Source organism: Coralliovum pocilloporae, assembly GCF_030845175.1.
In the GTDB taxonomy this organism is placed as follows: domain Bacteria; phylum Pseudomonadota; class Alphaproteobacteria; order Rhizobiales; family Cohaesibacteraceae; genus Coralliovum; species Coralliovum pocilloporae.
The window spans coordinates 1,350,687-1,408,357 of the sequence record NZ_CP132542.1; the positions used below are offsets into that span (position 1 = coordinate 1,350,687).

Sequence of the window (57,671 nt, forward strand, 5' to 3'; positions counted from 1 at the left end):
ATTCCCCTGAGGTCTGACTGCAGCGGACGATGTATCGAGATTGTTGTTCTCACGCTCGCCCGTTCGCCCGCCCCGCAACACATCAGGCGGGTCGGCGCGCTGAAACACAGGAACGGCAGCACCAAGACGATCGATCATACAATCACTATGAGCAGTGGAAAGTATGCAAATCTTTAACCGGACGTTCACACCTTGGTGAATGCATCAAAAAAACACCTGAAACGGTGAATGTTTTTGAGAACCTGCTAGAGTATCAGTTAGAAATACATGGCTTACGACCCTATCTTAGGGTCAAGACTCATGACTATCGCAGAATGGACGTGAGCAATGAGTTTTGACCCTAAGGTCAATAAATCAGTCTGGACGTGCATATTAGATGTTTGACGCATTGAAACAGTTCATCGACCGGTTGTCCGGTCAGCCCCATGACTCTGCATTCGCGGATGATGACCATCGGCTCGCCGCTGCCGCATTGCTGGTTCATGCGAGCTCCGTAGATGGTGTGGTGTCGGGATCAGAAAGGGAAAAGATCAAGACCCTGCTGATGGAACGGTTCGGCCTTGGTCCCGCAGAAACAGACGAACTGATCACCGAAGCCCGTGACAAGGAACTGGAAGCCGTGGATCTCTATGGCTTCACCACGGTCCTGAAACGGAATCTCGATGAAGAAGGCCGTGAGAAAGTCATCGGGATGCTGTGGGATCTGGTCTATGCGGATGGCATAGTCCATGAATTCGAGGATAATCTGGTCTGGCGTGTCGCTGAGCTTCTGGGTGTCTCCGGCCGCGATCGGATGCGGCTGAGATGGCAGGCAGAAAGCCGCTCTGAAATCGCCGAAGACCCCGAATAAGGCCATTATCTGACCGGTGTCAGCCTGTCTCGCAGTCGACAGGGCTTGCCAAACTGCGAAATTTCCCGTAAACGCCTCCGCGTACCCGATCAGCGGTCTGCCGCCGGTCGGGCGTTTGCGTTTTCATTCTGTCACAAAGTTCTGGCACGGTGACGCGCTTTTGACAGCCTCCCTGTAGAGGCATCACGTGATACCGGGTTCTGCAGCAGCACGAAGCGTTGCATTCCCTTCTCTGGAAAGTTCGAGACCCCATGAAACTGCGCAATATTGCGATCATCGCGCACGTTGACCACGGCAAGACGACCCTGATCGACGTTCTTCTCAAACAGTCCGGTGCCTTTCGCGACAATCAGCGCGTGGAAGAGCGGGCCATGGACTCAAATGACCTCGAGCGCGAGCGTGGCATCACCATCCTGGCCAAAGTCACCTCCCTTGTCTGGAAAGACACCCGGATCAACATCGTCGACACACCGGGTCACGCCGATTTCGGCGGTGAGGTTGAGCGTATCCTGCACATGGTCGACGGCGCGATTATTCTTGTAGACGCCGCCGAAGGCCCGATGCCGCAGACCAAATTTGTGCTGTCAAAAGCACTGAAGATCGGCCTCAAGCCGATTGTCGCGATCAACAAGATCGACAAGCCGGAACAGCGCGCCGATGAGGTGCTGGATGAGGTTTTCGATCTCTTTGCCGCACTTGATGCAGACGAAAACCAGCTTGATTTCCCGGTTCTGTACGGGTCCGCCAAACAGGGTTGGATGGCACAGGAACCAGCAGGTCCGCAGGATTCCATGGGTCCGCTTCTCGACATGGTTCTGGATCATGTGGCCGAGCCGGAAGCCGAAGACGGCAATTTCCGCATGCTGGCAACCACCATTGAATCCAATCCGTTCCTCGGCAGGATCCTCACCGGTCGCGTCGTCTCCGGCAAGGCCGTTGCCAACATGCCGATCAAGGCACTGAGCCGGGACGGCAAAACCGTCGAACAGGGTCGCATTTCCAAGGTCCTTGCCTTCCGTGGTCTGGATCGCCAGCCGATTGAGTCAGGTGAAGCCGGAGATATTGTTGCCATTGCCGGCATGCAGACAGCCACGGTGGCTGATACACTTTGTTCACCGGATGTCGCCACACCGATCGAAGCCCAGCCGATTGATCCACCGACCCTTTCCATGACGTTCCGCGTCAATGACGGTCCTCTGGCTGGCACTGAAGGCAGCAAGGTGCAGAGCCGTGTGATCCGCGACCGTCTCTATGCGGAAGCAGAAGGCAATGTGGCGCTGAAGATCGAGGATTCGACAGAAGCTGAAGCCTTCATCGTATCCGGTCGTGGCGAATTGCAGCTTGCCGTCCTGATTGAAAACATGCGCCGTGAAGGCTTCGAGCTCTGCGTCGGCCGTCCGCGTGTGGTTTATCAGCAGGACGAAAACGGCAATCGCCTTGAGCCGATTGAGGAAGTCATCATCGATGTGGATGATGAGCATTCCGGTGCTGTTGTTCAGAAACTGTCGGAGCGAAAAGCCGATCTTCTGGAAATGCGCCCGTCCGGCGGTGGCCGTACGCGTCTGATGTTCCATGCACCAACACGCGGTCTGATCGGCTATCAGTCTGAACTGCTGTCCGACACCCGCGGAACCGCGATCTTCAACCGCCTGTTCCACGGATATGCTCCGTACAAGGGTGAGATCCCAAGCCGTCACACCGGTGTTCTGATCTCCAATGGTGATGGCGAGGCTGTTGCCTACGCCCTGTTCAACCTGGAAGATCGCGGCCCGATGATGATTGACCCGGGCGTCAAGGTCTATCGCGGCATGATCGTTGGTGAGCATACCCGCGGCAATGATCTGGAAGTCAACGTGCTGAAGGGCAAGCAGCTGTCAAACGTCCGCTCTGCGGGCAAGGATGATGCAGTCAAGCTAACAACCCCGATCCGTCTGTCTCTTGAAGCTGCCCTGTCCTACATCACAGATGATGAGCTGGTTGAGGTTACCCCTGAAACCATCCGTCTCAGAAAAGCACTTCTGGACCCGCATGATCGCAAGCGGGCCGAACGCGCCAAGAATGCTGCAGCGTAAAAACTGCGTATAAAATAAAGAGCGTTGCGCCGGGACGGATTTTGTTTTGGTGCAACGTGCTTCATAACGAGAAAACCCCGCCCTCTTTCGAAGGCGGGGTTTTCTTTTTCACTGTGCTCGTCAGGCAAGCGAACGGAGATTAGATCCGCTCGAGGTTTGCAGCCTGCTTGCCACGGCCACGCGGATCATCTTCCACGTCAAAAGCCAGCTTGTCACCTTCGTCAACCGGGCCAACACCAGAGCGCTCAAGAGCGGTGATGTGAACGAAAACGTCCTTGTTGCCGCCTTCCGGTGCGATAAAGCCGAAGCCTTTTGTCTGATTAAAAAATTTAACTGTTCCGTTCATGCGCATGGGAAACTCCTTTTCCGCACGAGAGTAAGTAGGTTGGATGTCACTAATGTGATATCCGGGTCATCTCAGATCGTCGGGAAAAGTCGTCCAGCCTTTCAGGCAGATGGCGTCTCAGCCGCTTCCGAGTTGCGCTCAAAACAAATGTCAAAGACGCTGCCAACGGATATAGTCTGAATCCGATGGAGCGGCAAGGAATTTAGACCGTATCCTCAATCAATATAAATGGAACAGCTCACCGGAGCGCAAGCGCCTGCCGCAGCACAGAGCCCACGCGGCCCTTTGTTTCCGGGCTGTTACGACAATTGAAATCCCGCGCCATGCTGTCTGCAGCCTGCCGTGCCAGTACATTGGCATCCGGATTTGCAGACGCATCAATATAGGCAACATGACAGGTTTTCCATCGTCCGAGCCTGGTCACAACAAGCACATTGACCTGTCGACCCGGCGCGTCCGGATCATCAACGAACCAGCGATGAATGACCGCAAAGGGCCGGAACTTGCCCAGCACCTTGACCCGCCGCCATTCAAGCGTCTCATTGATGGTGTTGAAGAAAGCAAATGTCTGGCTTGCAGCCTTTTCACGTTCAGCCTGCTGACCAAAGGAAACAAAAAAACGCAAGTCACCCTCTGCCACATAGACGGGGACACCCTGCAGGCCCCGACAACGCCATTTTGCCCAGGCCTCTTCCTCATTCTTATCAATGATAGAACAGGCTTCGAGCTTCACCTGGGAATATGTGCTGTCAATTGCCTGAGCCAGGGCGAGACCCGGCCAGACCATCAGAACACAGAAACTCATCCAGATTTTACACATCTTTCCAGCCTCCATCTGCCGGTAGTGTAGCATCCCGATGCCCGGGAGACGAGGCAGAGCAACACGACACCCGCAATGGATAATACCAATGGCCCGTGTTTTGGGCCTTGCGATTCCGCTCAAGGCCCCATAGAACCTGCCGAAAGACCCCCCTCTTGATGGAGTCATCTGATGAACCTCGACGCAATTGCACCTGGCAAGAACCCGCCAGAAGATATCAATGTAGTAATTGAGATCCCAAAAGGGTCTTCGATCAAATACGAGGTGGACAAGGATTCGGGCGCTGTTTTTGTTGACCGTTTTCTGTTCACCCCAATGGCCTATCCGGCAGATTACGGATTTGTGCCGAACACTCTGGCTGATGATGGCGATCCGATCGACGTCCTCGTTGTCGGACAGGACCCGCTGGCACCAGGCGTTGTCATCCGCGCCCGCCCGGTTGGCGTTTTGATTATGGAAGACGAATCCGGCCAGGACGAAAAGGTCCTTGCAGTACCGCATTCAAAACTCACACCATTCTACAATGATGTGCAGTCCTATGAGGATCTGCCGCAGATCCTGCGCGATCAGATCAAGCACTTCTTTGAGCGTTACAAGGATCTTGAGCCAGGCAAATGGGTCAAGGTGAAAGACTGGCAGGGTGCTGAGAAAGCCGGCGAACTGATCCAGGCATCCATTGACGCCGCAAAAAAATAACGACAGAGGCAGGTCTGCCCTCTTCGGTCGCCCCAATAAAAAAGGCGCTTCGGACAATCCCGAAGCGCCTTTTGTTTGTCTGAAACTGTTCCGGCTTAGTAACCGGCGACAGCCGCAATCAAAGGCATTGAGCGCAGATTGCAGGCAGCCTGAACCGTATTGGACAGGAGGCAGGCAATGGTCATCGGGCCAACACCACCCGGAACCGGGGTGATGGAACCAGCCACTTCAAGAGCTTCCTCGAAGTGAACATCACCAACCAGCTTGCTTTTGCCTTCGCCTTTTTCAGGAGCAGGCACACGGTTGATGCCCACGTCGATGACACAGGCGCCTGGCTTAATCCAATCACCGCGCACCATTTCCGGGCGTCCAACAGCAGCAACGAGAAGGTCAGCAGAGCGACAAACTTCCTCAATGTTCTGAGTGCGGGAATGCGCCATGGTTACGGTGCAGTTCTCGTTCTGCAGAAGCAGGGAAACCGGCTTGCCCACCAGAATGGAGCGGCCAAGAACAACGGCATTGAGGCCAGACAGCTTGTTGCTCAGCGCCTGTTTGGCGAGAAGAACGCAGCCCTGAGGCGTACAGGCGACAAGACCTGGCTTGCCAAGAACGAGGCTTCCGGCATTCACCGGATGCAGACCGTCAACATCTTTCATCGGGTCGATAGAAAGAACAACATTGTCGGTGTTGATATGCTTCGGCAGAGGCATCTGCACGAGGATACCATCCACTTCCGGATCGTTGTTGAGCTGCTGAACCAGCGCAATCAGATCAGCTTCGGAGGTTTCTTCCGGCAGGCGGTGCTCAATGGAGCGCATGCCGCATTCTTCGGTCTGTTTGACCTTGCTGCCCACATAGACCTTACTGGCCGGATCTTCACCAACCAGAACAACGGCGAGGCCCGGCACGAAACCGTGACGCTCTTTCAGTCCTGCAACAGAGTCTTTCACACCGGCACGAAGGCGTTCGGCCCGTGCCTTTCCATCAATCAGTTGAGCGGCCATATGCTCTCAAACTCCCTTGGAATAGCAAGATCAAACCGTCTGGAGGACCCAAACGGTTCAAAGCAAAATGTATATACAGGAGGTTCCGCCGCCCAGGTGTGCCTGATGCGACGGATTGATCCAATTTGCCGACGTGATTTCGTCCAAATGTCCGGTCAGTACACAGACGGATAAATGTAATAGACAATCACACGCTGGAGAAAGAAGACGAACAGGATCAGCACCAGCGGAGACAGGTCAAGACCCCCCAGCATTGGCAGTCTGTTCCGGATCGGACGCAGAACGGGTTCCGTCATCTGGTAGAGCATATTGCCGATAGTGGCGATAAACTGGTTGCCCGTATTGATCACGTTGAATGCATAAAGCCAACTGAAGATAATGTGGGCAATGATGATCCAGGTGTAGAAGTTCAATGCGATGAGAATGACGTCAAGAAGTGCGCGCATCTGAGCTCCAAAGCTGTTCGCCGGACAGATTCCGGCTTTTCTGTATTCCCATGTAACCCTGTCACACCTGTTTCGCAAGCAGCCACGGGCGCAGAACAATATTAGAGTAAACGGCCAGAACCGGGATCAGGACATATCCCTCGGGTCAAAATCAGCCCATAACCAGCCTCTGAATCATCAGCACAGCCAGTCAGAGCTCGGCCAGCAGGCCGCAGCCTTGTCATGACAACAGGTCTGCGCTCTACCGGGGCTCCAGGCGGATCGCACCATCTAGACGGATCGACGTGCCATTCAGCATGTCATTGCGACAGATATGCTCGACGGTTTCCGCAAATTCCTCAGGGTTTCCAAGACGGGACGGGAACGGAACGCCACTGCCGAGAGAGTCGCGCACATCCTGGGGCAGACCGTCAAACATCGGCGTATGGAACAGACCAGGCATGATTGACACAATCCGGATGCCATCCCGCGCCAGATCCCGGGCCACAGGCAAAGTCAGCCCCAAAATGCCACCCTTTGATGCGGCATAGGCCACCTGTCCCATCTGCCCCTCAACTCCGGCAATCGATGAGGTGCAGACAATAACACCACGCCCGCCATCCCCTGTTACAGGTTCAAGACCAGCCATACCGGCTGACGAAAGCGCAATCATATTGAACGTGCCACAGAGATTGACCTGGACGACCCGGGCAAAGACAGACAGATCATGGGGTTTGACAGCGCCTGTCTCCCTGTCTCGGGAGATTGTCTTCTGGCCAACGACGATTCCTGCACAATTGACCAGAATGCGCTCCTGGCCATACTGCACCCTGGCTGCAGCAAGCCCCGCCTTTATGCTGTCCTCACTTGTGACATCGACCAGCTGAAACAGACCACCAATATCCTCAGCGACCTGTTGCCCACGCTCTTCATTCATATCGAAGAGAGTCACTTTGACACCGCTCGCGGCCAGTTTACGCGCCGAGGCTTCGCCAAGACCGGATGCACCACCGGTCACGATTGCGGACATATCGCTGGAAAGCTGCATGAATCATCATCCCTCTGGAAAGTTCCACGCGCACTTTATCAAGGCGCGATCCGGATTTCCGTTGAACTTTGGCGGCATGACCCTGGGGCAGGATACATCATCCCCCTCTTGCAAGCGCGGTGAAAAGCGCCAATATGACCCATATGACACGCAACGTTCCCATGGAAGTCGATGACAAGAATGCCGCAAGTGCGGAGGAAACCGTGCGTGCGAAATTCTGGCGAACCATGAAGAAGGCTGTTGCCCGCATTCCTTTCCTGGAGGATGTGGCATCCGCCTATTACTGCGCCATAGACCCCGAAACACCCCGGCGCGTCCGCTATCTGATCCTTGGTGCGCTTCTCTATTTTGTCACGCCGCTGGATGCCATTCCCGACTTTCTGGCCATGGTCGGCTTTGGCGATGATGCCACCATCCTGATGGCCGTCATTGCCTCAATCCGAGTTCACATGAAGCCTGCTCACATTGATGCAGCCCGCAAGGCGCTGGTCGACCATGGACTGCTGACCGACCCCGAGCAACCGGATCAGTAAATCGGCAATGAAACCTAAGGCCTGACGATAATTTTCCCGACGGCCTTCCGGTCAGCCAGAGTCTGGATTGCGTCGGGCACATCTTCCAGAGAAACAATCTGGCCGATATGCGGTTTAAGCTGCCCGTCCGCACACCAGTTGAGCAATTGTTCCACATTGGCCCTGTGACCGTCCGGATCGCGCGTTACCGCATCCCCCCAGAAAACGCCGCACACATCGCAGCCTTTCAGCAGCACAAGATTGAGCGGCAGTTTCGGAATGTCTCCGGCTGCAAAGCCGATCACCAGAAAACGCCCGAGCCAGGCCGTCGCCCGCACCGCCTGCTCGGCAAAACCTCCACCGACAGGATCATAGACCACATCGACGCCCTTCCCGTCCGTCCGACTCTTAAGCCCCTCCTTGAGAGGTTCTTCGGAATAGTTGAGAAAGTCATGGGCTCCATATTGCCGGGCCATATCGAGTTTTTCAGCCGATGATGCGCAGGCAATAACCCGGGCGCCCATGATCCGGGCTATCTCAACAGCGGCCAGACCAACACCACCGCTGGCCCCCAGAACCGCAACGCTTTCTCCCTCTTTAAGGCCCGCCCGGTCCTTAAAGGCATGAAGCGTGGTTCCATAGGTGACAATCAGGCCCGCCGCCTCATCTGAAGACACAGCGTCCGGGACCGCTATACAATCCCGGTCTTTGACAACAACCAGCTCCCGGCAGGCGCCCCAGGTGCAATAGGCGCAAACCCGGTCACCCGGCTTGACCCGGGTGACATCCGGCCCCACTGCCTCCACAATACCGCTGCATTCGGCCCCCGGAGAAAATGGCCGCTCGGGCTTGTATTGATATCTGTCGCGGATAATCAGCGTATCAAAGAAATTCAGGGCTGCCGCTTCCACACGGATAACCACTTCATCACCCTGTGGAGATGGATCGGGCAGTTCCTCAACAACAAGGCTGGAGGGCGGTCCGGGTGTGTGACTGAGAACGGCGCGCATCTGCTTTGATCTTTCCTGACGGGACTGGTTATCATTTCACAGGAGGGTATTTGCCCTTTCCCGGCATTCCAAGTATGAAATCCCCGATTTGATTTCCTCAATTCGTCGGTCGAGCCCTTCACAACAGGAAGCGCCCGGCACTTTTCACAGGACAGGGTAATGCGCGGCTATTTTGCAATCGGTGTTGAAGGGCTCTCAAAGCCGATGAATTTCGGCAACCTGATCCGGTCCGCCCACGCTTTTGGCGCAAGTTTCTTCTTCACAGTGGATTCAGGCAAGCATCTGTCCCGCATTCCGCGTTCTGATACCTCCAAAAGTGCGGAACACATTCCCTACTATCCGTGGGAATCCGCAGACGAGATGCTGTTTCCCAAGGGATGCTCGCTTGTGGGAGTGGAGCTGACCGATGAGGCAATCGAACTGCCAAGCTTCCGCCATCCGATCAGAGCCGCTTACGTGATGGGGCCGGAACGCGGATCACTGTCAACAGACATGCAGGCCCGATGCGACCTGATCGTCAAGATTCCGACCCAGTTCTGCATCAATGTGGCCACAGCGGGCGCGATCATCATGTATGATCGCGTCAAGAGCCTCGGCGGCTTCCCTGAACGGCCGGTCTGGCCGCGGGGCGATATAGAGGAAAAGCAGAAGGTGGTGTTTGGCGGGCCGCGTTACAGCGGAGGCAAACGCCTGCCCTCCTGATGCTTGTGCCCACAGAAATACCCTCTGCCAAACAATTGCCCTACTTGCAGTGATTCTAAAGAATCGACTCCGGTCCCTCATGCCAAACAGAAGCGATCTTACCGAGCTCTGAGAGAAAACCGTAAAATCCTTCACGCTTTGGTAACCGCAAATAAACTATCTCTAGTAAGAGACCCGAACAAAAATCCCAAAGAATGCCTGAGAGGGTGAGCGAACAATGCAGCGATTGCAGACCAAAATTTTGAGTGCGGCGTTTGCGATGATCGTCGCGGGAACGGCTGGATCCGTACCTGCGCTTGCGCAATCCGCCCCGTCTTTGATTGAGACTCATAAGGATTGGGGTGTTTACACCCACACGCTGAACGGCAAGAAGTCCTGCTTCCTCCTGTCCCAGCCGCTGAAGCTGGAACCGGTTGGCCGAAATCATGGCGATGTCTACTTCTTCGTTACCTACCGCCCGACAGAGGGTGTCAATGGTGAAACCAGCGTCAAGGTCGGTTATTCCTTCAAGGAAGGCTCTGATGTTGCCGTTAATGTTGACGGTGTGAACTTCGAAATGTTCACACGCGGCGAAGGGGCCTGGATCCGGAATGCGGCAGATGAACCGCGTCTTCTGGATTCCATGAAACGAGGCCGGACCATGGTCGTCCGTGGCCAGTCAAGCCGTGGCACACAGACCATTTACACCTTCTCCCTGTCCGGCATCACCGCCGCACAGAAAAAGGTTGTCAGCACCTGCAGATAATTCGCAGGCCGCTGAAAGGTTCTTTAAACGGACGCCTCTGGCGTCCGTTTTGCTTTGTGCATCTCATTTCCGCTCGAATCATCCTGTTCATAGGAACCCTTTCGTGATATGAGCCGCCCGGTTTCTCTTATAAGTACCACTCTGCTAGAGTAGAGAAAAAGCCCGCAGGACTTCAGGTCTCGCGGTGCCGCATTGTTTGAACCTGATGTCTGGATGCCCACATGGCCGTAACGCTTGATCTTTCCAAAGGCAATTCCAACGCGCCAACCGTCATGCCGCCCTTGTCTGAAGCAACGGGTGACGACAAGCCGTCTCTGATCGGCATGAACCGCGACGAATTGCGCGAGGCCCTACTGTCTGTTGGTGTCGCCGACAAACAGATCCGCATGCGGACAGGCCAGATCTGGAACTGGCTCTATCAGCGAGGTGTCTCCGATATCTCCGGAATGTCCAACATGTCCAAGGGCTTGCGAGATGAACTGGCATCCGCCTTTACCATCGGACGTCCGGAGATTGTCAGCGAGCAGATTTCCGTCGACGGCACCCGCAAATGGCTGTTCCGCTTCCCCGCCCGCGGCGCAGGCCGCCCTGTTGAGGTGGAAACGGTTTACATACCGGAAGAAGATCGTGGAACACTTTGCGTCTCCAGCCAGGTCGGCTGCACACTCACCTGCACCTTCTGTCACACCGGAACCCAGACACTTGTGCGCAATCTCACGGCAGAGGAAATCGTCTCTCAGGTTCTGCTGGCCCGTGAAAGGCTTGGCGATTTTCCGGGCATGGACGATACAGGCCCCAAAGGAATTCTGGTGCCGCAGGAAGGCCGCAAGATCACCAATGTGGTGATGATGGGCATGGGCGAGCCGCTCTACAATTTCGACAATGTGAAACAGGCCCTTCTGATTATGGCAGATGGTGAAGGCATCAGTCTTTCCAAGCGCCGGATCACCCTGTCCACATCAGGCGTCGTGCCGATGATTGAGCGCTGCGGCGCAGAAACCGGCGTCATGCTGGCGATTTCGCTGCACGCGGTACGAGACGACCTCCGCGACGAACTGGTGCCAATCAACAAGAAATGGCCGATCAAGGACCTTCTTGATGCCTGTCGGGCCTATCCGGGTCTGTCCAATGCCCGCCGCATCACCTTTGAATATGTGATGCTGAAAGGTGTCAACGATTCCCCCACTGATGCCCGTGAGCTTGTGCGCCTCCTGAAAGGTATCCCGGCCAAGATCAACCTTATCCCGTTCAATCCATGGCCGGGCAGCTCTTACGAATGCTCGGACTGGGAACAGATCGAGGTCTTTGCCGACATCGTCAATCATGCGGGATACGCTTCCCCTATCCGGACCCCTCGCGGCCGCGATATTTTCGCAGCCTGCGGTCAGCTTAAATCCGAAAGTGAGCGCTTGCGCATCAAGGACCGCCGGGCACTGGAAGCAGCCGGAGCGGCCGAGTGACAGCGTCAATCAGCTTCTGGCGACTGTTCGGACGGCTTCTGATTGTACCATTCGCTTTCATGGTCACACTCGTCTGCGTCGGGATTTTTGTTGCCTTCAGTCTTGCCGCCCTTGACCCGGATTTTTCCAGGGACAATGAGCTGCATGTCCTGTTCACCACCGGTATGGGCTTTCTGGCCACAAGCATTCTGGGCGGGTTGGTCTTTGCCCCGGCCGCTCTGGCCATTCTGGCCTGTGAAATCCTGCGACTGAGATCCCTGTTTGTCTATCTCGCCATCGGCGGAGTTCTGGGTTTTGCAGGCACGTATGCACCAATCCCCGATGGAGGAAGTGTTTCACTTGCCAGTGAAGACCGCATTCTGGTCGCCGCTGGCCTGATCGGTGGATTTATCTACTGGCTGCTGGCCGGGCGTAATGCAGGCTTTGTTGTCTCGAAACCTGAGGACCTCCCAGACAATTAAAGCACCAGACCTATAACCTGAATCGGCGGCGGTGCTTTAAGAGTTTATTTCTGAGCGAGCTTTTATCTGAAAAGTCTATCAACTTTTCAGAAGCACGCTGTAGAGGACGCGCTCTAGAAAGACCCGGCAGTTGGCAGGGCTGCCGTCAAACTGGTACAGTCCTTGCTTGATTTGAGCGACACATGCGATCAGGTCAGGATAATCCGTGCCGCAGACAACAGACCGAAACATTTCCTCCATTGGCCGATGGCCGATTGTTATCGTGGCCATTCTTGCCCTGGTGGCTGTGGTTCTTTCCTTCTTCTATTTCCGCTCCGTTTATCTGTCAGACCTGCAAGCACTCGCCACCGGTCGTATGGCCGTCTATCGCAGTGCGCTCAACGGGGTGGTGAGCAAGTACGATTATCTTCCCTATGCACTGGCCCGGGATGACCATGTAATCCGCGCCTTGCGCAGTGGAGATGGTGTAGCGCTCAATCCCCGCCTTGATGATCTGGCCAGGAAGTCCGGCGCATCTGCCCTTTATCTGATGATGACAGATGGCGAAACAATCGCATCCAGCAACTGGCGTGAGACAGGGTCCTTTGTCGGCAACAATTATGCCTTCCGCCCCTACTTCAAGGACGCCATGAAAACCGGCCATGGCTCTTTCTATGCTATTGGAACAACAACACAGATTCCTGGTGTCTTTATATCCAATCAGGTTCCGGCAGAGGGAAAACCGGAAGGAGTTGCTGTCGCCAAGGTCGACCTCCGCCCTCTTGAACAGAGCTGGGCCAATGACAACGAAACCGTTCTGGTCACCGATGCGCGTGGCATTGTCTTGCTGTCATCACGACCAGACTGGCGCTATGGCGCGCTTGCTCCGTTGAGTGACAACGTCCGTTCAGAAATCCGTAAAAACCGCCAGTTCGGCGACGAAGCCCTCAACGCCCTGCCTGTTCAATCCGGTTCCATGTTCGAAAATAGCGAGATCCGTCTGGCTGGAACTGATTACGTCCATCGCACAGGCCCTGTCGGTCTATCAGACTGGCGTATTCACTATCTCACACCGGTCAGGCCCGTTATCGCGCAAGCTGGCTATGCTGTGGCCATTGAGGTGACGATCCTGTCTGTGCTGCTGGCTCTGGCCTTTTTCTTCCGCGCCAGAACCCTGCGCAATCTTTCTGACCAGCTCCGCGATGATGCGATTGCCTTGCGTCGCCTCAACACCCGGCTCGAAGGTGAGATTGAGGAACGCAAACGTGCGGAACAGGATCTCAAGGATACGCAGAAAAGCCTTATCCAGGCCGGGAAACTCGCCACATTGGGACAGATGGCCACCGCAATTGTCCACGAGCTTAACCAGCCCTTGGCAGCAGCGCGAACCTTTCTGGCCGGTGCCCGTTTCATGCTGGAATCAGGACGACCAGATGATGCACAGGGCAATGTGACAAAGGTCGATGATCTGATGAAACGCATGACGTTCATCACCAAAGAACTGAAATCCTTCGCCCGCCAGAGCGATGATGCCCTGAAACCGGTCGATCTTCAGGATGCCCTGACAGGAGCTCTCTCCATTGCTGATGTCCGGCTGAAGGCAAATGCCGTATGCGTAGACCGCAGGATACCAGACCAGTCTGTTGTTGTGCTCGGCGACCAGGTCAGGATAGAGCAGGTTCTGCTGAACCTGATCCAGAATGCGGCAGATGCCATGAAACATGCACCCGAACGGCAACTGACCATAACCCTGAGAGCAGAAGATGATATGGCGCTGATGCTGTTTACCGACACAGGCGAAGGCCTGCCGGACGATCAGGACAAACTGTTCGACCCGTTTTTCACGACCAAAGCTCAGGGAGAAGGGCTCGGGCTCGGGCTGGCCATCTCAACAACCATTCTCTCAGATCTGAATGGCGTTCTGGATGCCATGAACAACGATCAGGGAGGCGCAACCTTTCGCATAAAACTGCCGCTGCTTCAGGCCACGACGCTTGATCAGCCCTTTCGCCAGGCAGGTGAGTAATGACCAAAACCCTGTTGCTTGTTGATGATCAGGCCGATATGCGTGCCGCAATCGCCCAATGGTTCAACCTGGCGGATTTTGATGTTATCGAGACGAAAAGCGGCCATGACGCTCTTGGCCATCTGAACCCGGACTTCCCCGGCGTTCTGCTGTCAGATGTCAGGATGCCGGGTATGGACGGGCTGGACCTCCTGAGGCAAGCCCAGACGATTGACCGGGATATTCCGGTTGTTCTGATGACAGGCCATGGTGATGTACCCATGGCTGTCGAAGCCATGCGACTGGGAGCCTATGACTTTCTGGAAAAGCCGTTCGAGCCGCAAAGCCTGATTGATGTGGTGAAGCGGGCACAGGAAAAACGCACGCTTGTTCTCTCGAACAGAACCCTGCGCGCGCGCCTGTCAGACAGCAGCGACATAGATCGCCGTCTCATCGGCAACAGTCCGGTTATGCAGCGCCTGAAAGAGGAAATCCTCGACTTCGCCCAGACCGACGCATCCGTTCTGATTAGCGGCGAGACCGGTACAGGCAAGGAACTGGTCGCCCGCTCACTGCATGATTTCGGCCGCCGTACAGATGGTCCGTTCATAGCAATCAACTGTCCTGCCGTGCCGGAAACCATGTTCGAGGCTGAGCTCTTCGGCCATGCGGCAGGGGCCTATACAGGTGCTACCCAGGCTCGGGAAGGCTGGATAGAGGCTGCAGACAAGGGCGTATTGTTTCTTGATGAACTGTCGAGCCTGCCCCTGCATCTCCAGCCGAAACTGCTGCGCGTGCTACAGGAGCGCGAAATCAGCCGCCTCGGCTCCAGTTCAATCCGTTCAGTGGACTTCAGGGCAATTGCAGCCACCAATGCGGACCTTGTTCAGGCGTCGGAGGACCGGACATTCCGGGAAGATCTGCTGTATCGCCTCAACACAATAGAAATTCACGTACCGCCATTGAGGGAGCGTGAGCAGGACGCCATCCTGCTGTTTGAGACATTCTGTCAGCGGTTTGCAGAACTGCAGGGCCTTAACTCATGTTTGCCCTCCCCGGAGGATGCAGCCTTTATCCTGTCCTGTGACTGGCCCGGCAATGTGCGTCAGCTCAGAAATGTGGCAGAGCGGTTCACCCTGAGAAACCAGAAACGACCGGTCTCCGTCGCCGACGTGATGAACAAACCCGATATGTCACAGCCTGCGACAGGTCCTCTGAAGGCGCTGGTAGAAACATATGAAAGCCAGCTGATCCGCCAGGCTCTCAAGCGGCACAGTGGCAACATGACGGACGTTATGGCAGATCTTGACCTGCCCCGCCGGACCCTGAACGAAAAAATGAGTCGCTACGGCATAGAACGCAGCGATTATCTCTGAAGCATGATGCGATAAGCGGGATTCATCCAACATGTTTTAGGCAGAATCTTGCCGATGCCAGCCCCGCTGGCGGCAGTTTTTTGCCGATCCGGGCCTTCTACCGACCACCTTCCCCAGAGAATATCCGGGATTCCATTGTTCTCCGGTTCTGGCACAGCTCTTGCCAAGTGCAGCGTAACTTGATCAGATATCGTCAAGAATGATCATATCCGGTCATGAACTGAGATTTGGGAGGAGAAACACATGCTTGGAAAAACCATTACTCGGACCGCCGTTCTCGGCGTCTTTACCGCAGCTCTCATGGCAGAAGGCGCTGCCGTGGCAGCAGATATCAGCTGGAATGTCTCACTCTGGGGCAAACGCCGCGCTTTCACGGAACATGTGGAGAAGCTGGCTGAATCTGTCGCTCAGAAAACCGACGGAAAATTCGAGATTAAGCTGCATTATGGCGCAGCATTGTCGAAGTCTCGTGAAAACCTTGATGGAATTTCCATCGGAGCTTTCGAAATGGCGCAGTTCTGTGCGTCCTACCATGCAGACAAGAACCCCACCATCACCGTGCTTGAACTGCCATTCCTCGGGGTGCCTGATCTCGAAACCCAGATCAAGCTGGATAAAACCATCTATGCACATCCGGCTGTCAAAAAGGATCTGGCCCGCTGGAATGCCCATATTCTGATGTCATCACCAATGCCGCAATATAACTTCGTCGGTCGTGGCGATGCGCCAAAATCTCTCGATGATTTCAGCGGCATGCGTGTCCGCGCCCTCGGCGGCGTTGGTCGTGCCATGAAGACAATCGGCGCTGTTCCAACAACAGTTACAGCGGCAGAAACCTATCAGGCTATTGAATCCGGCACTGTTCAGGCCGCGTCCTTCGCACCTCACGCCCACCTGTCCTTCAAGACCGTTGAAGTCGGCGAGTGGTGGACCACAAACCTCAATCCGGGAACCGTCAACTGCCCGGTGGTCGCCAATATCGATGCATACAATGCCCTGCCGGACAATTTCCGCAAGGCGCTGAATGAGTCCATTGATGAGGCCTACGCTCACTATGTCGCCAATTACGGCAAAGTGTTTGAGAAATGGGGTCCGGAGCTTGAGAAGCGTGGCATCACGGAAGTCACCTTCAATGACAATGAGCTGACTGCCTTCCGCACTGCCGCTGGCAAGCCGAACTGGGATGCATGGCTGGCCGACATGAAAGAACGCGGTCTTCCAGGCGATGAACTGCTGAAACTGGTTCAGGACACGCTGGCTGCCAAATAAACCCGGCACTTGCAGCAACAGACCCGGCTTTCCCGAAAGCCGGGTCACCTTACTTTTTCTCCGATCAGTCAAGGACATCCTGTCATGACCGACACTGCACATGTGCCGGGCAATCCCGGACGGCCACCCATAGTCCACTGGGATGGAGCCTTAGGCCGCATTGAAAGCGGTTTCAATTTCCTGGCCGGGCTCAGTATTCTGGTTTTAATCCTGCTGGCCGTGGTTCAGGTTCTCGGGCGCTCCCTGTTCAACATGCCTGTCCCTGGTTTCATCGATATTGTCGAGCAGGCCATGGCGCTGTTTGCATTCCTCGGCATAGCCTATTGCCAGCGTCTCGGCGGCCATGTGCGGATGGAACTGGTTATCTCACAGTTCAAGGGTCGAGGCCTCTGGATCTCCGAGCTGATATCAACTCTGGTTATCATGCTGCTGGTGACAGCCCTGATCTACGGGTCCTGGTTTCACTTCCAGCGAGCCTGGGATTTTGGTGATTCCACCATCGATATCCAGATCCCCACCTGGCCGTCCAAGCTGGTTGTTCCTGTGGCACTTTCGCTGCTGTGGCTGAGACTCCTTCTGCAGGCCTTCGGTTTTGCAAGGCTTGTTCACGATCCAGGCAAGGCACCAGTTGCTGTGCCTCTGATTGAGAATGTGACAGAGCACGCCCAGCACGAAATCGAGGAAGCCTTTGGCGACGACGCCGAGAACCCGGAAGGGGAGGCACGGTCATGACTCCGTTTGAAATCGGCCTTCTGCTGACAGGTGTTCTGCTGGTCCTCGTTCTGATGGGTGTCCGTGTGGCATTCGCAGCAGGCTTCATCGGTTTTCTTGGCCTTCTGGCCATTTTCTCAACGCGCATGGGGTTTGAACGGGGCGCCATCGCTGCCATCAAGATGGCTGGCACGATACCCCATTCAAAATCGGTGACCTATGCGTTGTCTCTGCTGCCGACCTTCATTCTCATCGGTTTTCTCGCCTATTATGCCGGGCTGACAAAAAAGCTGTTTGAAGCGGCCAAGCGCTGGCTGGGCTGGTTGCCGGGCGGCCTTGCAGTTTCAACCATTTTTGCAACAGCGGGCTTTGCAGCCGTATCCGGGGCCAGTGTGGCAACAGCAGCCGTCTTTGCCCGTGTGGCCATTCCGGAAATGCTGAAGGAAGGCTATTCAAAGCCATTGGCCGCAGGTGTTGTCGCCGCTGGCGGCACGCTTGCCACACTTATCCCGCCTTCCACCATTCTGGTTATCTACGCCATTATCGTTGAGCAATCCGTCGGCCAGCTTTTGATCGCAGGATTTATCCCCGGTGTCGTATCAGCTCTCATCTATGGCGGTCTGGTCGTGGCCATGGCGGTTTTCGGGCGCCAGCCAGCCCCAAGGATTACCGGCTTCACATGGACACAGAGATTCGCCTCCGTCCCGGGAACATTCCCCATTCTGGCGGTGGTCGGCATCATTTTCTCAAGCCTTTACTTCGGCCTCGCCACACCCACGGAAGCCGGATCTCTGGGTGCATTCGTTATCCTGCTTGTGGCGCTCTATCGCGGCATGAAATGGAAGGATCTGTCTAAGGCCCTGCATGAGACAGCCAAGCTGACAGTAATGATCTTCACCATTATCTGGGGCGTTCTTCTCTATGTACGGTTCCTTGGGTTTGCCGGATTGCCGGATGCATTCGAGCAGTTCATCGTTGGCCTGGACCAACCGCCTCTGGTCACGCTTCTGCTGATCCTCTGCGGATACGCCATTCTTGGCATGTTCATGGACGCCATCGGCATGCTGCTGCTGACGCTTCCCGTGGTTTATCCTGCTGTGATCGCACTTGGATATGACCCGATATGGTTCGGCATTATCGTGGTCAAGATGGCAGAACTCTGCCTGATCACACCACCCATCGGCCTCAACTGCTTTGTGGTCAGCGGTGTCAGGCCGGATATTCCGGTTCAGGATGTGTTCCGTGGAGCAACGCCCTTCTTCGTGGCCGATGTTATCACGGTTGGTGTTCTCATCGCCTTCCCGTCTATTGTTCTGTGGCTGCCCCAGACGATGTTCGGATAAACAGAAAGCCCCCTGCTCATCACTGATACAGGGGGCTTTTATAGGGGCTTTCCATATTTGTCAGATGGAACGACCGGTTACTCGTCTGTTTTCACCTTCGGTGTCCAGGCAAAAGCCATTTCCATCCGGTCATTACCCCAGAACAGCTCACCATCCTCGGTCACGAATGTGGGTGCACCAAAGAGCCCTGCTTTTGCAGCCGCCTGGCTCTGCTTCTTGAGACCCGTCTTCACATCGGGACTTGCAGCAAGGGCCATGGTTTCATCCGCATCAACACGGCAGGCCCTCAGGATACGGTGCAGAACCTTCTTGTCGGAGATCTGCCACCCTTCTCCAAACTCGGCCAGGAAGATGCTTTTGACAAAACCGGCCATTTCCTCCCGGCCTGAAAGGGCATAAGCCAGCCGGGCTGCCGTCAGGCCGTTCTGCGGGAATGGATCGGGCTTGACCACCGGCAGTCCAATCTCCTCGGCCAGTCGTTCCAGGTCGCGCCACATATAGGCACCTTTGGCAGGATAGACATTAAATGGCGATGTATCCCATCCCATCTCCTTGAAGATGGGGCCCAGCAGAAATGGCTTCCAGACCACATCCACATCATAATCGTCAGCGACCGATTCGATGCGCATGGCGGAGATATAGGAATAGGTGGACGCGAATTCGAACCAGAATTCGACTTGTTTCTTCGCCATGAGCGACTCCTTTTTTATCGATCATAGCACGAGGAAACCCTTTGTACCGTGGTATGCATGTCACCCGGGGTGATAACTTCTTGCTTATGGCTTATTTCCCGCTAAAGTGCCGCCGAATTGACGACAGGCCGCACATGCCGGATGCGGCGGGAAAATAAGGGGTTTGCGTTATGTCAGCCACGGGCGACATCAAGAAAGTTGTTCTTGCCTATTCAGGCGGTCTGGACACATCGATCATCCTCAAATGGCTTCAAACCACATATGAGTGCGAAGTGGTGACCTTCACCGCCGATCTCGGCCAGGGTGAAGAACTGGAGCCAGCCCGCAAGAAAGCGGAAATGCTGGGCATTCGCGAGATTTACATCGAAGACCTGCGTGAGGAATTTGTCCGCGACTTCGTTTATCCGATGTTCCGCGCCAATGCGCTCTATGAAGGCGTCTATCTGCTGGGCACCTCCATTGCACGGCCGCTGATTTCCAAGCGCCTTGTGGAGATTGCCGCTGAGACAGGTGCAGATGCCGTTTCTCACGGTGCCACCGGCAAGGGCAATGATCAGGTCCGTTTCGAACTGGCAGCCTACGCGCTCAACCCGGATATCAAGGTTATCGCTCCCTGGCGCGAATGGGATCTGACCTCACGCACCCGGCTTCTTGAGTTCGCTGAACAGAATCAGATTCCGATTGCCAAAGACAAGCGCGGCGAGGCACCGTTCTCTGTGGATGCTAACCTGCTTCACACATCATCCGAAGGCAAGGTTCTGGAAGATCCGGCTATCGAAAGCCCGGATTTCGTCTACTCCCGCACCCTCAGCCCTGAGGAAGCGCCGGACAAGGCCACCTATATCGAAGTCGGTTTCGAGAAGGGTGATGCTGTGTCCATCGACGGCGAAGCCCTCAGCCCGGCCAGCCTGCTGACCAAGCTGAACGAACTGGGACGTGCCAACGGCATTGGCCGCCTTGACCTGGTAGAAAACCGTTTTGTCGGCATGAAATCACGCGGCATTTACGAAACACCGGGCGGCACCATTCTTCTTGCAGCCCACCGCGGCATTGAATCCATCACCCTTGACCGGGGCGCCGCCCACCTCAAGGATGAGCTGATGCCGCGCTATGCCGAACTGGTCTATTACGGCTTCTGGTATTCACCGGAACGCGAGATGCTTCAGGCCCTGATTGACAAATCCCAGGAGCATGTCTCCGGTACAGTCACACTGAAGCTCTACAAGGGCAATGTGGATGTGGTCGGCCGCGCATCGCCCTATTCTCTCTATTCAGAAGATCTGGTGACCTTCGAAGAAGGCGCCGTTGCCTATGATCACCGCGATGCGGCAGGCTTCATCAAGCTGAACGCATTGCGTCTCAGAACGCTGGGACAGCGCAAGCGGAAGCTCGGCCTGTAAGGCGCATCGCCCCAGGCCGGGAAACAACCGGACGACAAATGATGGACTTCAAAAGGCGACCTGTTGGTCGCCTTTTTATTTGACCGGGATAACCTCATCCCTGTCTTCAAGGCGTGACAGATGTGTATCCAGCGTCTCGCTAAACAGCGCAAGCCCCGGCATCACATCGCGCATGGGTACAAGGACAAAAGCCCGCTCCAGAATCCGTGGATGCGGGACCTGTAGACGATCTGTCTCAATCACATCATCGCCATAGGTCAGCACATCAATATCGATGATTCTCGGCCCCCAGCGGATGCTCCGTTCACGCCCAAGCTGTTTCTCTATATCAAGGCATCGGTCCAGAAGGTCTTCCGCATCACGGTCTGTTTCCACAAGCACGCAGGCATTGACGAACCAGTCCTGATCCTCATAGCCCCATGGAGCGGTCTGATAGAAACGGGATACAGCAACCACCGAGACATTTTCCAGGCCATCCAGCTGTTCCAATGCCGCGTTGAGATGGCCGATCTTGTCTCCGATATTGCTGCCAAGGCCGAGAATTGCTGTGGTCATGGCTGCTTACCGGCGGAAAATAGCATCTGCCACACGGCAGGCATCCACATGAGGCTTCACATCGTGAACCCGGACAATATCCACAATGCCTGATCCGAGGGTGGCGATATTGCTGCCAATAGTCCCAAACAGCCGGTCATGAGCCTCCGCATCCAGAATGTGCCCTATAAAACGCTTTCTCGACGTACCCATCAGAACAGGAAGGTCATGAACACCCAGCTCGCCGAGCCGGTTGAGAACGATGAGATTCTGTTCGATGGATTTACCAAAGCCGATACCCGGATCGAGAACCATACGGCTTTTCGGAATACCGGCCTGCTCTGCCAGAGCAATCGACCTAGCAAAAAACGTGTTGATATCCTCGACAATATCGATGCTCTCATCAACCGCTGTCCGATTGTGCATCATGATAACCGGAACGCCCAGCTCTGCGGCCGTGTCCGCCATGGCCGCATCCTTCTGCAGGCCCCAGACATCATTGATGATATGCGCACCGGCACCGATTGCCCGCCGCGCAACATCCGCCTTGTAGGTATCGATAGAAATGGTTGCCCCAAGCGGCGCAATCGCTTCCAGAACCGGCAGGACGCGCGCCAGTTCATCTTCCGCAGAAACGGGCGTTGAGCCGGGTCGGGTGGATTCGCCACCCACATCAATAATATCCGCGCCACCATCCAGCATGGCCCGTGCATGAGCCCTGGCCGCAGCAGGTGCATCAAACTTGCCGCCATCGGAGAACGAATCCGGCGTGACATTCAGGATACCCATAACCAGTGTCCGGGCACCACGCTCGATTTTCAAAGGCCCAAGATCCAAGATTGCGCTCATCAGAGCCTCCGTTCCCAGAACAAGTCTGCTGGCTATCTCTCACCGGCTTCAATGGGTGTCAAGCGGTAGCGAAGAGACGCGCAAAGAAAAACCCCGGCGGATTTCTCCGCCGGGGTCAGATCAAACGTCAGACTATGACTTAGAAGTCACGCTGTACGCGGAAAACAACGTTCCAGACATCTTCCTCGATGTCACCGACACCGTTCACGTCAAGACCTTCGGTTTCAACGCGGTTCCATGCGCCTTCAACAGCAAACAGGAGACCGGAAACCGGGGTCCAGCGAACGTTACCGATCACACCGTAGGCTTCAACATCCGGAATACCTGCGATTTCGGCATCGGTGTACGAACCAGAGATCGCAAAGCTGACATCAGAGGAGAAGAAGTGCTGGAAACCACCGAGAACGGTGAAGATTTCAGATTCTTCGAGGTTGCCGTCAACGATTGTTGCATCCGGGATCACAAAGCTGCCACCGAGACCACCAGCAGAGGCATTGAGCCCCGGGGTCGGAAGACCTGAGATATAGCCAGATGCATAGGCAAAGCGGGAAGCACCTTCAGCATAGACAGCCTGGATACCGATTGTGTCGTTCTGGCCAGCGAACGGTACGTTCAATGTGACGCCACCACCGATGGCCCAGCCCAGCGTTTCATCATCGCCGCCGGATGCACCGTCAGTTTCGATGTAGTGCAAAGCGCCAACAACGTTTGCAGAACCCCAGGACTGGTTCAGGTTCAGGTTAACAACAAGATCCGGAGCTTCATCATCCTGCTGAACATTGTCAAAAGCAGCAACCGTTGCGGGACCAATGACCCCAGGAGGGATAGCAACACCACCAGGGCCCGGATCAACCGTAATAGCACCACCACTGACCGTTACAGCCTGACCCGCACTGTTCACACCGGAACCAAGGTCGAGAACCTGGGAGTTACGACCGAAAGCAGAGGTCTGGCTCTCAAGGGATGCCGTGATAGAGAAACCGTTACCAAGCTGGTAGGTGTAGGCAAGAAGGTTCACTTCATCATAAGGCTCAGCAATGTCGACCTGCGGAGCAAGACCGAAATAGCCGTGATATATGCTGGCGAATGAATCGTTGCGACCGAAAGTAAAGCCGCCCCACTGGATGAAGGCAGATTCAACAACCAGACGACCACGTGTGTCACCTGCCGGACCAAGGCCGAAGTTACCAGTACGGAACTGTGCGGAACCATAAGCACGCAGCAGACCAAAATCTGTCTGTGTACGAGCGTCCAGACGGACATAATAACGAGCCTGGTACAGGAACTGACCATCGCCATCATCGAAGTTGTCGCGATCGATGTAGGCATAATCGGCGCGGATACGACCGCCAACACGCAGGCAGGTATCAGAACCCGGGATATAATAGAAACCGGAGCCGTAAGCGTCACAGACGCGAACGTAATCAATCGGTTCTGCAGGAAGATCTGCAGCCTGAGCACCACCAACGGTCATCAGGGCAGCAGCAGAGCCCAGAACAAGGCTTTTAAAGGTCATCAGTTTCTCCATTGAGAGATTTTTTAATTCATGTGACGGGGAAACTGTTATCGACCTGTTTTCATATTGTATAGATGCCAAAAAACAGAAAAATATACTGTGATAATCAAGTAACAATCCCATTTGGGGGTAATATATGAAAAAATGAATGTATTGATTGTCAATTAAACATATACGAATATCGTAATTCACCAGAACGTTATTTGCTCCTTTTGGGGGTCGTTGTCAAATTACTAAATATGAACTGACCTCCAATCAGTTTGAGCGGGCCCTGAAAGCACCCCACCTTTTTCGGGGCCCGCACCAGACATCGAACATTATTTCAGGTGCACTAAAAAGGTGCCTTGTACTGGGAGCGAGATCCAATGCTGCGCACACTTGACACTGGAACGAAAAGAGACTCCAACATTGCGATTTCCAGGAACAGGGATCTCGGTAGAGAACTTGATTCTGTACGTGAAATCAGCGGGATGGATACGGCCTGGATCGGATTTCTGACCACGCTGAAAGGAGCCAATGGCGCCATGCTGGAATCCGGCAAAATTGCGCAGAGCGGCTTCTCCGGACCACTTTTCAAGCAGTATCTGTCAACTTTTGACGGTGCTTCAGGCCTGTCTTACGGAAATGATCCAATCTGCCGGGCCATGTTTAGCCAGACACTCCCCCTGTTCTGGGCGCTGGACGAAAAACAGCCAGCCCTCCTGTTTGAGGAGACCAGCCGGACGGAACAGGAACAGGCCCTTAAACGGGTGCAGCTTGGACAGAACTGGGGCGTAACAATCCCCGTTCACCTGCCAACACACGCCATGCTGCTGGTCACATTGAGCAGTTCAACAGTCAATCAGGACAGGGTCTTTCTTCAGGGTGCTCTCAGCGTCAGGCAGGGCGAACTTCTGATGCAGGCTCATAAGCTTGCGCAGATCTGTACGGAAAAGCTGACATGGGATCGTGTCACCACATCGAATGGCAAACGCATCCTCTCACCCCGTGAACGGGACTGCCTCTCTCTGGCGCGCCGTGGCCTGACAGCTGCAGGCATTGCGGAAGAGATCAATCTGCAGCCTGAAACCTGCCGCAGCTATCTCAAATCAGCCTATCGCAAGCTCGATGTTCAGAACCGGACAGAAGCCGTGATCAGAGCCATGGAGCTTGGTGAGATCTGATTACCAGACTATTTTACGGAATTCCTCGCTCACAAATCTCCAGAGGAAACGCGGAAGGGGCAGTCTTTACGGGCTGCCCCTTTCGCGTTCCAGTACGCCTTCTGGCAAACCCCTCATTCCAACTCTCGCAATCGTCTTAGCCTAATTGACAAGGCAATCTGTTCACTGTCGTCGACGAAAGTTGCATTGAAAGCCATAGACGCACTTGCCTGTTGTCAGCATAATCGCGACCTGAGTGGGCCGTTCGTCGCATAGTGCGAATATCAGGCTTTGGACGGGTTTCGGGCTTGGGACCCGAGTTGCGTTAGATCTGAGGGCTTTGGCCTGACACGGGAGGACCGGATGACAGACAACACTTATCCAGCGCCAGCCGCTATTGCGGCGAGCGCACATGCAGATAACGACACATATCTGGCCATGTATGAGCGGTCCGTAACTGATCCGGACGGGTTCTGGGGCGAGCATGGGAACCGACTGGACTGGATCAAGCCCTTCACCACCGTCAAAAACACGTCTTATGATCCACATAATGTATCGATCAAATGGTATGAAGACGGCACACTGAATGTCTGCGCCAACTGTGTTGACCGGCATCTTGAAACACGCGGCGACCAGACCGCTATTATCTGGGAAGGCGATTCGCCGGATGAAGATCTCCACATCACCTATCGGGAACTTCACGACAAGGTCTCACGGCTTGCCAACGTGATGAAGGCCCAGGGTGTCAGCAAGGGTGATCGTATCTGCATTTACATGCCAATGATTCCCGAAGCGGCCTATGCCATGCTGGCCAGCGCCCGAATCGGTGCTGTTCATTCCATCGTTTTCGGTGGCTTCTCCCCCGACAGTCTGGCCAATCGCGTACAGGATTCCGAGTGTAAACTCGTTATCACTGCCGATGAAGGCCTGCGCGGTGGCCGCAAGGTGCCGCTTAAAGCTAATGCCGACAAGGCGCTTGAAACGTGTCCGTCCGTCAGCTCGATGATCGTTGTCAAGCGCACCGGCGGCGACGTGAACTGGGAGAACGGTCGGGATATCTGGTATCATGAAGCGATTGAAGCAGCGTCACCGGATTGCCCGCCTGAAGAGATGAACGCTGAGGATCCGCTGTTCATTCTCTACACATCCGGCTCAACCGGAAAACCCAAGGGTGTTCTGCACACATCCGGCGGTTATCTGGTTTATGCCTCCATGACCCATCAGTATGTTTTTGATTACCATGACGGTGATGTGTACTGGTGTACCGCTGATGTGGGCTGGGTTACCGGACATTCCTATATCGTCTACGGACCATTGGCGAATGGCGCGACGACCCTGATGTTCGAGGGTGTGCCGAACTATCCGTCAGCAAGCCGCTTCTGGGATGTTGTCGACAAGCACAAGGTGAACATCTTCTATACAGCACCGACTGCTATCCGCGCCCTGATGGGAGCTGGCGATGAGCATGTCACCAGTTCATCCCGCGAAAGCCTTCGCATTCTCGGCTCGGTCGGTGAACCGATCAATCCGGAAGCCTGGGAATGGTATCACCGGGTTGTTGGCGACGAACGCTGCCCGATTGTGGATACATGGTGGCAGACCGAGACAGGCGGCATCATGATCACGCCTCTACCCGGCGCAACAGCTACGAAGCCTGGCTCCGCCACACGGCCATTCTTCGGCATTCAGCCGGCTCTGGTGGATGCTGAAGGCGGTATTCTTGATGGAGCAACCGAAGGCAATCTGGTGATCACGGACAGCTGGCCTGGTCAGATGCGCACGGTTTATGGAGATCACGAGCGTTTCGTGCAGACCTACTTCTCCACCTACAAGGGCATGTACTTCACCGGTGACGGCTGCCGTCGTGATGAAGACGGCTATTACTGGATCACCGGTCGCGTGGATGACGTTCTCAATGTTTCCGGCCACCGGATGGGAACAGCGGAAATCGAATCCTCACTGGTTGCTCACGAGAAAGTCTCCGAGGCAGCGGTGGTTGGTTATCCACATGACCTCAAGGGACAGGGCATCTATGTCTATGTCACCCTGATGGCCGGGGAAGAACCGTCAGACGAGTTGCTGAAAGAGCTCCGCACCTGGGTTCGTCAGGATATTGGTCCGATTGCATCTCCGGATCTGATCCAGTTTACTCCGGGCCTGCCGAAAACCCGGTCCGGCAAGATTATGCGCCGGATTCTGCGCAAGATCGCCGAGGATGACTTCTCCAATCTTGGCGACACATCCACGCTGGCAGACCCGTCCGTTGTGGATGAACTGATCGAAAACCGTCAGAACAGGCACGATTAATCGGCCCTGGACATTTTCAGACTGATGAAAGCCCGGATTTATCCGGGCTTTTGTCGTATTTATGCAGACCATCAGCATCTCTGTATCTCATAGTAAGTTCAATGTGATTCAACTGTGCCGGGGAGGCATGTTCTCTGATGGGGCGCCTGACGCTCGTACCGCTCTTTATGTCTGCCGGGCTTCTGCTGGGCGGCAATGGTCTGGTTGGAACACTGATTCCCATCCGGGCGGGTCTTGAAGGGTTCTCGACAACAAGTATCGGCTTCTTTGGATCGGCCTATTTCGTCGGCTTTGTTCTCGGTTGTCTGTTTGCCCCGCGTCTTGTCGCAAGAGTGGGACATATTCGCGCGTTTTCCACAGCGGCAGCGCTGGTTGCCTGTGGCGCACTGGTCCATGCAATGGTGGTCAATATTCCGGCCTGGATCATCATCAGAGGCGTGACCGGGTTCTGCTTCGCAAGCCTGTTTCTTGTGATGGAAAGCTGGCTCAATGAAAAAGCCAAAAACAGCGGTCGCGGCAAGACACTCAGCATCTACAGACTTGTGGACCTGGCCTGCGTCTCCGTCGGTCAGTATCTGTTGCTGATCGCGCCTCCAGGCGGGTTTGAGATTTTCAGTCTGATTGCCATTCTGTTTGCTGTCAGTCTGATTCCAATCTCCATAAGCCGCCAGCCATCCCCGGAAACGCCCAAAGTCCAGAAGATCGATCTGATCGGTGCATTCAGGCTGTCACCGCTTGCCGCTGTTGGCATTGTAACCATTGGCATGACCATGCCGTCATTCCGTATGGTCGGCCCGGCCTATGGTCAGTCCATCGGACTCACCACAGCAGAAATCGCCACCTTCATGACCGCCTCCATCATCGGCGGCGCTGTTCTGCAAATGCCTCTCGGTTGGGCATCTGACCGGTTCAGCAGGCGCATGATTCTCATTCTTGCGACCCTCGGCGCCGCATGCGCCGGGACCTTCATCACTCTGATGGGTGGAATGGGCACCGGATATATCATGGCTGGTGCCTTTCTGTTCGGCGCTTTTGGCCTGCCCCTCTACACCCTCTCCATTGCGCATGCCAACGACTTCGCCAAACCGGGTGATTTCGTCCGTCTTTCTGCAAGCCTGATGCTTTTGTTCAGCATTGGCGGCATTGCCGGACCGTTTGTCTCCGCTTCGTTGCTGGATCTGTTCGGGCCGATTTCGTTTTTCTGGTACACGTCCTGCCTGCATATGTTTTTCGTGATTTTCGGCCTCTATCGGCTGTCGCGGAACCGCGTCAAGCCAGCCGGACGAAAAACCGCCTATGTACCGGTCATGCGCACATCGCCAGCCATCTTCAATCTTGTTCCGAAACGGCAGCGGGATCGTCAGGTTCAGGCCGGAGAATCCGAGCACCAGGATGCCGATGGTGCCCGATAGGGCTTTGCAAGCTTGCGTGCCAGCATAATGTCAGAGAGAGACCGGCCATCCTGCAGATGAACATCTGCGAGAATCCGGCCGTGATATTTACCACCGGAAACAGCCGTCAACCTGACCGTCCGGTTCCTCAGCAACTGGTCAAGCGCAGCTCTTGATTTACGGGCAGCCTTGCGCTCGGACATACAGGATGCTTTCAACTCCGGCGCATCGATCCCTCTCAGGCGAACGCGGATCGTGACCGTCTGGCCAATCCAGATCCGGACCCGCGCCTCCACAGTGTCACCATCAAGAATGCGCAGAATATCCGCCTGATACGATCCAATCAGGCTTGATCGTGCTTCAGCTGTCCCGGACGAAAACAGGAAGCAGGGCAGAAGAGTGACAACGGCCAGAAGCCTGATGAGAGATGACAGGAGAACCATAAACAGAATCTTAGAGCGAATCTCTTAATATTACAACCTGAAGTTTATTCACTCTTCATCTGCCAGCTCCACACAGATGTTTTCCGGATGGCATGATCCTCAAGGCTGCGCGTTACCGCAACTTCATAAGACGCCTCTTTCCTGAGCCACTGGTAAGGGCAATAGCTTCGTTCCGGATCACCCACATAGATGGACATACCCCGATGCGCATGCTCTGAAAGCCAGGGCACCAGACTGTCGGTCATGGTCTGGTCGTAGAAGATGTCTCCAGCCAGAATCACATCAAACCTGGCAAGCGCTGTGCCGATCAGATTATCCGTGCTGATATCGCAATCAGCGCCATTGGTCTCGGTATTCAGCCGGATGGCATCAGCAGCAAAGGAATCTATATCATTCGCTGTCACATGCACGGCCCCTGACTTTGCCGCCGCAATGGCCACAAGTCCTGAACCTGACGCCAGATCAAGAACCGTCCTCCCCTGGACGAGATGCGGGTGATCAAGCACATAACGCGCCAGGGCCTGCCCACCCGCCCAGGCAAAAGCCCAGAACGGATCAGGCAGACCAAGCGCATCAAGCTCCTGCTCTCCAAGAGACCAGAGACGTGTTTCCTCATTAGCCAGCCAAAGCCTGATGTCGGGCGTCAGCGGCACCGGCATCAGCGCGGTATGATCCAGAATGAACTGGCGTCGATCCGTGATCACTCAGATCCCAGTCCACCCATCTGGCAGATCGTATGCCAGGCTTCTTCTGGAATAGGCATGACAGACAGACGGGACTGCTTGATGAGAGACAGATCCTGCAGGCTTTCGGTGGCCTTGATCTCGGCCAGGGTAACCGGACTGGGAACCGGCTTGACAGCCCGAACATCAACCATGCCGAACTTGCCTTTGGCGTCAGTAGGGTCTGGATAATATTCCTTCACCACTTCAACGATGCCAACAACCCGCGTTTCCTTGACCGAGTGGTAAAAGAAACCAAGATCGCCGACTTTCATCGCCTTCATGTTGTTGGCAGCCTGATAATTCCGGACGCCATCCCATTCAGCACCCTTGTCACCAGACGCCACCTGATCATCCCAGGACCAGGTGTTCGGCTCGGATTTGAACAGCCAATATGCCATCACCAAAGCTCCTACTGGTTGTCAACCGCCCACTTCCATGACCGGATGGTCACATCCTGGAAGAGATCGGCCTTGGCATAGGGATCTTCAGCCAGCATTGCCTCAACGGCTTCCCGGCTGTCCGCTTCCACAATCAGCAGGGAGCCGATCATGTTGTCACCTTCAAGAAGCGGACCGGCAATCTTAACCTTGACAGCATTGTCCGCCAGAAAAGCCAGATGCGCATCCCGGTTGGCCTTGCGAACATCCAGTGCGCCATCCTTATCGAGGGCTGTGACAACAAAATGCATTCTGAGATCTCCCATAGATATGTTTGCGGGCAAGGTAAGACCTGTCCCGCCTCTTTTCCAGTCCGTTTCGATCAGTCCGGTCTGATTTCCGTCATAAGCGGTCGCGTCATCAGATTGCGAATGGCGGTTTCCAGATCAAGACCACCTTCAATAATGGCAGCGACGGCAGCTGTAATAGGCGCATCCACACCGCAATCGCGCGCCAGAGCAGCGGCAACAGACGCTGTAACCGCCCCTTCCACGAGCTTTGATCCCGGCCTGGCCAGCTCTTGCGGGGGTTGTCCCTGCCCCAGCGCATAGCCGTAGGTGTAGTTACGCGATTGCGGGGTAGAACATGTGAGAATCAGATCACCAAGTCCCGATAATCCACCGAGCGTTTCCGCCTTGGCCCCATTGGCAACAGCCAATCGGCTCAGTTCGGCAAAGCCACGGGTCACAAGAGCCGCCTTGGCGCTGGCCCCCAGAGCGCGACCGTCAACCATGCCAGCGGCAATCGCCATCACATTCTTCAGCGCCCCGCCCAGTTGCACGCCAACGAGGTCATCTGACGCATAGGGCCGCAGGGCTGGTCCTTTCAGCGCCTCACAGAGGCTGCTCGCCAGCGAAAGATCATCCGCGGCAATGGTCACCGCTGTCGGCAGACCGGATGCAACATCTGAGGCAAAACTCGGGCCGGACAAAACCGCAGGCACCAGATCCGGCGCTTCTTCCAGAAACACATCGGAAACCCGCTTCTGACTTCCTGTCTCAAGGCCCTTGGCAGCGAGAACAACCGGTGTTCCGGCTCCCAGAACAGGAGCAATCGCCGCAGCCATACTGCGGGTAGACTGCGTTGGTGTCACCAAAAGCACCGCATCACAGCCCACCAGACCCTCAAGAGCCTTGCACGTTGTCAGCACTTCAGGCCACTGCACATCCCCGAGATAACGCTGATTGGTCCGGGATTGGCTGATTTCATCAAGGATATCCGCGTCTCGCCCCCAGAGCGTGACAGATCGCCCCGCCCTCCGGGCCGCCAGTGCCAGCGCCGTCCCATAGGCCCCCGCTCCAATGACACCGATATGATTGAAATCCTTCATCATCATTTCCCTGCTGCCTCAGACCTTGGTACCTGCGCGACCATGACCGATTTTTGCCGGAGCCCGTTCGTCAAGCGGCCAGCGGGACCGGGGTGCCATATCAAGCGCATCAGACTGACCGCGCGCCAGACGCTCGGCACCGGCCCAGGCAATCATCACACCATTATCCGTACACAGACTGGCAGGCGGAACCACAAGCCGGGCATTGTGCTCACCGGTTTCCCTGTCAAGCACCTGCCTAATCTGTTGATTGGCCGCCACACCACCGGCAACCACCAGCGCTGGTTTCTCAATATCAGGAAAGCGGTCCCTGAACCGCTCAAGCGCATGGCCAATCCTGTTGGCAAGGATCAGGGTAACCGTATCCTGAAAGCTGGCGCAGATATCGGCCACATCCTGATCAGACAAGGGCGCCAGGTCCTCAGCCGCATAGCGCACGGCTGTCTTGAGGCCAGAGAACGAGAAATCCAGCCCAGCCTGCTTCAACAGCGGTTTGGGAAACTCAAACCGGTCTGGATTGCCAGCCTCGGCCTGCTTCTCGACCGCCGGGCCGCCCGGATAGTCAAGGCTCAGAAGCTTAGCCGTCTTGTCAAAAGCCTCCCCCAGCGCATCATCAATCGTGGTGCCCCAACGCTCATAAGACCCCACGCCTGTAACAAGCTGGATCTGCGTATGGCCGCCGGAGACAAGCAGCAGCAGATAGGGGAAAGATAGTCCATCCGTCAGACGGGCCGTCAACGCATGGCCTTCCAGATGATTGATCGCCAGAAACGGCTTGTCTGCGGCCTGGGCAAGGGCCTTTGCCGTCATCATGCCGACAATCACACCACCAATCAGGCCAGGGCCAGCGGTCGCCGCAATCCCGTCCACCTCATCAAGGCTGCACCCGGCATCATCGAGAGCTGCACGGATGATATCATCCAGTGCCTCCACATGGGCACGCGCGGCAATTTCCGGCACGACGCCTCCAAAAGCCGCATGTTCCTCTGTCTGACTGAGAACCACATTGGACAGGATAGCGCCATCGGTTTCCCCATCCCGTCGCACGACAGCAGCAGCTGTTTCATCACAGCTTGTTTCAATACCAAGAACAATCATGAGCCCTGTCGATCTTCCGGGATGTTTTTTCACTCGATATGGCATATATCAAAGCCATGCTATCTTTGCCAAAGTAAGTTTTCCGCAAAATAGTGGTTCATCCTGTATAGGGTATCTCAGGCGTGCAGACATCTTCCAGCGACACTTCACTCATCCGTATCGGCACACGCGGCAGCGCTCTGGCGCTGGCCCAGGCTCATGAAACCCGCAAAAGACTGATGGCAGCCCATGATCTGCCGGAAAGCGCTTTTGACATTGTTGTCATCAAGACAACGGGAGACATGATACTGGATCGCCCTCTTTCCGAGATTGGCGGCAAAGGCCTGTTCACCAAGGAGATTGAAGAAGCCCTTTATGACGGACGCATTGATCTGGCTGTCCATTCATCCAAGGATATGCCGACTGTCCTGCCGGACGGGCTGGCGATCACCGCCTTCCTGCCACGGGAAGATGTGCGGGATGCCTTCATTTCCGACAAATGGTCGAGCCTTGAAGATCTTCCGGAAGGCGCAGTTGTCGGCACAGCATCTCTCCGCCGTCAGGCTCTGGTGAAACGTCTTCGGCCTGATCTGGAAGTCATTACCTTCCGCGGCAATGTACAGACCCGCATGGAAAAACTGCGCCGTGGCGATGTGGCAGCAACTCTTCTGGCCAATGCAGGCCTCCGCCGTCTCGGCATGGAGGAAGAGATCACCGACCTGCTCGATGAGGACAGTTTCCCGCCAGCAATCGGCCAGGGTGCCATCTGCATCGAATCCCGCGAGAATGATGAGCGTATCCTGTCCCTGCTCGCACCTATTCACCATCCGGAAACCGCGCATGCCCTCATTATGGAGCGGGCATTCCTCAGAACACTGGATGGCTCCTGCAGAACACCGATCGCCGGACGCGCCATCGTTGAAGGAGACACAATCACCTTCCGTGGCATAATTCTGACACCGGATGGCCGGGAAGTTCTGGAAACCACCAGACGCGGCCCGGTCTCGGATGCTGAAACCATGGGTCGCGATGCCGGTGAGGAACTGAAAGCCCAGGCCGGTCCGGAGTTCATGGCCGAAGTTCTCGGACATGGATAATCTCTGAATGACGGTTCTCATCACCCGTCCAGAACCCGGCGCAACGCAAACAGCCAGTCGGTTGCGTGCCCTGGGCTTTGATGTGATGCTCGAGCCGCTGTTCCGAATTGTCTTTGAAACTCCGACCACAAGACCAATCGATGATTACGCGGCTGTCCTGTTCACCAGCCGGAACGGGGTCGATGGTCTGTCGAGACTCTATGCTCCCTCCACACTGTCGCGTCTCACGGCCTTCGCTGTTGGTGATAGAACGGCCGAAACCGCCCGTCAGGCCGGATTTGACACCTGTCACAGTGCCTCCGGAACAGCGCATGATCTGCATGACCTGATCGTCAGTTCCATAAAAGACAGCGAAAAACCCCTGCTCTATGCAGCCGGGCGGGACCGTACCGGAGATATCGAACAGCGCCTGAAGGCCTCAGGCCTGGAGGTGGACCTGGCCGAGTTCTATCGAACGGAACCCAGTCCGGCATTGGCACCTGCAACCATCACCGCCCTGACCCAGGGAAGGATTGATTCCGTGCTGCTTTACTCACGTCGCACAGCAGAGCAATTCTTCAGACTGGCGGAGCAGGCAGACATCTACGATGGTTTGGGGAGTGTCAACTTCCTGTGTCTTTCAGAGACGATCTGTGACTATGTGAAGGGAAAAGGGCACTTTTCCTGCCGGATAGCGGCCAATCCTGATGAGACAAGCCTGCTAAGTTTGCTGGATTAGCATTCCCGTCACATTTGCTTAATATGCATTTATGGATTTGATGACGAAATGCCATATGGAAGCACAACACCACTTCCTATATGCATGAGTTGAAGACAAGCTACAGGGTTACAAAGCCCTGACGAGAGTAGAGGATGGCAATGGCCGACGCCAAAGATCCGAAGAAAACCGCAGACACCGTACAGGGTCAGTCCGAGAAGGTGAAGTCTGAGAAGGCAAAGTCAGGACAGGCGACCTCAGGCCAGACCACATCAAGTCAGGCCAAATCCAAGCCGCTGACAATTGATTTGCCAGCTAAGGATGTGAAAGAGGTCAAGGCTGAAGGACCTTCGGATCAGGACAAGGCCCCAGACAAGGCCTCGGACAAAACCTCGGACAAAGCCGCTCCGTCATCCTCGGCAAAGACAGACCCATCTTCGGAAAAGGCAAAGCCGGAGGCATCTCAGAAAACACCGGCTGACCCTGCAGAGAAGAAACCATCACAGCCTGCCTCATCGACAGCGGACCCGCAGAAGGCAAAGCCAGCAGAAGGCAGCAAGACAAAACCGGCAGCCACCACGCCCAGGACATCAACGCCCAATCTGGGCAAGAGCGATCCCAAACGGGCGGGCTCAACCACCACGTCAGCCAGAAAAGACAGCGCACCTGTTTCAGAAACCCGTCAGCGCGCAGGCGGTTCTTCCTTTGGAAGTCTGCTCATAGCAGCGCTTATTGGCGGCGGTTTGACGCTTGGCGGCAATTATGCCCTTCAACAGCAGGGCTTTCTCTCCGCGACAGGCAGTCAGGCGTCACTCCCACAGGATCTGGAAACCCGCCTCGCCGCTCTGGAAGGCCGCCCGGCCGGTGTGACACCTGCAGACATCAGTGGTCTGTCCGCCAGTCTTGAAAGCGCCTTGCCTAAACTGGACGCACTTGAGGCACGGGTAGCAGAAATGGACCCAGCCGCCCGTCTTGATGCACTGGAAACCCGCGTCGCAGCAGCAAGCGCTGATCTTGATGCCATTACATCCGCCGTCTCATCCGGTGGAGCAGGTCCGGATGCAGCCCTTGAAACGCTCAGCAGCAGCATTGAGGAGCAATCAAAGGCTTTGGACAGTCTGACCGTGCGGCTTGATGCCCTGTCTGTCACACAAACAGATGCACCGGACAACACGGAAGCTCTGGCAGCGGTCAATCAGCAGATTGCCACACTGGCCGCAGATTTGAGCCAGCTCGCTTCTGATCTGCAGGCACGCGCGTCATCTGACGACGTAACCGCTCTGGACGAACGTTTGACCGCTGTTGCAGCAGCCTCATCCAGCGCCGAAATCGCGGCTCTTGTTCGCCGGATGAACGGATTGGCCGGACTGGCCCTTGTCAGCCGCCTGCAGAATGACATGGCACACGGCAAAGCGCTCTCAGACCTTCTGGCTCTGAGTAAATCCTATCTCACTGAAGAGGAAGCGACCGTTCTTGCATCCGGTGCCGCAGATGGCTTTGCAACATCAAAGGCCCTGTCTGATGCTTTCGCGCCGGTCCGCAAATCGATAGAAGCACAATTGAACCGTGCTGATCCGGATGCCGGTCTGGTAGACAAGTTGCTTGCCAATGCAGGCTCTCTGGTTACCGTGCGCCCTGCTGGCACCCCTGACGGGACAAGCCCTGAGGAAGTGCTGTCACGCATTGCCGGTCATCTGGATGCTGGAGATATCGAGGCAGCAGAAGCAAGCTGGGCGGATCTGCCATCCGATATTCGCGACAAAAATCCGGATTTCGGTGCCCGGCTGTCAGACGTTGCCCGCGCCCGCTCCGCGCTGAATACAGCACATACACGAGCCATTCAGGCTCTTTCCGTTTCAAATGCCGAATAGAAAGGCCGGTCGATGATCCGTATTCTGATATTCATCGCCCTCATCTTTGCCTTGTCGATGGGATATGCATGGCTGGCCGACAGGCCTGGCACCGTCATCATCAACTGGCTCGACACAGAGATTGAACTCTCCGTTCTGGTGGGCATTAACGTGCTGATGGCCATTCTGGTGGCCGGAATCATCACATGGGGCATCATTCGCGGTATTTTCCGCACACCGGACGCGGTTCGCGGCTTCTTTCAGGCCCGTAGACGCGACAAGGGCTATGAAGCGCTCTCCCGCGGGTTCATTGCAGTGGGAGCCGGTGATCGTGCTCTGGCCCTGAAAGCCTCAAAGACCAGCCGGAAATTTCTGCCAGACGATTCCATGACCCTGATGCTTGAGGCACAAAGTGCCCAGCTGTCTGATGATTCAGATTCAGCCCGTGCTGCATTCGAGGCCATGCTGGAGCGTCCGGAAACGCGTCTGCTGGGTCTTCGTGGTCTGTTCATGGAAGCGCAAAGACATGGCGAAGCCGAGGCTGCCCGGCATTTTGCTGAAGAAGCGGTCAAGGCCGCGCCTGCTATTGCATGGGCGGGCAAGGCACTAATGGGTCATCAGATTACGGATGGCGACTGGTCCGGTGCATTGCAAACCCTCACGGGTCAGGGCAATGCCAAGCATATCGACAAGAAGACCCTCCGCAGACAGCGAGCCGTTCTTCTGACTGCACAGGGCCTGGAACTTGAGGCAGGTGAGCCGGAAAAAGCCAGGGCTCTGGCACTTGAAGCCCACCGCCTCGCATCAGACCTGGTACCAGCCGCAGCTCTGGCCGGTCGCGTTCTCGGACGTCTGGGTGATCCCCGCAAGGCGGCCAAGATTATCGAAACCACCTGGAAGAAAGCGCCTCATCCGGACCTGCTGGACGCTTATGAGAAAACCAAACCTGGCGAAAGCGGGCGCGAGCGCCTGCGTCGTGTCAGACATCTGGTGAAAACCAATCCTGATGACCGGGAAAGCCGCTTGGCAATCATCGGTGCACAGATGGTCGCTCAGAACTGGTCTGAAGCGCGCGCGCTTCTCGGCAAGACCCTGATGGAAGCGCCAACCCGGCAGGCTTGTGAGTTAATGGCACGCCTGGAACAGGATGAAAGCGGCAATGATGGTCGCGTGCGGGAATGGCTGTCCCGAGCCCTCAAGGCTCCGCGCGACAAGACATGGATTGCAGATGGTGTTGAATCCGAACAATGGGCACCCGTATCTCCTGTAACAGGTGCATTGGACGCATTCGAATGGAAGGCACCACTCGAAGCACTATCCGCTGATGATGGCCTGATAATCGATGAGGCTATGCTCACCGCGCCAAAGCCTGCAGCTGAACCCGCTATGACAGCTCCCGAAACGGCGACGGCAGAAGAGACAGTGGCAGATGCGGAGATCATCGAAGACAACAAACCCTCTGAAGAGATAACACTGTCAGCAGAACCCACTGAACCGGTCACATCACCATCATCCGAGGCAAGCACAAGCGAACCGGCTGAAGAGACCGATGCCAAACCGGAAGAAGCGGGCAAGGCAGAAGACGACACAAGCGCTGAGGCCACGGCAGCCGATGAGCCGGATGAACCTCAACCGGTTGAGTTCCCGCTGCCTCACGCCCCTGATGATCCGGGCCCTGCCCCGTCAGGAGATGATGAACCAAAACGGGCGCGGCTGTTCTGACAAAGAGCTCAGCCGCACACGGATGAGCCGCTGTAGAGAAGTGGGAGAAATCCGTTTTACACCCTTGCCAAAACGGGCGCATCAGAGTATCAAGCGCCCGTTCCCTGTGAGTTTTCCCAACTGACAGGATACCGGTTAGCCGCAATAGCTCAGTTGGTAGAGCATCGCATTCGTAATGCGGGGGTCGGGGGTTCGAGTCCCTCTTGCGGCACCACTCTTTACCAGTCATGTAAGAGCTGCACCGCAGGTTCAATCTGCAGTGCTTTCGCGAGTGACCGTTGCAGCAGGCTACAACTTTTGAATTTCGCAGACCCAGCAGTGATCCGGAAAGACTGGTCGCTAGACAAACAGGTCAACCTTCTCGAACTTCGTTACGTCAACAAGCCCAAGGTCGGAAATTCTGATTTCTGGGATAACAACCAAAGCAAGCAACGAATGCTGCATATAAGCATTGTTGAGCTTACAGCCGCAGTTCTCCATCGCCGCAACCATTGATGCTGCCTTGTTGGCAACGACTTCGGCGCGCTCGTCCGACATCAGTCCAGCAATGGCCAATTCCACAGTCGCCAGTTCCTGACCTTGCGAAAACACCGTGATACCACCTCCCACTTTACCCAGGTGGTTTGCTGCAGCTGCCATGTCCTCTTTCGAAGTGCCGACGACAATCATGTGGTGGCTGTCATGCGCTACAGTCGAGGCGATTGCGCAGGGTGTGTCATAGCCAAAGCCAGAGACGAACCCGTTCACCACACCACCGGTCCCGCGATGACGTTCAACGAGGGCGATCTGGCAAATATCTCTGTCATTGTCCATTTGCACCAGACCATCCTTGACCGGAAGACTCGCCTCAAGCGCACGGGTCGGCGCCTGGTTCTCGATTACACCGATCACGCGTGCTGTTACTTCTGCGGCACCTTCAGGGGCGTAGATATTAAAGTCGTCTGCCGACAATTTCTTGCCGAGGTTAACCGTACCCTTTGCGAAGTCCGGGTAGTTCGCTTCAGGGATATCAGCGGTCAAAACGCCGTTTTCCGCCAGCACCTCCCCCTGTGCCATGACCATTTCAACCGGCAGTGTTGGCAGATCGGAGGTAAGAATGATATCTGCCCGACGGCCCGGCGCGATTGAACCAACATCCCGCTCCATACCGAAATGCTGTGCGGTATTGAGTGTTGCCATCTGAATAGCCGTCACTGGCTTGACACCTTGGGCAATCGCATGGCGTACCACTCTGTTCATGTGCCCTTCGTGAACAAGGGTACCGGAATGACTGTCGTCAGTGCAGAGTATGAAGTTGCGCGGATCGAGCCCGTCCTCTGTGACTGCCTTGATCTGCTCGGCTACATCATACCAGGCCGACCCCAAACGCAGCATGGCCCGCATACCCTGCCGGATACGTGCAATCGGATCTTCCTTACGCGTTCCTTCATGGTCGTCTGCGGGGCCACCGGCCACGTATCCGTGAAACATCAGCCCAAGGTCGGGGGAGGCATAATGGCCACCCACGGTTTTTCCTGCCAGTTGCGTTGCTCCGATCTCGCCAATCATTTTGGGATCATTCATGGCGACACCCGGAAAATTCATCATCTCACCCAGCCCGCAGGTTTGCGGCCAGGTCAGAGCTTCGGTCACATCCTCAACACTGAATTCAGCTCCTGCATTTTCAAGACCCGGAGCAGATGGCACACAGGAGGGAACCTGCACCTGCACATTGATCGGCAGGCTGGCGGCATCATCATGCATCAGCCGCACGCCTGGAAGCCCAAGCACATTGGCAATCTCGTGCGGATCAATGAACATCGAAGTCGTGCCATGTGGAATGACTGCACGGGCAAATTCCGTGACGGTGACCATGCCACTTTCAACATGCATGTGCGCATCACAGAGACCGGGCACCATATAGCGTCCATTGGCCTCGATTACCCTGGTCTGATCACCAACTGTATGTCCGGCATCCGGCCCGACATAAGCGATCCGACCCATCGTGATGGCAATGTCCGTATCTGGAATAATCTCTCCAGAATAGACATTGACCCATTTGCCACCGCGGATAACGCTATCTGCCGATGTCCGACCCATGGCAACATCAATAAGGCGGGGTGCAGCTTCGGTCCAGGTAGGAACAGGCATGGGAACTCCAGTCTAGTGTCTTAGGTAAGGAACGCCGAGTTTGGCAGGTTGGCCGGAACTGCTGCGGATCATCACCAGTAAGAGGATCGAGGCGACATAGGGCAGCATCAGGAAAAACTGGTAGGGGACGTTGACGCCCACGCCCTGCGCGTGGACCGCAAGACTGTCCAGAATGGCAAAGACCAGCACTGCGATCATCGTTCGAACCGGCCGCCAGTTTCCGGCAATCACTGCCACGATAGCCAGCCAGCCACGCCCGCCAGAAATATCGGGCCGGAACTGATCGGCAAAAGCGAACATCAGGAATGCACCACCCAGGGCAGTCAAAGCCGATCCGAACAGAAGTGCGCTGTACTGCCGCTTGGCAACAGACAGGCCTTTAGCTTCCAGAAACTGCGGATTTTCACCAGCGGCACGGGTTTCCAACCCATAGGTCGTGCGTCGCAGAAAAAAGGCAATGAATGGAATGCTGAGAAATGCCACATAGGTCAGCAAATGCTGATCAAACAAGATTGGCCCCAACACCGGGATGTCCGATAAAAGCGGGATAGGGCTTTTGTCGATAGTGTCATAGGTGGGTGGTTTACCACCGCCGACATAACTGCGGAACCAGAACAGCGTCAGACCGCTGGCCAGAAGGTTAAACCCAAGGCCCGTGACAAAGTGATCGACCCGCAACGTCACAGTCAGGAAACCGATCAGCAGACCCGCGACCAACCCGCCGGCTATAGCAGTCAGCCCCGCCAGAACAGGCGAACCAGTCGCAACCATGGCAAGGTAAGCCATCAGGCAACCGGTCAGCATCGTGCCTTCAACACCCATGTTCCAGATGCCAGCCCGTTCGGTTACCAGTTCACCAATGGCCGCCAGAAGGATGACGGTTGCCACTCCCATGGCCGCAACCATGATGGACATCAGGATTTCAGGAGAAAGCAATGCAGTCATTGCGCAACCCTCCTGAACTGAATGGAGTAACGGACAAGGACCGATGCGCTCAGAAAGAACAGCAGCAGAATGCCTTGCATGGCAGGGACAAGTGAAGGTGGGATGTCAGATAGAACATTCATGTAAAGCGACCCGTTGGCTAGCGCCCCGAACAAAAGTGCTGCGATCACTGTGCCGATAGGATTGAGGCCGCCAATCATGCCAACAATGATGCCGGTAAAGCCTAGGCCAGTCATCACATCTCCGCGCAGGCGGTAATTGACACCAAATATCTCGGACACGCCCGCCAGTGCAGCCAGTGCACCACTGAAGCACATCACCACCAGTACGGTTCTGGTGACGTTGACGCCCTTGAACCGCAAGGCTGTCGGATTGAACCCAAGCGCTCGGATTTCAAAACCCAGTGGAGTTTTCTTGAGGATGACCCAACACAAAGCAGCCGCCAGCAAGGCCAGAACGAATCCAAAGTGCAGCTTTACTTCAGCGATAATAAGAGGCAGTCGGATGTTTTCCGAAAAAACGGGTGTCTGATGGTAGGAAGTGCTGCCTTCCTCAGTCCAGGGTCCACCAGCCAGCAGATAAGACAGCAGATAAACGATCACATAGTTCAGCATCACAGTCGAAATGATTTCATTGACCTGAAAGCGGGTCTTGAGCCATCCACAAAGTCCACCCATGACCGCACCACCCAACATGGCGGCCACCAGAATGGCAGGGACAGCGATCCATCCTGTCACAGCCCCTAATACAAGACTGATCCAGTATCCACACATCGCCCCGGCAAACATCTGACCTTCTTGTCCGATGCTCCAGATTTCCGCACGAAACGCGATCACGGTGGCAAGCCCGGTAAAAATCAATGGCGTTGCGGCGACCAGACTTTGCAACAGGGCTTCCTGGCTGCCAAAAGCACCTTCGTAGAGGGCACCGAAGCCTTCGGTCACACTGGCACCGCTGAGCGCGATGAGCAACGCTGAGGTGGCAAATCCGCATATCAGAGCAAGAACATAGGCAAGAGCCTGCGCCTGCCAGCCTACGGAAGAACGGGGGGAAATCTCGATCACGCTGTGACCTCGCTGGCTCTGCCTGCCATCAGCAGGCCGATTTCTTCCAGATTGGTAGTATCTGTTTCAACAACACCCATCAGACGCCCTTGAAACAGGACACCAATCCGGTCGCAAAGTTTCATGAGATCCTCAAGTTCAGACGACGCAATCAGCACCGCGACCCCCTCGGCCCGCTTCTCAAGCAATCGCGTGTGGATGTATTCAATCACACCCACATCCAGACCTCGGGTCGGCTGATTAGCCAGTAGAACCTTGGTTGCCAGCCGCTTTTCGCGAGCCAGGATCACGCGCTGAGCGTTGCCGCCTGAGAGGTTTTCAGTCGGAGTCTCGGGTGATGGGGCAGAAATCTGAAACTCGTTGATCATCCTGATCGCCGTGTCCCGGATTTTCGGGAAGTCCAGGAAGGCCTTGCGTACATAGGTCCCCCGATGGTCGCCCAGGATCAAGTTTTCCTCGATTGACATTTCGGGAACCAGGCCTTCAAGGAACCGGTCATCGGGAATATGACCCAACCCCATATCCTTGATTACGCGGGCGCTCATGCCGCCGATATCGGTATCGTCGAGCATGATCTGCCCACCTGCCGGCGTGCGCACTCCCGCGATGACCTCCATCAATGGGTTTTGCCCGTTTCCGGCGACACCCGCGATACCAAAGATTTCACCCTGATGGACCGTCAGTGACACGTTGTCCAGATCAGGAACCTGTCCCGTTCCGGCAACTGTAACATTTTTCAGAACCAGCCACGGAGGACCGGTTGGCGTCTTGTCCCGAACCTTTACCTCCAGATCACGACCAACCATCAGACGGGTCAGTTCTTCGGGTGTAGTCTCTGTCGTCGACCTGATGCCAACCACCTTACCCTGTCGTAAAACGGCGACTCTATCCGCCTGCATTACTTCGTCCAGAAAGTGCGAGATAAGAATCAGCGCAACGCCATCAGCCTTGAGTTTGTCTATGATACGGAACAGTTTCTTCGAATTCTCGACATCAAGCGTTGCTGTCGGTTCGTCCAGGATCAGGACATCGGCATCAAAATACAGCGCCTTGAGCAATTCAGCCCATTGCCGTTCACCTACAGACAGATCACGCACCAGCGCATTCGGGTTAATCTCGATCCCGTAGCTGTCGCAAATCTGACGCAATTTCTTTTCTGCCTCATCATATTGAACGATCAGGCCTCTCTCCGACCCGATGACGATGTTCTCCAGAACCGTAAAGTCCGGGACGAGAACAAAGTGCTGATGGACCAGGCCAATCCCCTGACGGATGGCATCCGCCGCAGAGGCCATTTTCAACGACGCGCCCTTGAAGAGGATATCGCCGCTGTCAGGTGGAAAAAGCCCCGTCAGACAGGCCGACAGCGTTGATTTTCCAGCGCCATTCTCACCAAAAAGGCACAGGAGTTCACCGGAATCGACCGTAAAGCTGATGTCGTGATTGGCGCGCACAGGGCCGAAACTCTTGCAAAGGTTCCGCGCCTCAAGGGTTGGCGATGACATGGAAAGTTCCTGGAAGTAAGAAAGGCTCTTCGCCAAAGCGAAGAGCCAGGAATTCGATCAGTCAGATTTTGGGAGAGACAGATCGACAGGGATTTTCAACTCGCCCGAGGCGATTTGCGCACTCAGTGTCGCAATTTCCTCTTTCAGCTCCGCAGGCAGCTGATCCTCATAAGCGTTATAACCAGACAGGGCTGTTCCGCCATCGGCCATGGGCACCCAGCGCTCAGAAGTATTACCTTCGTAAGCTGCGCCGTTGGCCGCATAATCATACCATTCGTCAATCACCCAGTTCAGATCCTCGGTCCAGGAAATCAAGGCACTGGCCACGACCGAGTCCGGCGCGGATGCCCCATGGTCGATATAGTTGCCGAAACACCTGATTCCGGCCTTTTCACACGTTTCAAAGCTGGCAACCAACTGGAACGTCAGGTCAGCACCCGCCGCAATCTGGGCATTGGTAAACTGTTCGGCCTTGGCCGGATCGTACCAGCTTTCGATAAAAGCCACCTTGCGCTCGACATCCGGATTGACCGACCGCGCCCCTGCAAAGAAGCTGTTAATCTGATCATTCACATCTTCGGATGGAAATTGCCCGACGACGCCAACCACATCGCTTTCCGTCAGGCGTCCGGCCATGACGCCCAATAGATACGAGGGTTCGTGCACGCGCTTGTAAACCCAGTAGGCATTACCTCCAAGGCCTTCATTCCCCGAACCAACCAGCACAAACAGGATATCCGGGTACTTTTCTTGCAGAGCCTTTACCTGGTCCGAGTAGCTGCTGTGAGCCCAGATGATCTGGTACTTGCCGGTTTTGGCCAGCAATTCCATAGCATCACCGGCATCCTCGCCCCATTTACCGTTAATGTTCTTGTACGAGATTTCCAGACCATGAGGCGCAGCCTCTACTACACTGTCGAGATCCCGCAAAAGCGTTGCATCCCACGAAGCCTCGGGCCCTGTAGCCAGTATCAAGCCGATGCCCAGTTCAGTCGGGGCGTCTGCCCACGCAACTCCGCTTGTCAAAGATAACAGCGCTGTTGCCATGAGTGTTTTGAACATATTCATATGGTTTCCTCCCAGTGATTCCGATTGCACATGTTCTTGATGTTGGCTCAGGCGTTTTCGAGAACCGGGTCGAATATCTTGAGGCCCACGCAGTCCACCGCCCCAAGGTCGGTAATTGCGTATTCCGGGATTGCGGTAATCGAGAGCACAAACATGTTCATGAAGGGCCATTCGAGCTGGCACCCGGCATCACGGGCAGCCTGATCCAGCGCTCTTTCTTTTTCGGCCATTTCAACTGGATCAATGTCTGAGACGATGCCACCGATTGGCAATTCCAGACCGACGGTCACCTCGCCATCTTTAACGAAGGCCTGCCCGCCGCCCTTTTCGATCACCCAGTTGATGGCTGTCGCCATATCCTCGGGATTTGTGCCGATGCAGACGATATTGTTGTCATCCGGCGCAGTTGACGTCGCCATTGCACCATATTTGAGACCAAAACCGGACACGAAGGCCACGGGTTTGTTCGTCGTTTTACCGTAGCGTTCGATCACCGTGACATACAGCACGTCCTGCTCGGTATCCGGCAGAACGAAACCGTCCGTGGCCTTGAGAACTGCGTCGCGACGGTTGCGCACAAATGGCACATCCAGCGACATGTTCATTGCCAGGACTTTAACCGCATCCGCATCGGTGCTGACCTTCAGATCTTCAGCCGTGACCGGTGCTACCTTCATGGTTTCAGTCAGAAATGAAGGGCGCTCGGGGCGATTGACCGGCTCAATCATCTTGAGGTCCTGTGCCACGAATTTTCCTTTGGCGATAACCTGCTGAATATTGAATGCCTCAGGGCTGTCCACCAGGATGATGTCCGCTTGCCGACCCGGTGCAATCAGCCCGACCTTGTGGTCGATCTGGCTGGCGACTGCACTGTTGATCGTAGCCATCTGTATCGCCTCCATCGGCGATACACCTTCGCGTATCGCCATGCGCACCACATTATCGAGATGCCCACGGTTCAGGACATCAACCGCAACAACATCATCGGTGCAGAAGCTGATACGATGAGCAGCATCCGGCGTATATTTGGTTGCAAGCTGGATATTCTCCTCAAGGAAGTGACTGATCGAGCTTTCGCGGACCAGAACAAACATGCCGTTGCGCAGCTTCTCAAGCGCTTCGGTCACCTCATAGCTTTCATGGTCCAGACGAACTCCTGCGCTGGCGTAACCCGCAAGCTTCGAGCCCTTGCACATGGGGGAGCATCCAAAAACAGGCAGCTTGTTCTTGCGCGCAATTTCCAGTGCTTCGATGACATCGTCATCTTCTTCCTGAATGAACTCGCGGACCGTTTCCCAGATACCGATACATTCCGGCCAGTCATGCGTGGCCCGGTGGTCATTCGGGCTGAAGTAGTGATTCACTGTTGAACGCGGCATCGTGTACGGCGTTTTACACGGCGCGCCCCAGTGGATTGTCATCGGACCCGCATTGGCTTCATCCAGAAAATGGCGCACGCCTTCCAGACCGGACACCACAAGAATCTGGTCCAGACCGGAAATAATCGATGTGGTACCATAGGGCACAACAAGTTCGGCAAAACTGGAAACGGAGAGCTTGGAACATTCAACGTGAAGATGCCCGTCAATCATTCCCGGTGCTAGGTAACGCCCTTCAGCATCGTGATACTGGGTATCAGGGCCCTTGCAATGCTCAACATCCCCGACTGCAACAATATGGCCACTCTTTATGGCCACCTCAGCCGGATAGATTTCCGACGACGCGACATTGATCAAATGACCGTTGGTGATCACCAGATCAGCTTTAATGTCGCCATGTCCGGCTCGGATCAATTCTCTCAGATTCACGATGAACGTCTCCTGTGTTTTGGAGATTGTTCATCGGGGCTCCCGCGGGTTCAACGGGATTTACTTGTCCAATTTGCTTAAAACATATCCAGAATGAATAATCTAAATCTGCCATAGATTTTCTGAATGAAGACAACTTCGTTAATTTCGAGTATTTTTCCTGATTGTTAGCCGATTTTGAACAAGGTTTCGGATTATGCAGAACAACTCCGGCACACATATATTATCTGTCACGAATATCACCGCTGCAAACACTGCATTCGCCATGGGTGAAAGCAACTACAAGAACGGGGAGCAATTCGGGCCAATGGCAGGTTGCCAGCTTGAGGCTATCTATCTTCGAACTGGACAAGTGGAAGTCATTCATGACGAGCACCGCTTCAGGATGTCTGCCCCCAGTGTGGCGCTGGTCGCTTCAGCCCAAAAAATTGTCTATCGGTACGGACCTGCCAAAATGAACAATATCCTCTGGTGCCAGTACATTGCCGGCGGGTTGTCAGCATCCGGGGTTCAAAGGCTGCTTCCGTATTGCGGCCCGCTTCCACCCACCGCAGCGTCGACATCGCTTATGAAGATCGGTGCTGATTTATCATCAGACATCAATGATGAAATGCAGAACTTTTCGTCTGCATTAGGGATTGCGGTGCTGGAAGAACTGCTGGCCCGAAAAAGAAAACAGGAGACCATCGCCGATATTCCACCGCAAGTGCATCATGTCAGACGATATATTGAGGAACATCTGAACTCGGACATAACAATGGCAACACTTTCTGAGGTTTCAAACCTTTCCCCCCAGCACCTGAACCGGTTGTACAAAGCAGCATTCGGAGAAAATCCGCTGGATTACCTGTGGCGCCTTCGAGTGCGTCGTGGAGCTTATCTGCTGCGCCATACAGGGATGCGAATAAGTCAGATCGCTTATAACACCGGTTTCAAGACACCCAATCATTTCTCGCGGCTGATCAGAGAGAGATATGGGATATCACCACGTGATCTGCGCTCACAGGAATGGCGGGGAGCCAGCAACCAGTAGTTCCTGTTTTTCGATTATGATTGCTGAATTGTCGTCTGGTCCAAAAACCCTCAAGCCACACAAAAGTCGCACAATGGGCAACCGGCGCGACTTTTGGGTTCAGTTACCTGTTCAACACAACCCTCATCGCCCTTGCAATGGATCAGGTCTCTGTAAAAATTTTGAACCTCCGGCTTGCCTGTTGCGACAGACACGTGGAAACTTTGTTCTGATGCAGTGCTGGAGAATGCTTATGTTCTGTGAATATGCTCGTAAAATCCGCGTAGCTCATCTTCTGGCCGCAGGTTCTTTATGCCTGCTGTCGGCGCTCTCTTTCACCCTTCCTGCAGCCGCTCAACAACTCGATGTTCCTGTTATCGAACATGCGGACGGGGATTTCGACACGTGCGGCCTGGGGCAGGTCAAAGGCCTAAAAGCAAACGGGGACGGCTTTCTCGCAGTCCGCTCCGGTCCTGGCTCCTCTTACAAAAAGCTCGACGAACTCCATAATGGAGATCGGGTCTGGCTGTTTGATCAGAAGGGCAAGTGGCTGGGGGTTGTCTATGACGTTAACCAGGTGGATTGCAGCCCGATCAGCGAAGACAGGCCAGTCCGCCAGAAGGGCAAAAAAGGCTGGATTCACAGCAATTGGGTCAAGTTCCTCGCCGGTTAACCTGTCATTTTCCGAATATGCAGCCTCTGAGAAAGAGCCATGTCATACAAAGCGCTGAACAACCTGGTCCGGAGCACTCTTCTTGGCGGCGTAGCCTTCCTCTCGCTGCCACATACAGCAGGTCAGGCTGAATTCCGATCCTTTGAGGCGTTTGAAGCCCTCAACAATGCCCGCCTCTATATGCTTTCAAGCCGGGCTGACGAGAAGGATGCCAATGAGCGCCTCCCCAAGGCCAGAGACGCCTATGCACAGGCACTGGTCAGACATGGCAAGGCCGTAGCCGCCTATCGAAGCTTGTCCGACGCGCAAGAGCAACGCCAGATCCTGCTTGCCGATGAAGCCAGGCTGCAGAAGGAATGGCGGCAGGAAGAACAGGCCATAGACAGAGCCCTCACTGTCGCTCAGGCGCGCCTTGAGACAGCACGGGCCGAATTGTCTCTCGCAAAGAATGCAGGGCAGAACACCGACAAACTGTCAGTGGCAGTCGCAGACCGCTCACGGGCCGTGCGCGATCTCTATGCCCGCAAAAGCGGATTGAATGACGTACGCGCAATCACCCAAAGAGAGATTGACGAGCAGCTGAAGCCCCTGAATGAGATCATGAAAACCGCAGGGGCCGTTTCCGGTGTTACAGCCTTATTCGATCTGGGGTTCGATGTCCGCCAGAAGGCAGAGGCCCTCGAACAAGCCCATGCACGGGCACAGCGAAACGCTGTTCAGGCCCGCAACTATCTGGTCACCTATTACACTATGCTGGAAGGGCTGCGCCCGCCCTATATCAAATCAGTCAGAATTAAGCACGGCAAGACCGTTCTGTATGAGGCCTCATGGGAGGAGCGCCCGGGGACGGAGAAGAGTGGCCCTCTTGAAACAAAGGCCCTCAAGGCGTTGATCGTCAAGGATGAGCAGATCCTGAAACTCTCACGCCAGCGCATCGAGGCTCTCACGCGCAACCGGAAGGAACTCCGAAAGATTGCCAATAACAGCCGGGACTATGCCCAAAGCCTGCAGAGCCAGATAGCTGGGGCTCAGAATCGGGCACTGCTGCAGAAAACCGCTGTCGATATTGCAGTGGTCGCCGCGGATCTGGCCATCTCCGGTGGGGCTCTGACCATCGCCGGGTTTAGCGCAGGCAAGTCAGCCGAACTGGCAATCAGTGCCTATTCCCGCGAAACTGCCCGTGCAGTCCTGCGCGAGACCGGCGTCAGCTCTGAACTGATCGGGAGCGTCGCCAAACTCTATTCCACAATGGCGGAAAAAGCGGCTGAACAGAAAATCGAGGCTTTGATCGCAAATCCGACCAGCTTCGAAGGCGATGCTCTGGTTGCCGCTTCAGAGGTGGGAGAAACGCTGTTTGAGGCGGCCACATCAAAAGGCATTGAGACAGTCTTTGATGCTCTTGGAAAAGAAAGCGCGGAAAGCGCTGCAAGAAAGACCGCGTTTTCCTCCGTCAGCAAGGCTGTGAGTGGCTCCGGCGCTATTTTCGATGCTTCAAAAACAGCTCAAAGCGCGAAGGGTATCGCCTCAGCCGCAAGCCTGATTGCTGATATCTCTGCCAAGATCATCATCGCCAGAGCAGAACAGGAAGCTCTGGAACGCCTGGGTAATGACAAACTCAAGGCACAAGCCAACGTGCATATAGCACAAGGGGCCTGGAACAGGGTGCATGAGGAACTTCTGGCTGAGCAACGCCGGGCTCTCTTTTACGAGACCAGGATCAAGGCTCTGGAAACAAGGATCGAGTTCGGCCTTCCAAGCCGCGAATTGGTGGTGAAGACCAACACATCACTGGACGAAAAGGCGATCAGGACAAAACATGTGGTTGATGTGTTTTTTGAGGTCTCCCAGCCTCTTGAGGAAGCCCCGCGCCTGACCACATCAACACCAGGGGGCGTCACCATTGAAAAAGTTACACGTGACACGCGCGCAGGCTCCAGTCACTGGAAAACCGTCATGACACTGGACGAGGACCAGATCAGGGGCATTGATGCTATCCCGCTGGAGTTCAGGCTTTTAAGGGGAACCCATCGCCCCTATTGGGATTTCGACACCAATCCGGCCACAGCACCATTCCTGAAAGATCTGGATGAGCGCACATGGGAGAATTTCGAACCCGGTCCGGACAAAAACCACACCCTGCAGATCAGGCCCTATGCGCCGGATATGGTCTGCGCACCGTCTGAAGGCACCCGCCAGACAGCAGAAACCGACACAATCACAGCCGGCATCGTCAATACCGAAGAAAATCCCGACTGTACCTACTGGTATGATCCGGTCTTTGGTGTGCTTGCCATGTATCCATCGGATGATTCAATCAATCTTGAATGGATTCGCCCGATCCGCTTTTCAGATGAACATGACCTCAACCAGTCCGGTGGCGGGTACGGCGACACCTACCCCTCGCTCCGCAGGCTTGATTTCATACCTGGGCCCTTCGCAACACTCACACGTATCAAAGAAGCGAGACCTGAGGAGGACACCCTGACCGAGTTTGAACTCTGGGGCTCAACAGGTGGTGTCTATATAGGATCAGCCTCCGTCACACTGACTTACACCTGCGGATCAGATTCCAAAGACAACCGGATAGGCCGTGTCATCTACAAAACTGTATCAACGCCGATTGTTGCCACCCTGAAAACCAATGGCATTCCTATCCCCGGTGGGTTGAATGAACCGGAATTACGCGTCCTTCTGGATGACAAGAACGCGTTCCCCAAAGAACATGTCGCCACAGTCACGTCCGGCCAGGGCAAAACCAAGGTCTATGGCATCAAACGCTGCGGCAATCAGAGAGCTGATTTCTACTCCGCACGCGGCATTCAGGTTCATGCCACACCGCTTCAAAGCGAAGATCGTCCGACCTCACTCAGCGCCAGTCAGCTCGCAGCCTTTGGTCATGCAAGGGACAGAAAATCGCAACAACAGGCAGAGCAGCAAACCAAAACCCTTGAAGCAGGCAACGTTGTCGCCGCATTACGCTTTGCCCGAAACCGGATGGATGGCCTTCTGGCCTTCACTTATCGCAAGTTTCTGTTTCACGAACAGGCCCTGAAAGCCTTGCCGGATGAAGTAAACGACTGGCAGGTTGGCGCAGGCATGGCAAACACCCAGAAAGTCCTGAAATCACAGATCGAGTCGACCAAGGCGCAAAAGAAACAGCTCAATACGCAGCTCAAGCTCCTCGGAGATTAGGGTCAGAACAGTCGTCTCAAGCGATTGAGCAGCTCGGGCAACAGACTTCCGACTTTGGCCGCTATTTGGAGCAGTCTGTTTCCCGAAGTCGCATCCAACATTCTCAGCCTTTGCTGATGCTCCAGAAATGCAGGTGAATAGACGGCATGCACATCACCATCAGACACTCCCCTCCATCCTTCAATGGCTTTGACGAGGGGCAGGATCGTTTCGCGCGAACCAAGACGAAATTGCTGCACCCACTCTTCTGACGGTTTGCGACTTGCCAGTTCATCCAGATCCGGATTGTCAAAAAGATGGCAGCTGACACCAGCGCCCGCAAAGACATGCGTGCCATCAGCATCCCGGAAGCCGAATTCATTGATTACAGCAATCGGCTTTCCGATCAGCAGTGCATCGATCAACATCGTAGACGATATACTGATCACCAGATCAACCCTCGGCAGAATTTCTGGCAAGGGAGAATAGTCAATGTCCAGATTGGATGCCGTATAGCCCTTGAATTGCGATGGATGATAAATCTGTTTGTGGAAGGTCTGCTCACCCTGGCGGACACGCGGCTTGATGACCACTCGCCAATCCGGATTATGGCGAGCGAGTTCATTCAATTGCCTGAAGAGCCAGATCCGGAAATGTTTCTCCCTCGGGATGGCAACCTGTTCAGCAAAAAGCGCTGTCTTTTTCCTGACCGCTCCAGTGTCCGCCTGTGGCACGAAAGATGTCTGTTCTGGCAGGCCTCCGGAGACAGGCGCAGGGTTCTCACGGAGCAGACCTGTTACGATAAACCGCTCCGGTTGAAAGCAGTCTGACCCCAGAAAGTGCCGGGCACGCTCCATGTCCCTATCGCTGTTAAGGCAAACAATATCTGCACCCAGACGCCAGGCCAGCCCCTCCTCAAACCCACCCAGCACCACACCATTGTAGATGGAGAAAACAAGCGGGCGAGACCCTCTGAGGTCTTCCAGGGTTCTCAACTTCAAGGATATCTGCGCGATCTGGCTTCCGGACAGAGACGGGCAGACAGCATCATAGCCGAGAGCAGGCTCCAGATCCTCAAGCGTTCTGTAGCCAACAGAAACAATCCGCGCTCGTTTGGCCACACGCTGCTTCAACTCTGGAGAAATCTTTTTTGAATCTCCAAAACTCAGGCAACATTCAAAGCCCATTGCATTAAGATGATCAATAAAGCCCAGGCAGCCAAAAACCTGGCTGTCCAGATTGGCGAAAAACAATATGCGAGGCTTCTCTGGCATTTTCTCTGGCATCGCCAAGCTGGAACTCAGTCTAAAATCCGCAGGAACATGATCCGGATAGCAAGGGTCAGGCTTTCTACGAGCTCTTCCTTACCGTCCGAAGTCATCCTGAATTCTGACAACATCATCCTCAGAAAGGAAGTCGCCCAGCTGAGTTTCAACGATGATCATGTCAGTTTCGCCCGTACACGCCATCCGATGCTCAATCAGCGGAGGCACAAAAACTGTCACACCGGGGCTGAATTGCGTCTCTACTCCATCAATAATAGCAACTCCGCGCCCTTCTACACATGTCCATATTTCCTGCCGGTGCCGGTGATATTGTAGAGACAATCTGGTGCCGGGAAGAACTGTAATCCGCTTGACCACGTGGAAGGGCCCAGTATCAAGAACAAGCCAATGCCCCCAGGGACGAATATCCTTTTCCCCTGTCTTGTAGTGAGAAACCATATCTAGTTCTCACGCGTCTGGTTGGGTCGATGCGGGCGCATATTTCTGAAAATCCGGTTTGCGAGAAAACGGGTGAAAGACAGATAGAGATTTATAAACGGCCTTGTCAGCTTGTTCTTGCTGCGTTCATACGCCCTAAAGCCAATAGAGTCGATTGAATACAGCTCTCGCAGATAATCAAACCGCGCAGAAGACGCAACAACAGGATGCAGAAAGCGATGACCTCCCTCGCTTGATGATCGTTCCCGTGCGGCAGCAAGAAGTTCATCAATATGCTTATCAAGACTGATTTCCGGATCTGTCGCAACGTGCTCAAGCCAGTCGCGATTCACCATTGGCACATTATCCGGATCAATCCCGGCAAAATCACGGATAAGCCCGGAGCCGAAAAAGAACGGCAGACCCGTGTCATCATGTGATCCAAAATCACTGATGATAAGGGTCGGGATATCTGAATAAAGAGCTTCAATCGCGACGGTTGAACTGATCGTCAGGCAAAGATCACATTCTGACAACAGGTCACTGGCTGATTCATAGGTCAGAAGCAGATTATCAGGCCGCGCTTGCCCAGATCTGTCTGATGCGTCCAGCAACATCTCAAGATGGGCCTGAGTTCTGTGAATCGTATGCTCACTCGGCCGGGTTCGCGGCTTAACAAAGAGATCCCAATCCGGATACCGCCGTGCAAGAGCAACAAGCTGCTCCGTCAGGTACTTTCGATCATCATAAGCACGTGGAATAACAGCCTGCTCAAAAAAGACCATGCGCTTACGGCTCTTGTTGTCACCAGCCCGCCGCTCAATTTTCTGAAGCGCAGAAACAAGTCCGAAATCTCGCGCATTCGAACCGTCATAGCCGAACGCATCGCACATTGACCGATAGCTTTCCAGATCCTGTCTGGAGTTGAGCCAGAGAAAATCGGCAGGGGCCCGGCTGGACAAACCATCAAAGGCATAACGCAACACCAGGCCGGGATACATGGCAACGATACAGGGGCGCGGGCCCTGGTAATCCTGCAGACGAAGAAAGAATCGCCTGAACGATGACCCATCAAGGGACATGATTAATATATCATAATTTTCAAGCACTTCCCGACTGCTCAGGCTGTCCATGCTATGGTGAAAGAGCCTGAACGGAATGTCCATCTGATCCAGTTGCTTCCCACTGATCTGCTGGGAACGAACTTTCACCAGAGCCAGATCGACCTCAGCTCCGCGCGCGGCAAAAGCCTTGCCGATTGTCGTCACAGTCCGGATAAAAGAATCATAACTTCCGACAGCAAGAATACGCATGTTTGAAACGTGTCCCAGAGGCCTGAGTGGATTATTGGCCAGAGCAGAGCTGACAATTTTGAGCGCTTATCCAGTTAGACAATTTCAGGAAAAATCATCAAGGGCGATTTCAGCGAGTTGACGGAGTGCACCTTTTCCGCCTTCAGCAGGCAGGACAACATCCGCGATCCGGAGTACCGATGGCGCAGCATCGGACGGACAGAGACCGAGGGCTGCCTTCCTGATACACTCGACATCATTAATGTCATTGCCGACAAAAGCGATATCTGACCATTCGAGGTCATTTTCCTCAAGCCAGTTCTCCAGGACATCAGCCTTCTGATCAGCTCCGTGAATAACCTCAAGCTTGAGCTTTTCGGCTCGCCGCTTCACCACCACATTCTGTTCTTTGGAGAGAACAAGAATCCGGTAGCCCGCACCACGCAGCTTTTCTATCCCCATACCATCCCGACGACTGCAGATAACCGCTTCCTGACCAAGCTCATTCACGATAACCCGGTCATCGGTATGGACTCCGTCAAAGTCAGTCACAATCACCCGAATACGCCGGAGCAGCGAAACCTCCCGCAAAGGTCTGTCAGCAACCCGGGAGAGGCTTTCCGCGACAAGCCAGTCCTGCACACTGTCAATTTCAATTGCAGGTGCCTTAACCGGCACAGGCAGCAGCTTGCCACAGAAGCGATGGCCAGCTTTGCGGAAAGATGCAATGTTCATTGTATAAACAGCACCAGTCTCCAGATATTCAGGAGGCAAGTCCTGGCGTCGCTTACGCTGTTGATTGTGATCGTGATTAACACCACGCCCAAATCCGTCTTCATCAATCGCCCAGAGAAAACCGTGACTGTCCGTTACAGAAAAGGCGCAGTCAGCACCAGACGCCTCGAATGAAGAGACCACAGCATCAATGTCTGTGGATGTTGTGAAGGGCGAGGTACACTGAAGAAAAACCAGTGTTTCCGGTGACAATCCATCCTCTTTCAGCTTGTCGAGAACATGAAACAGGGCACTTTCCGAGGTTGCAGAATCGGTGGCGATACTGTCGGGGCGCCTGATCGGCACAGCACCCCAATCAACCGCAATTCTCAGAATGTCATTGTCATCACTTGAAACATAGACAGCATCAATACAGTCGCTTTGACGGGCAGCACGAATGGTGCGCGCGACCAGCGGAATACCGCCCAGCAAACGCTTGTTTTTGTCGGGCAGGCCTTTAGAACCGCCTCTTGCTGGAATAACAGCGATGGTCTTCATGACACAAAAACTCCGATCATCGCCAGAAACTCAGCCAGATAGCTCCGGTGGCTTTCCCATCAGGAAGCCAGCTGTTCGATTCCGTTTTTGTCTTTAACCCATTTCAGCTTATCGCGCTGAACCTGCTCAACAGGAAGAATATCAACTGACTTGTAGGTCAGGGCCTGATCAACATTCTTCACGTCGCGGCACAGGCGACGCAAACCGTCCGGCTCAAGACTGGCAGCATGGTCGGTCCCTTTGAATGTCCGGTCCAGGGTGAAATGACGTTCGATATAGCCAAATCGGCCCTTGCCATAGACCCGCTCACCGAGCCGGCCAGCAGAGAGAGCGGCAATGTCAGCCGCAATTCCCAGATGATGACCGGAGAACCCGATAGCTTTGACCTTGTCGCCAAATTCTTCCTGTAACCGGTTGATCTCAAAGATACAGATATCCTCAAAAGCAACCGGATAGCCCGATGTACATGCGTAAAGCACAAGATCATTGGAGCGACCACGATCCGCATAAAACTGAACCAGTTCAGCAATTTCTTCACGCGTCGTCATGCCAGTTGAAACGTGGATTTCGCCGTCATAGTTCTTGCAGAGATAGTCCTGCAGTTCATAATGCTGGTTTGTTGCAGATGGCAGCTTAATCAGGGATGGATTAAGGGATGTAATTTCCCTGGCGGAGGTCAGATCCCAGACCGAGGTACTGTACTCGATACCCATCATCCGGCATTCTTCGAGCAACTCCTTATGTTGCCCGACCGAAAACTCCAGATATTCCCGGTGATCACCATAAGTGTCTCCATAGGAATTGGCCGGAACCGGATGCGGGGCATTATACTGCTCGTGTGTCAGGAGCTCCTTGTTGTGCCGCTTCTGAAACTTGGCCACATGCGCATTGCAGATCTTTGCAGCGACCTGAATAAGCTCTTTGGCCAGATCCATACGTCCCATATGGTTGCAGCCAATTTCTGCAATAACCTTGACTTCTTCGATATTCGACATAGCGCAAACCCGTTACCGGCATTCCCCAAAAACGCCTGACGCAGACAAACCGGCCCGAACGCCAGGGGCCTGTTACTGATTTCGCGTGAAACTAGAGTGCTGGCGGGGCATTTGCAAAACTTTTTTCGGAATTGATCAGACAAACAGACCGGGCAGGATCCGCACCGGCTACAACATGCGGCACGCGCTACAAAAGGCATTCAACAGCCACAGGCGCGGCAGAAATTTATGCTGTTCCAGCCGGATTTCATTTTTTCTGTTCAACCATCAGACGATATGTGTCATGTGAATTGCGCATAATCGGCAAGGTTACCGCTGCGCATCATGACCCAACAGCAAACATTTCTCTTTCTGCAACCTCATCCGTCTCGCTTTGGCAGTCGGCTGGTTCGCCATATGCGTAGCCTTGGAGTGAGGTGCCTGGTTATCAATTTCTCGCTGGGCGACTGGATTTGTACTTTTGGTCTGGGTGCCAGAAATTATGTGGGCAAGGTTCGCAACTGGCGCGACTATCTCGAGCGCTTTGTGGACGAAAATAACATTACAGATATTGTCTACTACGCTGATCAGCGTCCCTATCATCGCATCGCCAGATCCGTTGCCCGTCATCGCGGTCTGAATGTCTATGCCTATGAATTCGGTTATTTCCGCCCTGACTGGATCACGCTTGAACGTGGTGGCATGGGGGTGTTCTCACATTTTCCGAATGACCCTGAGCAGATTCGTGAACTGGCAAAGGATATAGAGTTCGACGAGCCGGACACGTTTTATCCCTATCAATTCAAAGATGAGGCCTTTTTTGAGGTCATCTATCATCTTGTCCCGTTCTTCTTTCCTTATCTGTTCCCCCATTATCGCAAGGACCGCTACTATAATCCCCTGCTTGATTATCTGAGTTACATACCGCGCCTGCTGCGGTCGAAGGCCAATGATCGCAAGGCCCAGTCCGCAGTTGAAGCTCTGGTTGCTGAAGACGTGCCGTTTTTCGTC

The 57,671-nt window shown here is 54.8% G+C and carries 53 protein-coding genes and 1 tRNA gene (2 of these 54 cut by a window edge); 26 read left to right on the forward strand and 28 right to left on the reverse strand.

Annotated features, from left to right (window positions below; translation table 11 throughout):
- A protein-coding gene (locus RA157_RS06290) for a putative metalloprotease CJM1_0395 family protein (RefSeq protein WP_350335617.1) crosses the window boundary here: on the reverse strand, window positions 1-138 show its 5' end (the start). The gene continues 612 nt to the left of window position 1, outside the view; only the first 138 of its 750 coding nucleotides appear in the window; the start codon lies at window positions 136-138; its stop codon lies off the left edge, out of view.
- A gap of 238 nt (window positions 139-376) precedes the next feature.
- Between RA157_RS06290 and RA157_RS06295 the strand changes: the two genes are divergently transcribed.
- Both RA157_RS06295 and typA read left to right on the forward strand, forming a co-directional pair.
- Window positions 377-850, forward strand: coding sequence for a tellurite resistance TerB family protein (locus RA157_RS06295; protein ID WP_350335618.1), 474 nt, complete (start codon window positions 377-379; stop codon window positions 848-850).
- A gap of 251 nt (window positions 851-1,101) precedes the next feature.
- Complete coding sequence (gene typA / locus RA157_RS06300; RefSeq protein ID WP_350335619.1) at window positions 1,102-2,922, forward strand: translational GTPase TypA; 1,821 nt, start codon at window positions 1,102-1,104, stop codon at window positions 2,920-2,922.
- A 139-nt stretch (window positions 2,923-3,061) separates the two neighbouring features.
- Here typA and RA157_RS06305 read toward each other — a convergent pair whose 3' ends face one another.
- Together RA157_RS06305 and RA157_RS06310 are read right to left on the reverse strand one after the other, a co-directional pair.
- Window positions 3,062-3,274, reverse strand: a complete 213-nt coding sequence (locus RA157_RS06305) for a cold-shock protein (protein WP_350335620.1) — start codon at window positions 3,272-3,274, stop codon at window positions 3,062-3,064.
- A 232-nt stretch (window positions 3,275-3,506) separates the two neighbouring features.
- On the reverse strand, window positions 3,507-4,088 hold the full coding sequence (locus RA157_RS06310) for a hypothetical protein (protein WP_350335621.1): 582 nt from the start codon (window positions 4,086-4,088) through the stop codon (window positions 3,507-3,509).
- Between the two features lie 171 nt (window positions 4,089-4,259).
- Between RA157_RS06310 and ppa the strand changes: the two genes are divergently transcribed.
- A complete protein-coding gene (ppa, locus tag RA157_RS06315) occupies window positions 4,260-4,784 on the forward strand; it encodes an inorganic diphosphatase (protein ID WP_350335622.1) in 525 nt (174 codons plus the stop codon).
- A gap of 95 nt (window positions 4,785-4,879) precedes the next feature.
- Here the strand turns inward: ppa and folD are convergent, their stop codons facing one another.
- From folD to RA157_RS06330, 3 genes are all read right to left on the reverse strand, one after another.
- On the reverse strand, window positions 4,880-5,788 hold the full coding sequence (gene folD, locus RA157_RS06320) for a bifunctional methylenetetrahydrofolate dehydrogenase/methenyltetrahydrofolate cyclohydrolase FolD (RefSeq protein WP_350335623.1): 909 nt from the start codon (window positions 5,786-5,788) through the stop codon (window positions 4,880-4,882).
- Between the two features lie 155 nt (window positions 5,789-5,943).
- A complete protein-coding gene (locus RA157_RS06325) occupies window positions 5,944-6,234 on the reverse strand; it encodes a YggT family protein (RefSeq protein ID WP_350335624.1) in 291 nt (96 codons plus the stop codon).
- A gap of 241 nt (window positions 6,235-6,475) precedes the next feature.
- On the reverse strand, window positions 6,476-7,261 hold the full coding sequence (locus RA157_RS06330) for an SDR family NAD(P)-dependent oxidoreductase (RefSeq protein WP_350335625.1): 786 nt from the start codon (window positions 7,259-7,261) through the stop codon (window positions 6,476-6,478).
- Between the two features lie 134 nt (window positions 7,262-7,395).
- Between RA157_RS06330 and RA157_RS06335 the strand changes: the two genes are divergently transcribed.
- On the forward strand, window positions 7,396-7,794 hold the full coding sequence (locus RA157_RS06335) for a YkvA family protein (protein ID WP_350335626.1): 399 nt from the start codon (window positions 7,396-7,398) through the stop codon (window positions 7,792-7,794).
- A gap of 14 nt (window positions 7,795-7,808) precedes the next feature.
- Here the strand turns inward: RA157_RS06335 and RA157_RS06340 are convergent, their stop codons facing one another.
- A complete protein-coding gene (locus tag RA157_RS06340) occupies window positions 7,809-8,783 on the reverse strand; it encodes an NADPH:quinone oxidoreductase family protein (RefSeq protein WP_350335627.1) in 975 nt (324 codons plus the stop codon).
- A gap of 159 nt (window positions 8,784-8,942) precedes the next feature.
- On the opposite strand from RA157_RS06340, the gene RA157_RS06345 reads away from it, so the two are divergent.
- The 9 genes from RA157_RS06345 to RA157_RS06385 all read left to right on the forward strand — a co-directional run bounded on the left by RA157_RS06345 (window position 8,943) and on the right by RA157_RS06385 (window position 18,834).
- Window positions 8,943-9,485 carry an RNA methyltransferase gene (locus tag RA157_RS06345; RefSeq protein ID WP_350335628.1) on the forward strand — a complete coding sequence of 181 codons (543 nt, stop codon included), beginning with the start codon at window positions 8,943-8,945 and terminating at the stop codon, window positions 9,483-9,485.
- 217 nt (window positions 9,486-9,702) lie between these two features.
- Entirely contained in the window at window positions 9,703-10,230 is a 528-nt protein-coding gene (locus tag RA157_RS06350) for an invasion associated locus B family protein (RefSeq protein ID WP_350335629.1), read from the forward strand.
- A 221-nt stretch (window positions 10,231-10,451) separates the two neighbouring features.
- Window positions 10,452-11,690, forward strand: coding sequence for a dual-specificity RNA methyltransferase RlmN (rlmN, locus tag RA157_RS06355; protein ID WP_434058473.1), 1,239 nt, complete (start codon window positions 10,452-10,454; stop codon window positions 11,688-11,690).
- Window positions 11,687-12,151 carry a hypothetical protein gene (locus RA157_RS06360; protein ID WP_350335630.1) on the forward strand — a complete coding sequence of 155 codons (465 nt, stop codon included), beginning with the start codon at window positions 11,687-11,689 and terminating at the stop codon, window positions 12,149-12,151. The genes rlmN and RA157_RS06360 overlap by 4 nt, the downstream gene beginning before the upstream one ends.
- Before the next feature lie 205 nt (window positions 12,152-12,356).
- On the forward strand, window positions 12,357-14,156 hold the full coding sequence (locus RA157_RS06365; RefSeq protein WP_350335631.1) for a sensor histidine kinase: 1,800 nt from the start codon (window positions 12,357-12,359) through the stop codon (window positions 14,154-14,156).
- Window positions 14,156-15,511, forward strand: coding sequence for a sigma-54-dependent transcriptional regulator (locus tag RA157_RS06370; RefSeq protein ID WP_350335632.1), 1,356 nt, complete (start codon window positions 14,156-14,158; stop codon window positions 15,509-15,511). Before RA157_RS06365 ends, RA157_RS06370 begins: the two co-directional genes overlap by 1 nt.
- Before the next feature lie 243 nt (window positions 15,512-15,754).
- Window positions 15,755-16,780, forward strand: coding sequence for a C4-dicarboxylate TRAP transporter substrate-binding protein (locus RA157_RS06375; RefSeq protein ID WP_350335633.1), 1,026 nt, complete (start codon window positions 15,755-15,757; stop codon window positions 16,778-16,780).
- 84 nt (window positions 16,781-16,864) lie between these two features.
- On the forward strand, window positions 16,865-17,512 hold the full coding sequence (locus RA157_RS06380; RefSeq protein ID WP_350335634.1) for a TRAP transporter small permease subunit: 648 nt from the start codon (window positions 16,865-16,867) through the stop codon (window positions 17,510-17,512).
- Complete coding sequence (locus RA157_RS06385) at window positions 17,509-18,834, forward strand: TRAP transporter large permease (RefSeq protein ID WP_350335635.1); 1,326 nt, start codon at window positions 17,509-17,511, stop codon at window positions 18,832-18,834. The genes RA157_RS06380 and RA157_RS06385 overlap by 4 nt, the downstream gene beginning before the upstream one ends.
- A 77-nt stretch (window positions 18,835-18,911) precedes the next feature.
- On the opposite strand, the gene RA157_RS06390 is transcribed toward RA157_RS06385, so the two are convergent.
- Entirely contained in the window at window positions 18,912-19,526 is a 615-nt protein-coding gene (locus tag RA157_RS06390) for a 2-hydroxychromene-2-carboxylate isomerase (protein ID WP_350335636.1), read from the reverse strand.
- Window positions 19,527-19,696: 170 nt separating this feature from the next.
- On the opposite strand from RA157_RS06390, the gene RA157_RS06395 reads away from it, so the two are divergent.
- Complete coding sequence (locus tag RA157_RS06395) at window positions 19,697-20,926, forward strand: argininosuccinate synthase (protein ID WP_350335637.1); 1,230 nt, start codon at window positions 19,697-19,699, stop codon at window positions 20,924-20,926.
- A gap of 75 nt (window positions 20,927-21,001) precedes the next feature.
- Here the strand turns inward: RA157_RS06395 and folK are convergent, their stop codons facing one another.
- The 3 genes from folK to RA157_RS06410 all read right to left on the reverse strand — a co-directional run bounded on the left by folK (window position 21,002) and on the right by RA157_RS06410 (window position 23,825).
- Window positions 21,002-21,481, reverse strand: coding sequence for a 2-amino-4-hydroxy-6-hydroxymethyldihydropteridine diphosphokinase (gene folK, locus RA157_RS06400; RefSeq protein ID WP_350335638.1), 480 nt, complete (start codon window positions 21,479-21,481; stop codon window positions 21,002-21,004).
- 6 nt (window positions 21,482-21,487) lie between these two features.
- A complete protein-coding gene (gene folP / locus RA157_RS06405; protein ID WP_350335639.1) occupies window positions 21,488-22,309 on the reverse strand; it encodes a dihydropteroate synthase in 822 nt (273 codons plus the stop codon).
- Between the two features lie 139 nt (window positions 22,310-22,448).
- Window positions 22,449-23,825 (reverse strand): porin, encoded by a 1,377-nt coding sequence (locus tag RA157_RS06410; protein WP_350335640.1) that lies wholly within the window; start codon window positions 23,823-23,825, stop codon window positions 22,449-22,451.
- Between the two features lie 365 nt (window positions 23,826-24,190).
- On the opposite strand from RA157_RS06410, the gene RA157_RS06415 reads away from it, so the two are divergent.
- The 3 genes from RA157_RS06415 (at window position 24,191) to RA157_RS06425 (ending at window position 28,686) form a co-directional block, all read left to right on the forward strand.
- Window positions 24,191-24,988 (forward strand): response regulator transcription factor, encoded by a 798-nt coding sequence (locus RA157_RS06415; protein ID WP_350335641.1) that lies wholly within the window; start codon window positions 24,191-24,193, stop codon window positions 24,986-24,988.
- Between the two features lie 342 nt (window positions 24,989-25,330).
- Window positions 25,331-27,274 (forward strand): acetate--CoA ligase, encoded by a 1,944-nt coding sequence (gene acs / locus RA157_RS06420; RefSeq protein WP_350335642.1) that lies wholly within the window; start codon window positions 25,331-25,333, stop codon window positions 27,272-27,274.
- A gap of 137 nt (window positions 27,275-27,411) precedes the next feature.
- Complete coding sequence (locus RA157_RS06425) at window positions 27,412-28,686, forward strand: MFS transporter (RefSeq protein ID WP_350335643.1); 1,275 nt, start codon at window positions 27,412-27,414, stop codon at window positions 28,684-28,686.
- On the opposite strand, the gene RA157_RS06430 is transcribed toward RA157_RS06425, so the two are convergent.
- From RA157_RS06430 to tsaD, 6 genes are all read right to left on the reverse strand, one after another.
- The gene (locus RA157_RS06430; protein ID WP_350335644.1) at window positions 28,641-29,108 is read right to left on the reverse strand and encodes a thermonuclease family protein; all 468 of its coding nucleotides are present in this window, start codon (window positions 29,106-29,108) and stop codon (window positions 28,641-28,643) included. The genes RA157_RS06425 and RA157_RS06430 overlap by 46 nt on opposite strands.
- 44 nt (window positions 29,109-29,152) lie before the next feature.
- On the reverse strand, window positions 29,153-29,767 hold the full coding sequence (locus tag RA157_RS06435; protein WP_434058491.1) for a class I SAM-dependent methyltransferase: 615 nt from the start codon (window positions 29,765-29,767) through the stop codon (window positions 29,153-29,155).
- A gap of 41 nt (window positions 29,768-29,808) precedes the next feature.
- Window positions 29,809-30,231 (reverse strand): EVE domain-containing protein, encoded by a 423-nt coding sequence (locus tag RA157_RS06440; RefSeq protein WP_350335646.1) that lies wholly within the window; start codon window positions 30,229-30,231, stop codon window positions 29,809-29,811.
- Window positions 30,232-30,242: 11 nt separating this feature from the next.
- The gene (locus RA157_RS06445) at window positions 30,243-30,521 is read right to left on the reverse strand and encodes a YciI family protein (RefSeq protein WP_350335647.1); all 279 of its coding nucleotides are present in this window, start codon (window positions 30,519-30,521) and stop codon (window positions 30,243-30,245) included.
- A gap of 71 nt (window positions 30,522-30,592) precedes the next feature.
- On the reverse strand, window positions 30,593-31,603 hold the full coding sequence (locus RA157_RS06450) for an NAD(P)H-dependent glycerol-3-phosphate dehydrogenase (RefSeq protein ID WP_434058492.1): 1,011 nt from the start codon (window positions 31,601-31,603) through the stop codon (window positions 30,593-30,595).
- Between the two features lie 15 nt (window positions 31,604-31,618).
- A complete protein-coding gene (gene tsaD / locus RA157_RS06455; RefSeq protein WP_350335648.1) occupies window positions 31,619-32,698 on the reverse strand; it encodes a tRNA (adenosine(37)-N6)-threonylcarbamoyltransferase complex transferase subunit TsaD in 1,080 nt (359 codons plus the stop codon).
- Window positions 32,699-32,820: 122 nt separating this feature from the next.
- On the opposite strand from tsaD, the gene hemC reads away from it, so the two are divergent.
- The 5 genes from hemC to RA157_RS06480 all read left to right on the forward strand — a co-directional run bounded on the left by hemC (window position 32,821) and on the right by RA157_RS06480 (window position 38,257).
- Window positions 32,821-33,774 carry a hydroxymethylbilane synthase gene (gene hemC, locus RA157_RS06460; protein ID WP_350335649.1) on the forward strand — a complete coding sequence of 318 codons (954 nt, stop codon included), beginning with the start codon at window positions 32,821-32,823 and terminating at the stop codon, window positions 33,772-33,774.
- 7 nt (window positions 33,775-33,781) lie between these two features.
- Window positions 33,782-34,492, forward strand: coding sequence for a uroporphyrinogen-III synthase (locus RA157_RS06465; RefSeq protein ID WP_350335650.1), 711 nt, complete (start codon window positions 33,782-33,784; stop codon window positions 34,490-34,492).
- Window positions 34,493-34,632: 140 nt separating this feature from the next.
- Window positions 34,633-36,342, forward strand: coding sequence for a hypothetical protein (locus tag RA157_RS06470; protein WP_350335651.1), 1,710 nt, complete (start codon window positions 34,633-34,635; stop codon window positions 36,340-36,342).
- 12 nt (window positions 36,343-36,354) lie between these two features.
- Window positions 36,355-38,043 carry a heme biosynthesis protein HemY gene (locus tag RA157_RS06475; RefSeq protein WP_350335652.1) on the forward strand — a complete coding sequence of 563 codons (1,689 nt, stop codon included), beginning with the start codon at window positions 36,355-36,357 and terminating at the stop codon, window positions 38,041-38,043.
- A gap of 138 nt (window positions 38,044-38,181) precedes the next feature.
- Window positions 38,182-38,257, forward strand: a tRNA-Thr gene (locus RA157_RS06480).
- 125 nt (window positions 38,258-38,382) lie between these two features.
- Here RA157_RS06480 and ade read toward each other — a convergent pair.
- From ade to RA157_RS06510, 6 genes are read right to left on the reverse strand one after another with little or no spacing between them, the layout of a single operon-like run.
- Complete coding sequence (gene ade / locus RA157_RS06485; RefSeq protein WP_350335653.1) at window positions 38,383-40,173, reverse strand: adenine deaminase; 1,791 nt, start codon at window positions 40,171-40,173, stop codon at window positions 38,383-38,385.
- A gap of 12 nt (window positions 40,174-40,185) precedes the next feature.
- Window positions 40,186-41,118, reverse strand: coding sequence for an ABC transporter permease (locus RA157_RS06490; RefSeq protein WP_350335654.1), 933 nt, complete (start codon window positions 41,116-41,118; stop codon window positions 40,186-40,188).
- Window positions 41,115-42,182: an ABC transporter permease gene (locus RA157_RS06495; RefSeq protein WP_350335655.1), complete on the reverse strand. Its 1,068-nt coding sequence runs from the start codon at window positions 42,180-42,182 to the stop codon at window positions 41,115-41,117. Before RA157_RS06495 ends, RA157_RS06490 begins: the two co-directional genes overlap by 4 nt.
- Entirely contained in the window at window positions 42,179-43,687 is a 1,509-nt protein-coding gene (locus RA157_RS06500; RefSeq protein WP_350335656.1) for an ABC transporter ATP-binding protein, read from the reverse strand. Before RA157_RS06500 ends, RA157_RS06495 begins: the two co-directional genes overlap by 4 nt.
- 57 nt (window positions 43,688-43,744) lie before the next feature.
- The gene (locus RA157_RS06505; protein WP_350335657.1) at window positions 43,745-44,755 is read right to left on the reverse strand and encodes a BMP family lipoprotein; all 1,011 of its coding nucleotides are present in this window, start codon (window positions 44,753-44,755) and stop codon (window positions 43,745-43,747) included.
- 47 nt (window positions 44,756-44,802) lie between these two features.
- Window positions 44,803-46,563, reverse strand: a complete 1,761-nt coding sequence (locus RA157_RS06510; RefSeq protein ID WP_350335658.1) for an adenine deaminase C-terminal domain-containing protein — start codon at window positions 46,561-46,563, stop codon at window positions 44,803-44,805.
- A 196-nt stretch (window positions 46,564-46,759) separates the two neighbouring features.
- Here RA157_RS06510 and RA157_RS06515 point away from each other — a divergent pair, with 196 nt between their 5' ends.
- From RA157_RS06515 to RA157_RS06525, 3 genes are all read left to right on the forward strand, one after another.
- On the forward strand, window positions 46,760-47,596 hold the full coding sequence (locus RA157_RS06515; RefSeq protein ID WP_350335659.1) for a helix-turn-helix domain-containing protein: 837 nt from the start codon (window positions 46,760-46,762) through the stop codon (window positions 47,594-47,596).
- 232 nt (window positions 47,597-47,828) lie between these two features.
- Window positions 47,829-48,248: an SH3 domain-containing protein gene (locus RA157_RS06520; RefSeq protein ID WP_350335660.1), complete on the forward strand. Its 420-nt coding sequence runs from the start codon at window positions 47,829-47,831 to the stop codon at window positions 48,246-48,248.
- 39 nt (window positions 48,249-48,287) lie between these two features.
- Window positions 48,288-51,440: a coiled-coil domain-containing protein gene (locus RA157_RS06525; RefSeq protein ID WP_350335661.1), complete on the forward strand. Its 3,153-nt coding sequence runs from the start codon at window positions 48,288-48,290 to the stop codon at window positions 51,438-51,440.
- A gap of 2 nt (window positions 51,441-51,442) precedes the next feature.
- Here the strand turns inward: RA157_RS06525 and RA157_RS06530 are convergent, their stop codons facing one another.
- The 5 genes from RA157_RS06530 to RA157_RS06550 form a co-directional block, all read right to left on the reverse strand.
- On the reverse strand, window positions 51,443-52,693 hold the full coding sequence (locus RA157_RS06530; protein ID WP_350335662.1) for a DUF6716 putative glycosyltransferase: 1,251 nt from the start codon (window positions 52,691-52,693) through the stop codon (window positions 51,443-51,445).
- A 90-nt stretch (window positions 52,694-52,783) separates the two neighbouring features.
- On the reverse strand, window positions 52,784-53,143 hold the full coding sequence (locus tag RA157_RS06535) for a phosphomannose isomerase type II C-terminal cupin domain (protein ID WP_350335663.1): 360 nt from the start codon (window positions 53,141-53,143) through the stop codon (window positions 52,784-52,786).
- Between the two features lie 2 nt (window positions 53,144-53,145).
- Window positions 53,146-54,435 (reverse strand): DUF6716 putative glycosyltransferase, encoded by a 1,290-nt coding sequence (locus tag RA157_RS06540; protein WP_350335664.1) that lies wholly within the window; start codon window positions 54,433-54,435, stop codon window positions 53,146-53,148.
- 84 nt (window positions 54,436-54,519) lie between these two features.
- Complete coding sequence (locus tag RA157_RS06545; RefSeq protein WP_350335665.1) at window positions 54,520-55,686, reverse strand: cytidylyltransferase domain-containing protein; 1,167 nt, start codon at window positions 55,684-55,686, stop codon at window positions 54,520-54,522.
- 59 nt (window positions 55,687-55,745) lie between these two features.
- Window positions 55,746-56,681: an N-acetylneuraminate synthase family protein gene (locus RA157_RS06550; protein ID WP_350335666.1), complete on the reverse strand. Its 936-nt coding sequence runs from the start codon at window positions 56,679-56,681 to the stop codon at window positions 55,746-55,748.
- Window positions 56,682-57,077: 396 nt separating this feature from the next.
- Between RA157_RS06550 and RA157_RS06555 the strand changes: the two genes are divergently transcribed.
- Window positions 57,078-57,671 carry the start of a capsule polysaccharide biogenesis protein gene (locus RA157_RS06555; RefSeq protein ID WP_350335667.1) on the forward strand. 627 nt of this gene lie beyond the right edge of the window, so only the first 594 of its 1,221 coding nucleotides appear in the window; the start codon lies at window positions 57,078-57,080; its stop codon lies beyond the right edge, outside the window.

Coding starts and splice junctions, on each gene's coding strand:
- RA157_RS06295 (WP_350335618.1), top strand. CDS start 377: ATGTTTGACGCATTGAAACAGTTCATCGACCGGTTGTCCGGTCAGCCC.
- typA (WP_350335619.1), top strand. CDS start 1,102: ATGAAACTGCGCAATATTGCGATCATCGCGCACGTTGACCACGGCAAG.
- RA157_RS06305 (WP_350335620.1), bottom strand. CDS start 3,274: ATGCGCATGAACGGAACAGTTAAATTTTTTAATCAGACAAAAGGCTTC.
- RA157_RS06310 (WP_350335621.1), bottom strand. CDS start 4,088: ATGTGTAAAATCTGGATGAGTTTCTGTGTTCTGATGGTCTGGCCGGGT.
- ppa (WP_350335622.1), top strand. CDS start 4,260: ATGAACCTCGACGCAATTGCACCTGGCAAGAACCCGCCAGAAGATATC.
- folD (WP_350335623.1), bottom strand. CDS start 5,788: ATGGCCGCTCAACTGATTGATGGAAAGGCACGGGCCGAACGCCTTCGT.
- RA157_RS06325 (WP_350335624.1), bottom strand. CDS start 6,234: ATGCGCGCACTTCTTGACGTCATTCTCATCGCATTGAACTTCTACACC.
- RA157_RS06330 (WP_350335625.1), bottom strand. CDS start 7,261: ATGCAGCTTTCCAGCGATATGTCCGCAATCGTGACCGGTGGTGCATCC.
- RA157_RS06335 (WP_350335626.1), top strand. CDS start 7,396: ATGACCCATATGACACGCAACGTTCCCATGGAAGTCGATGACAAGAAT.
- RA157_RS06340 (WP_350335627.1), bottom strand. CDS start 8,783: ATGCGCGCCGTTCTCAGTCACACACCCGGACCGCCCTCCAGCCTTGTT.
- RA157_RS06345 (WP_350335628.1), top strand. CDS start 8,943: ATGCGCGGCTATTTTGCAATCGGTGTTGAAGGGCTCTCAAAGCCGATG.
- RA157_RS06350 (WP_350335629.1), top strand. CDS start 9,703: ATGCAGCGATTGCAGACCAAAATTTTGAGTGCGGCGTTTGCGATGATC.
- rlmN (WP_434058473.1), top strand. CDS start 10,452: ATGGCCGTAACGCTTGATCTTTCCAAAGGCAATTCCAACGCGCCAACC.
- RA157_RS06370 (WP_350335632.1), top strand. CDS start 14,156: ATGACCAAAACCCTGTTGCTTGTTGATGATCAGGCCGATATGCGTGCC.
- RA157_RS06375 (WP_350335633.1), top strand. CDS start 15,755: ATGCTTGGAAAAACCATTACTCGGACCGCCGTTCTCGGCGTCTTTACC.
- RA157_RS06380 (WP_350335634.1), top strand. CDS start 16,865: ATGACCGACACTGCACATGTGCCGGGCAATCCCGGACGGCCACCCATA.
- RA157_RS06385 (WP_350335635.1), top strand. CDS start 17,509: ATGACTCCGTTTGAAATCGGCCTTCTGCTGACAGGTGTTCTGCTGGTC.
- RA157_RS06390 (WP_350335636.1), bottom strand. CDS start 19,526: ATGGCGAAGAAACAAGTCGAATTCTGGTTCGAATTCGCGTCCACCTAT.
- RA157_RS06395 (WP_350335637.1), top strand. CDS start 19,697: ATGTCAGCCACGGGCGACATCAAGAAAGTTGTTCTTGCCTATTCAGGC.
- folK (WP_350335638.1), bottom strand. CDS start 21,481: ATGACCACAGCAATTCTCGGCCTTGGCAGCAATATCGGAGACAAGATC.
- folP (WP_350335639.1), bottom strand. CDS start 22,309: ATGAGCGCAATCTTGGATCTTGGGCCTTTGAAAATCGAGCGTGGTGCC.
- RA157_RS06410 (WP_350335640.1), bottom strand. CDS start 23,825: ATGACCTTTAAAAGCCTTGTTCTGGGCTCTGCTGCTGCCCTGATGACC.
- RA157_RS06415 (WP_350335641.1), top strand. CDS start 24,191: ATGCTGCGCACACTTGACACTGGAACGAAAAGAGACTCCAACATTGCG.
- acs (WP_350335642.1), top strand. CDS start 25,331: ATGACAGACAACACTTATCCAGCGCCAGCCGCTATTGCGGCGAGCGCA.
- RA157_RS06425 (WP_350335643.1), top strand. CDS start 27,412: ATGGGGCGCCTGACGCTCGTACCGCTCTTTATGTCTGCCGGGCTTCTG.
- RA157_RS06430 (WP_350335644.1), bottom strand. CDS start 29,108: ATGGTTCTCCTGTCATCTCTCATCAGGCTTCTGGCCGTTGTCACTCTT.
- RA157_RS06435 (WP_434058491.1), bottom strand. CDS start 29,767: ATGCCGGTGCCGCTGACGCCCGACATCAGGCTTTGGCTGGCTAATGAG.
- RA157_RS06440 (WP_350335646.1), bottom strand. CDS start 30,231: ATGGCATATTGGCTGTTCAAATCCGAGCCGAACACCTGGTCCTGGGAT.
- RA157_RS06445 (WP_350335647.1), bottom strand. CDS start 30,521: ATGCATTTTGTTGTCACAGCCCTCGATAAGGATGGCGCACTGGATGTT.
- RA157_RS06450 (WP_434058492.1), bottom strand. CDS start 31,603: ATGATGAAGGATTTCAATCATATCGGTGTCATTGGAGCGGGGGCCTAT.
- tsaD (WP_350335648.1), bottom strand. CDS start 32,698: ATGATTGTTCTTGGTATTGAAACAAGCTGTGATGAAACAGCTGCTGCT.
- RA157_RS06465 (WP_350335650.1), top strand. CDS start 33,782: ATGACGGTTCTCATCACCCGTCCAGAACCCGGCGCAACGCAAACAGCC.
- RA157_RS06470 (WP_350335651.1), top strand. CDS start 34,633: ATGGCCGACGCCAAAGATCCGAAGAAAACCGCAGACACCGTACAGGGT.
- RA157_RS06475 (WP_350335652.1), top strand. CDS start 36,355: ATGATCCGTATTCTGATATTCATCGCCCTCATCTTTGCCTTGTCGATG.
- ade (WP_350335653.1), bottom strand. CDS start 40,173: ATGCCTGTTCCTACCTGGACCGAAGCTGCACCCCGCCTTATTGATGTT.
- RA157_RS06490 (WP_350335654.1), bottom strand. CDS start 41,118: ATGACTGCATTGCTTTCTCCTGAAATCCTGATGTCCATCATGGTTGCG.
- RA157_RS06500 (WP_350335656.1), bottom strand. CDS start 43,687: ATGTCATCGCCAACCCTTGAGGCGCGGAACCTTTGCAAGAGTTTCGGC.
- RA157_RS06505 (WP_350335657.1), bottom strand. CDS start 44,755: ATGAATATGTTCAAAACACTCATGGCAACAGCGCTGTTATCTTTGACA.
- RA157_RS06515 (WP_350335659.1), top strand. CDS start 46,760: ATGCAGAACAACTCCGGCACACATATATTATCTGTCACGAATATCACC.
- RA157_RS06520 (WP_350335660.1), top strand. CDS start 47,829: ATGTTCTGTGAATATGCTCGTAAAATCCGCGTAGCTCATCTTCTGGCC.
- RA157_RS06525 (WP_350335661.1), top strand. CDS start 48,288: ATGTCATACAAAGCGCTGAACAACCTGGTCCGGAGCACTCTTCTTGGC.
- RA157_RS06530 (WP_350335662.1), bottom strand. CDS start 52,693: ATGCCAGAGAAGCCTCGCATATTGTTTTTCGCCAATCTGGACAGCCAG.
- RA157_RS06535 (WP_350335663.1), bottom strand. CDS start 53,143: ATGGTTTCTCACTACAAGACAGGGGAAAAGGATATTCGTCCCTGGGGG.
- RA157_RS06540 (WP_350335664.1), bottom strand. CDS start 54,435: ATGCGTATTCTTGCTGTCGGAAGTTATGATTCTTTTATCCGGACTGTG.
- RA157_RS06545 (WP_350335665.1), bottom strand. CDS start 55,686: ATGAAGACCATCGCTGTTATTCCAGCAAGAGGCGGTTCTAAAGGCCTG.
- RA157_RS06550 (WP_350335666.1), bottom strand. CDS start 56,681: ATGTCGAATATCGAAGAAGTCAAGGTTATTGCAGAAATTGGCTGCAAC.